Source organism: Phenylobacterium sp. GW823-FHT02A09, from assembly GCF_058797775.1.
Genome location: NZ_JBXAJZ010000006.1, coordinates 71,709 through 119,072, shown reverse-complemented (window position 1 = coordinate 119,072; position 47,364 = coordinate 71,709). Strand labels below are relative to the sequence as shown.

Genomic DNA, 47,364 nt, shown 5'->3' with positions numbered 1-47,364 from the left:
CCCCCCCCCCCCCCCCCCCCCCCCCCCCCCCCCCCCCCCCCCCCCCCCCCCCCCCCCCCCCCCCCCCCCCCCCCCAGCCCCGCCTCCCAGGTTCCCGCGCGCGTCCGCGGCCAAACGACGCCCGGCCCCGATGCGGTGACGACCGCCTGCCGGCCCCGCTCTATGCTCGCCGAAACGGCCGCGGCGGGGCGGGTCACAAATGCGTCAGACCCCGCCTGAAGCCGGCTTTGGTTAAGCCTCGTTAACCGCTGGCGGTCACATTCTCGCCTGCTGGAGGGGCTAGGCTCCCACGCCTTATTTCTTGGGGAAGGCTCTGGATGATTTCGGCTTCTCGCGCGGGCCTGACGGCCGTCGCAATCGCATTCGCCACAATTCTGGCCTCCTGCGCCGAGCCTCCGCCGCCTAAGCCGGTGGAGCCGCCCGCGCCGGCCGTGAGCCTGGCGCCGAGCATCGTCGAGCAGGCCTCCGCCTACCGCTACTACGTGGACAAGGCCGCTGCGATCTCGCCGGCCTTCGTCGACGGCCAGATGGTCGCCGAGGGCCTGAAGGTCGCCTCCTCCTATGAACCCAAGCAGTTCCTGAAAGGGGCCATCGCTTACGGCGCGATCGTCGCCCTGCAGGACCCGACCTTTGTCGCCGGGGTCAAGCAGTACTCGGGCACCGCCGCCCAGCGCCAACAGATCGCCTACGAGATCATGAAGGACCCGGCCTACGTGGTCGGCCTGCCCGGCGCGGCCAGCGGCGCCGGTGTGGTGATCGCCGCGCTCGGCGATGACGGGAACAAGTTCTACCAGGCCGGCAAGACCGTGAAGCAGGCCGCCTACGACGTGCAGAAGCAGTCCTGGTCCAAGAGCGACGTGGTCGGCCGCGACGCGCGCCTGTCCCAGGCCAAGCTGCTCGGCTCGACCCCGGCGGTCGGCGACATCACCCAGACCACCCGCTTGCAGCAGGCGATCAGCGGCGCCCAGCCGCTCGGCGTGACCGGGACCGCCGTGACCCCGCCGTTCACCCCGGTGGTGATTCGCAGCCTCGCCGTCGCGGCCCTGGCGGTGCTCGGCCAGGCCAGCGAGCCGAACGTCGCCACGCTCAACGCCATCATGGTCGAGCCGAACGTCACCTCCTGCGCCAACATGGCCAAGCTCAACCTCTATCAGTGCCTGGCCGTCGCCAAGCCGCACTACGAGGACGTCTTCTGCCTGGGCCAGCACGGGATGATGGACACCGCCCGCTGCGTCATCAAAGCCTCGGGCCAGCCCGAGCCGTTCGAACCGCGCTTCGTGCCGACCGTTCGCGAGAACGCCAGCTACAAGCCGACTCCGGCCAAGAAGCCTGCGGCGAAGAAGCCGGCGAAGAAGGGTTAGAAATCCTTCCCCCTGCCCGTTGCCACGGGCGGGGGTTTTGTGTATCTACGCGCACCTTTCGGCCCTTACGGGTCGTTCCGTCGCCGCGCGGGTCTTCGCGCGGCGGCTTCGTTTTGAGGCGAGGCCATGGCCGATATCATCCTGAACGTTGAACTGCGCGAGCGCATTGGAACCGGTGGCGCGCGCGCCGCCCGCCGCGAGGGTCTGGTCCCCGGCGTGCTGTACGGCGGCGACAAGGATCCCGTGGCGATCACCGTCAAGTCGAACGAGTTCCGCAAGGCGCTCTACACCGGCAAGCTGCTCGGTCACCTGGTGACCCTGAAGCACGGCTCGGAAACCCAGCCGGTGATCGCCAAGGTCGTCGACATGCACCCGGTGACCGACGAGCCGATCCACTTCGACCTCTTCCGCGTCGACGCGCACCAGACGATCAAGATCGCCGTGCCGGTGCACTTCAAGAATCACGAAGCCTCGCCGGGCCTGAAGAAGGGCGGCACGCTGAACGTGGTGCGTCACGACGTCGAACTGCAGTGCCATGCCGACGCCATCCCGGAAGAGCTGGTCTTCGACCTGACCGGTCTGGACATCGGCGACACCATCCGCATCTCGGCCTTCACCCTGCCCAAGGGCGTCGAAGCCGCCATGGACCGCGACTTCGTCGTGGCCACCGTGGCCGGTTCGTCGGCCTCGGCGTCGGAAGCCGCTGAAGAAGCCGCCGGCGAAGCCGAAGCCTAAGCCCCTATCGGCCGGCTTGGGGAGCAACGCATGCTCATCCTGGCCGGCCAGGGCAACCCGGGAGCCCGCTATGCGGGCAACCGGCACAACATCGGCTTCATGGCCGTTGACGAGATTGCGCGCCGCTGGCGCTTCGGTCCCGAACGCTCCCGTTTCTCCGCCCTCGTCCGCGAGGGTGAGATCGAAACCCCCGGCGGCGCGGTCCGCACCCTGATCCTCAAGCCTCAGACCTTCTACAACGAGAGCGGTCGCTCCGTGTCCGAGGCGCTGAAGTTCTACAAGCTCAAGCCTGCCGACCTCGTGCTGTTCTACGACGAGATCGACATGGCCCCTGGCCGCTTCCGCATGAAGCTGGGCGGCGGCGCGGCCGGCAACAACGGCGTGCGCTCGCTCACCGCCCACATCGGCCCTGATTTCCGCCGCGCCCGCCTCGGCGTCGGCCATCCGGGCCACAAGGACCGCGTCCAGGGCCACGTGCTCTCCGACTTCCACAAGGTCGACCAGGGCTGGGTCGAGGCGCTGCTTCGCGCCGTGGCCGACGCCGCACCCCTGCTCGCCGAGGGCGAGGACGAGAAATACCAGACCGAAGTCATGCGCCTGGCCCCCGCCGACAAGGGCGACGTGCCGCGCGGCCGAGCCTAGTGCATCAAGATGCTCCCCCCTTGGGGGACCTGTCAGCCGAATGGCTGACTGAGGGGGACTTTGACTCCCTTCTCCGTCTCGACGCTTGGCGTCGATCTACCTCCCCCTGAGGGGGAGGATCTTGTGGAGTCGCCCCCGCCCCTTGGGCCAATCGGCCTAACGTGCTAGGTCGCCGGCTCGAATTTCAGGAACAGCTCTCCCCATGGCTCTCAAAGTCGCGATCGTCGGCCTGCCCAACGTCGGCAAGTCGACCCTCTTCAACGCGCTCACCCAGACGGCTGCGGCCCAGGCCGCCAACTATCCGTTCTGCACCATCGAGCCGAACACCGGCGACGTGGCCGTGCCCGAGCCGCGCCTGAATGCCCTGGCTGCGATCATCCCGTCCAAGGAGATCATTCCGGCGCGGATGAACTTCGTCGACATCGCCGGCCTGGTGCGCGGCGCGTCCAAGGGCGAAGGCCTGGGCAACCAGTTCCTGGCCAACATCCGCGACTGTGACGCCGTGGCCTTCGTCGCCCGGTGCTTCATCGACGACGACATCACCCACGTCGAGGGCAAGATCGACCCGCTGGCCGACCTCGAGACCATCGAGACCGAGCTGATGCTCGCCGACCTCGAGAGCCTGGAAAAGCGCGTCGCCAACCTCGAGAAGCGCGCCAAGACCGGCGACAAGGAAAGCGCCCAGACCCTGCGGCTGGTCCAGCTCGCCCTGACCGAGCTCAACGCGGGCCGCCCGGCCCGCAAGGCCGTCGTGTCGGCCGAGGACGACAAGGCCTGGCGGATGCTGCAGCTGCTGACCTCTAAGCCCGCGCTCTACGTCTCCAACGTCGATGAAGCGTCGGCCGCCACCGGCAACGACCTGTCCAACCAGGTGGCCGAACGCGCCAAGCGCGACGGCGCCGACCACGTCGTGATCTCGGCCCAGATCGAGAGCGAGATCGCCATGCTCGACGAAGCCGAGCGCACCGAGTTCCTGGAGACCCTCGGCCTGACCGAGCCGGGCCTCAACAAGCTGATCCGCGAGGCCTATCACCTGCTCGGCCTGCAGACCTACTTCACGGTGGGCCCCAAGGAAGCCCGCGCCTGGACGATCCACAAGGGCGACACCGCCCCGCAGGCGGCCGGCGTGATCCACACCGACTTCGAGAAGGGCTTCATCCGCGCCGAAACCATCGCCTACGAGGACTATGTGAGCCTCAAGGGCGAAGCCGGCGCGCGCGAAGCCGGCAAGTTCCGCCAGGAAGGCAAGGAGTACGTCGTCAAGGACGGCGACGTGCTGAACTTCCGCTTCAACGTCTAAGGCCGCTTTGATGCTCCCCCTCTGGGGGAGCTGTCAGCGGAGCTGACTGAGGGGGACTTTGACTCAAGCTCTTCGAGAGCAGTCCCCCTCCGTCTCGATGCTCCGCATCGATCCACCTCCCCCAAAAAGGGGAGGAACTTTTCACCCCATCGCCCTCCCCCCAGCTGAGGTTCTCTGCTTAGCTCGCGTCTAACAAGACGGGAGAAACGCATGGGCGAGACCATCACCCTCCGGGGCGCGGACGGCTTCGATTTTTCGGCCTACCACGAGCAGGCCTTCACCCCGCGCAAGGGCGGGGTCATCGTGCTTCAGGAAATCTTCGGCATCGACCGGCACATCCGCGCCGACGTCGAACGCTGGGCCAAGGCCGGCTACGAGGCCATCGCCCCCTCGCTCTACGACCGCCGAGAGCGTCACTTCACCGCCGCCCATGACCCCGAGGGCCTGACCGCCGGCGTCGCCCATGCGCGCGCCACGCCCCTGGAGCAGGCGCTCAGCGACATCGGCGCCTGCCGCGACTTCCTGGCCCCCCGCGGCAAGGTGTTCGTCGTCGGCTACTGCTATGGCGGCTCGCTGACCTGGCTGAGCGCCGCCAAGGTCGAGGGGATCGCCGCCGCCGCCAGCTATTATGGCAGCCTTGTGCAGGCTAACGCCGCACTCCGGCCGCTTTGCCCGACCATCGTCCACCTTGGCCACACCGATCCTGGGATCCCGGCCGACGAGGTCGAGAAGGCCGTGCACGAACACAACCCCGACGTCCCGGTCTACATCTACGAAGGCGCCGGCCACGGCTTCAACAACGAGAGCCCCGAGCGCTACAACGAAGAGGCCGCCGACCTCGCCCGCGCCCGCACCCGCGAGCTGTTCGAGAACGCGTGAGCATGGGCGAGCAGATCACCCTCCAGAGCGCCTTCGACGGCTTCGAGCTCGGCGCCTATCACGCCAAGCCGACCGACGCGCGCCGCGGCGGCCTGCTGCTGATCCAGGAGATCTTCGGGGTCACCGAGCACATCCGGGAGCTGGCCGACGCCTTCGCCGCCGACGGCTACGAGACCATCGCCCCATCGTTCTACGACCGCCTCGAGCGCGGCTTCCAGGCCGACTACGGCCAGGCGGCGATCGCCAAGGGCGTCGAGTACTCGCAGGCCACGCCCTGGGACCAGGTCGCCGGCGACGCCCAGGCCGCCATCGACGCGCTCAAGGCCCCGGTCTTCGTGACCGGCTTCTGCTGGGGCGGCGCGGCGACCTGGCTGGCCGCCTGTCGCTGCACGGGCCTGTCGGCCGCCGCCAGCTTCTACGGCCGCCGGATCAGCGAACTGAAGGACGAGACCCCCACGGTCCCGATCATCCTGCACTTCGGCAAGACCGACGCCTCGATCCCGCCAGAGCGGGTCGAGGAGATCGGCCAGCGCCATCCCGATATCCCGATCCATCTCTATCCGGCCGGCCACGGGTTCGTTTCCGACCGCCGCGCCGACTACGACGCCGACAGCGCCCGGCTCGCCCGCCTGCGGACCCTGGCGCTGTTCTCCAACAACGGCGGGGGGCGAAGTTCGGCGTGATCCTCGAAACCACGAGACTGCGGCTCCGGCCGCTGGCGGCGAGCGACCTCGACGCCCTCTGCGCGATCGCTGCCGATCCGCAGGTCATGGCCCACGTCGGCGACGGCGTGCCGCTGAGCCGGGCGGCCACCGCGCTCTGGATCAACAACGCCGCCGCCAGCCTGAAGATCAGCGAGGTCGGCAGCCGGGCCGTCGTCCTGCGCGACAGCGACGCCCTGATCGGCTGGGTCGGCCTGATCCCGACGCCGCACCCCAATCGCCTGGAACTGATCTACGGCTTCGCCCGCGCCTACTGGGGCCGGGGCTACGCCACCGAGGCCGCCAGGGCGCTGCTGGCCGCCTGCACGCCTGACGCGGTCGACGCCACCATCGACCCCGCCAACCTCGCCTCCTGGCGGATCCTGGAAAAACTGGGCTTCGTGGTCGTCGGCGAGGAAGAAGACGAGTTCGGCCTGCCGACCCTGCGGCTGCATCTCGACATCGACCATCCGGCCGCCGCGGGCTAGGGCTCGCGCTCTTCGATCTGCTTGCGCACCTCGGGCACCGTCTCCAGGGCTCGGACAAGCACCGCCTGCGCGGCGAGGATGCCGATCCCGGCGGCATAGCCCGAGAACACTCCGGCGGGATACCGGCCGCCATGGCCGACCGCCCAGACCTGCCAGTAGATGAACAGCGCCGCACCCGCGAGCAGTCCGACCCCGGTCAGCACCGAGATCGCCGTCTGGCCGAACCCGGCCTGGAAGCTCAGCCACACATAGCGCGCCAGCCCGCGCTTCAGCGGCGGCACCGCCAGCGGCCCGACCAGCGAGACGAACAGGAACATGGCCGGCCAGATCAGCGTGCGCTGGGCGATCAGATCGGCGCCGCCCGGCAGCACGCGAAAGGCGTTCACGACCGCCCCGGCATAGATCAGCACCGCCGCGCCGACCGCCACGTCCTGCATCCGCCGGAAGTCTCGCCAGGGCTTGATGAAGCTCATGGACTGGACTTAGGCGATCGATGCGGCAGGGGTAAGACCCAATCGCCCCGCGGCCGTGCATGGTCCCACGCTGCCCGTCGCCGAGCGCTGCAATCGCCGCTATGCTGCCCGCGAAGGGGCCGCCAAGCGCCCCGGCGCTCTCTCGCCTCACGGATCCCATGAAGCCGGTCGCCCTGGCCCTCGCCGCCGCCGCCCTCCCGCTCGCCGCCCATGCCGGCGAGACCGCCTGCTGGTTCGAGCAGGGTGTGATCGTCGCCCCGGCCTCCATCGACGGCCTGGCCGGCGACTACATCCTCGACACCGGCTCGCCGCTCACCCAGCTGCACGAGACCAAGGCCCAGGGCGCCGGACTGGTAGACCCCGACCAGCGCGGCCCGGTCCGCATCGCCGGCCTCACCCTGCCCGACCGGCCCTTCGTGATCGCCGACCTCGATGCGCGCACCTACGCCTTTCCCACCCCGATCGCCGGCGTGATCGGCGCCGACCTGCTGTCGGCCTACGTGGTCGAGGTCAGCTTCGCGCCCTGCCGGGTCGCCATCTATCCGCGCGCCCAGGCGCCGCGCGTACGCAGCAAGGTCAGCGTCCTGCCGCTGCGGGTCGCCGGCGGCGTCGCCACCGCCCACGCCGCCGTCTCCGACGGTCCCAGGGCCGTGGGCGGCGACTTCGTGATCGCCACCGGCTCGGACGCCGCCGTACGCGTCTCCCAGCGCCTCGCCTCGGTCCCCGGCGCGGCCAAGCCGCAGGACCTGCTGCCCTATGGCGACACCCGCGCGCAGCTGCGCGCCGCGTCCTTCGCCGGGACCCTGTTCGAAAACCTGCCCGGCGCTCTGGCCGACACCCAGGCCGACGGCGTCATCGGCGCGCCCTTGCTCGCCCGCTGGCGGCTGCGCTTCGACTTCCCGGCCGGCAAGCTGCTGCTCGCCCCCGCCGGCTAGGCCGCTACAGACGCTCCATCGCCAGCCACTCCGGCCGGCCCGCCCAGGACCGCACGAAGGCTTGCCGCGCGGCCTGCGCGTCGGCCTTGCGGCCCTGCGCCTCCTCGCTGCGCGACAAGCCGTACAGCGCCCAGCCGTTGCGCGGCGTCTGCGCCAGAGCGGCGCGGAACGCCTCGCTGGCCTCCGCCGGCTTGCCCGCCAGGAACAGCGCCGCGCCCAGCGACTGGTGGACCGGATAGTACCAGTACGGCGGCTCGGTGTAGGGAATGCGCCCCTCGATGGCGATGGCCTTGCGGTAGTGGCCGGCCGCCTCGTCATAGCGGCGCTCGGCGGTCGCAAGGCGCCCGCGCGCCACCTCCTGCGCCATGCCCACCAGGTCCACGGCCGGCACCAGCTGCGCGGTCAGGTCCGCGAAGGCGTCGGCCTTGACCAGGGCGTCCATCGCCGCGAGCTCGCGGTCGAAGCCGGCCTTGTCGCGCTGCTGGGCGTAGGCGACGGCCCGCGCATAGTGGCGCATCGCCGTGGCGTAGGGCAGCCGCACGTCGGGCGCCGGCATGGCCATGATCGCCTCAGGCGCCGCGAACTGGGCCATCGCCAGATAGGGCGCGGCGTCGATGATCTGCACCCAGCCGATCTTCGCCGAGGTCTCAACACCCATCAGCGCGCGCAGGCGCTCGGCCTCGCCGATCGCGGTGTCCATGTCGCCGGCCAGCTGCGCCGAGGTGACGATGAAGTGGACGTTGTGCGGATAGTAGCCGTAGCGCACCAGGCTGTGGTCTCCGGCGCTGCGGATGTAGGCCTCGTCGGCCCGCGCCGCCGCCACGTTCACCCGCATCGAGTCCGTATAGCGGCCGCGCGCCTGGTAGATGTGCGAAGGCATGTGCACCAGGTGCCCGGCGCTCGGCGCGGTCGGATTTCCCAACCGGTCGGCGGCGGCCTCGGCCCGCTGGGCGTCCGCGGCCTCCAGCAGGTGGATGTAGAGGTGCCCGGCCTGCACGTGGCCCGGATTGCGCGCGATCACGGTCTCGACCAGCGCCACCGCATCGCCGCTGCGCCCGACCGGCGTCTTCTTGTCCGGCTCCCAGTAGTTCCAGGGCGAGGTGTCCATCACCGCCTCGGCCGCCAGCACCGCCACGTCGTCGTCGGCCGGGAAGCGGCGGGCGACCTCCAGCATGGCGTCGGCATAGGCGCCGTCCAACGCTGCGCGATCGGCCTTCGGATCTCGCGAGTAACGCTGGGCCACCGCCTCGATCAGCGCCCGCTCCATCGGCGAGGCGCGCTCGCGCAAGGCCATGGCCCTGTCCATGGCGGCCAGCGCCGCCTCGCGGTCGCGCTCGTCCATCGGCGCGTTGATGTTCGGCCCCAGCGCCACCGCCTCGCCCCACCAGCACATCGCGCAGGTCGGATCGAGCCGCTGGGCCTCGCGGAAGGACCGCACCGCCCCAGCATGGTTGAAGCCATAGGCCAGCAGCAGGCCCTGGCTGAAGTAGCGCTTGGCCTGCGGACTGGCCGTGGTCAGCGGGAACGGCGAGGTCGTCAGGTCGTCATAGAGCGGGATCGGCCCGACCTGGCTGGCCGGCGCGGCGACCGCCTGGACGAGCAGCAGGCTGCGGGTCAGCGCCCCGCCCGCCTTCGGGCTTCCGCAGATCGACGAGGCCGTCAGCGTCGGATCGAGCGCGGCCAGGACCTGCGGCGAGATCGGCGCCTCGAAGGAGACACTGGTGAGCGACAGCCCTAACCCGGCGAGCGCCGCAGTCGTGAACCCGGTACCCATCGCGGACCTCCGCCAACCATTTGGGATATCGTTGGTTTTCGGGCGTCCGAGAGTCAAGCAAGGCAGGCGCAATGAAAAAGGCCCCGGATCGCTCCGGGGCCTTCTCGTATCTCGCTGGAGGCGGCTCGCCCTAGTGGGCGACGTTCTTCCAGATCTTGCGGTAGCTGGCGTACAGCAGACCCGCGAAGATGAAGAGGTAGATCATCGCGGCCATGCCGAAGGCCTTGCGCTCTTCCATCTTGGGCTCGGAAGCCCAGGCGATGAAAGCCGCAACGTCCTTGGCTTGCTGGTCCAGCGTCGACTTGGTGCCGTCGTCGAACGTCACCTGGCCGGCCGCCAGCGGCGGGGCCATGGCGATGAAGCCGCCGGGCGGAACCTTGTCGTGCGGGCCCGACCACGCGGCCGACACGTCGCCGTTCATGTACGGGTTGTAGTGCTGGCCGGTGCCGACCTTCAGACCCGCGGGCGGGTTCTTGTAGCCGGTGAGCAGCGAGTAGATGTACTGCGGCCCGTGGTGACGCGCCTTGGCCATCACCGACAGGTCCGGCGGGAAGGCCCCGCCGTTCGAGGCCCGCGCCGCCGCTTCGTTCGGGAAGGGCGACGGGAACTTGTCGGCCGACGTGCCCGGACGATCGATCACATCACCCGTTTCCGAGTCGATGTCCTTGATCTGATAGTCCTTGGCGATCGCCTTAACGTACGGGTTGTCGTTCGGGTTCTTGTACTTCGGATCGTAGAACGGCCCGCCCTTCTGGCCGAGGTTCCGGAAGTACATCAGGTTCATCGAGTGGCAGGCCGAGCAGACCTCCCGATAGACCTTGTAGCCCCGTTGCAGCTCGGCCTGGTCGAACTTGCCGAACGGACCTTCGAAGCTGAATTCAACGTGCTTGGGCGGCAGGGCGCCACCGGCGGCCTGAGCCGCCGGAGCCGCGAGAATGGCCAAGCCAAGCGCCGCGAGCGCGATACCTTTACGCAGCATCTGAGGCTTAACCCCTCTTTTCAGGCGAAGCCGCGGCGCCGGCCGGCGCGTTGGCGGGATGCGAAAGCACAGGTTCACTGATCGATTCCGGCAGCGGAAGCGGGGTCTCGGTGAGGCCCAGGATCGGCAGGATGACCATGAAGTAGGCGAAGTAGTAGAGGGTCGCGACCCGCGACAGCCACACCATCGAGTTCAGGTCGGCGTCGAACAGCTTGAAGGTCGACAGACCCGGGATCACGTGGTTGTCCGGCAGCTGACCACCGCAGTAGCCGAGCACCAGGCAGGCCAGCAGGAAGATGAAGAAGTACAGCTTCGCCGTCGGCCGGTAGCGCATCGAGCGCACCTTGGAGGTGTCGAGCCAGGGTAGGACGAACAGCACCGCGATGGCGCCGAACATCAGGATCACGCCGCCCAGCTTGTCGGGAACCGCGCGCAGGATCGCGTAGAACGGCAGGAAGTACCATTCCGGAACGATGTGCGCCGGGGTCACCAGCGGGTTGCCGGGAATGTAGTTGTCGGCGTGGCCCAGGGCGTTCGGGTTGTAGAACACGAAGGTCGCGAACAGGATCAGGAACACCACGATCGCGAAGCCGTCCTTCACCGTGTAGTACGGGTGGAAGGGAACGGTGTCTTCCTTCGACTTCACGTTCACGCCGGTCGGGTTGTTGTTGCCCGGGACGTGCAGCGCCCAGATGTGCAGGCCAACGACGCCCGCGATCATGAACGGCAGCAGGAAGTGCAGCGAGAAGAAGCGGTTCAGGGTCGGGTTGTCGACCGCGAAGCCGCCCCACAGCCAGGTGGTGATCGCTTCGCCCACGACCGGCAGCGCGCCGAACAGGTTGGTGATCACGACGGCGCCGTGGAAGGACATCTGACCCCAGGGCAGCACGTAGCCCATGAAGGCGGTGGCCATCATCAGCAGGTAGATCACGCAGCCCAGGATCCACAGCACTTCGCGCGGAGCCTTGTACGAGCCGTAGTACAGCCCGCGGAACATGTGGATGTAGACCGCGATGAAGAACATCGAGGCGCCGTTGGCGTGCATGTAGCGGATCAGCCAACCGTAGTTGACGTCACGCATGATGCGCTCGACCGAGGCGAAGGCATGGTCGACGTGCGGCACGTAGTGCATGGCCAGCACGATGCCGGTGACCAGCTGGATGCCGAGGCAGACCGCCAGGATGCCGCCGAAGGTCCACCAGTAGTTCAGGTTCTTCGGGGTCGGGAAGTCGATCATCGAGTCGTACGCCAGGCGCACGACAGGCAGACGGGTGTCGAGCCAACGCTCGATGCCGGTCTTCGGTTCGTAATTGGAATGTCCGCTCATCTGGGTCAGCCCACCTTGACCTTGGTGTCGGAAAGGAAGGTGTAGTCGGGCACCGCCAGGTTCTTCGGCGCCGGCCCCTTACGGATGCGGCCCGAGACGTCGTAGTGCGAACCGTGACACGGGCAGAACCAGCCGCCGTAGTCGCCGCCGCCGAACGTCGGCACGCAGCCGAGGTGCGTGCAGGTGCCGACCAGCACGAGCCATTGGGCCTTGCCCGGCTTGTGACGATCTTCGTCCTTCTGCGGATCGGGCATGCTCGCGCTGTCATCGCCAATGGCCTTGGCGATCTCCGCGCCAGTCCGATTGCGAATGAACAGCGGCTTGCCGCGCCACTTGATGGTGACCTGCTGGCCTTCCTCGACCTTGGTCAGGTCGAATTCGACCGACGCCAGCGCCAGCGTATCGCCGGACGGGTTCATCTGGTCGATGAACGGCCAGGCGAGGCCCGCGACAGCGCCGCCGGCCGCAGCCGCCGCCGCAATATGAATAAAATCACGCCGGTTCGGGTCGTCGCCCGCGGCATGCGTATCGGGATTTGCGCCCGCGACGGTGTCGGCCACCTTAAAGCTACCCTTCGTTTGCGGCCGCGTGCCCGCGGCCCGTCAGACCACTACGGATAATTCCGGAGTGATCCCGCCTTCGACCCCTGCCAGCGGTTCTGGTAAGGGCCACCGGAACTGAACGCTGGCGCCGGGCAAACCCGCGGAAGACAGTCGGATTGCATCTCGCACCCCGCCCTTCCGTGATTCGCCCCTGGCCCCGGCTAATCCCGTGGCTGGACCGCTTAGAATGCTGCTCGCGCTTTTTCAACCGGACATTCCGCAAAACCTTGGCGCGGCTCTTCGCCTCGGGGCCTGTATGGGGGTGCCCGTACACGTCATAGAGCCTTGTGGTTTCCCGCTTTCCGACAAGGCCATCCGCCGTGCGGCGATGGATTACGGCGAGCCCGCCGATGTCGTGCGCCATGCCGGATGGAGCGATTTTCAGGCCGCCAAGGGGGCCGCTCGCATAGTGCTGTTCTCCACTAAGGCCGCGCAGCCATTGCATGATTTCGCGTTCCAGCCCGACGACATCCTGTTGTTCGGCCGCGAGAGCCTCGGCGTTCCTGACGATGTTCACGACTCCGCCGACGCCCGCGTCTTCATCCCGCTGACGCCCGGTCGGCGCTCGCTCAACGTCACGGTCTCGGCCGCCATCGGCCTTTCCGAGGCGTTGCGGCAGACCGATCAATTTCCTAAGCCCGTGCAAATTTCCTAACTGCGGTACGCGATGACCAACATTTCTCCCGAGATCGAAGCCCGGCGCGACCGCGCCAAGGAATGGTTCGAAAGCCTGCAGACCCGGATCTTCGCCGAGCTCGAGCGCCTGGAAGAGGAAGCCCCGGCCGATCTCTATCCTGGCGAGCCCGGTCAGTTCGAAGCTCGCCCCTGGACGCGTGAGACGGGGACCGGCGGCGGGATCGGCGGCCACCTCAAGGGCCGGCTGTTCGAAAAGGCCGGGGTCCACACCTCTGCGGCCCTGGCCCGCTTCTCGCCCGAGATGGCCGCCCAGATGCCGGGCGCCGACAAGGACCCGACCTACGTCTCGGCCAGCATCAGCCTGATCGTGCACCCGCGCTCGCCGCGCGTGCCGACCGTGCACATGAACACCCGCTTCCTGTCGACGGCCGAGAGCTGGTTCGGCGGCGGCGCCGACCTGACGCCGATGCTCGACGTCCAGCGCAGCCAGGAGGCCGACGACGCGGTGCTGTTCCACGCCGCCATGCAGGCCGCCTGCGATCCCTTCGATCCTGAGTGGTACGGCAAGTACAAGGCCTGGTGCGACGAGTACTTCTACCTACCGCACCGCAAGGAGACGCGCGGCGTCGGCGGCATCTTCTACGACCGCCACAACAGCGGCGACTTCGAAAAGGACTTCGCCTTCACCCGCGCGGTCGGCGACGCGTTCCTCGACGTCTACCCGAAGATCGTGCGCCACCGCATGGACGAACCCTGGACCGAGGCCGACCGCCACGAACAGCTGGTCCGCCGCGGCCGCTACGTCGAGTTCAACCTGCTCTACGACCGCGGCACCATGTTCGGCCTGAAAGCCGGCGGCAACATCGACACCATCCTGTCCTCGATGCCGCCGATGGTCAGCTGGACATAGCACGGCGCCGTTCCCTCGCCCCCTTGGGGGAGAGGAGATGACAGGTCCCTCGCCTGGCTGACGCGGCGCCTACGCCATCTCGATGAACCGCTGCAGCCAGGCGCCGACCCGCAGGCGGTCGTCGGGCTGCTCGTAGCTCATCACCGCGCGGTCGGCCTCTTCTAGCGTCAGCCGCGTCCCGCGCCGGGTCTCGATCAGCGCCTTGGCGTAGTCGGGTTCGAACTCGGGATGAAGCTGCAGCGAGATCGCCCGGTCTTCGCCGTAGTCCAGCATCCCCACCGGACAGAAGTCGTTGCCGCCGATCACCTTGGCGCCGGGCGGCGCTTCGACAACCTGGTCCTGGTGCGACCCCGGCACGGCGATCGGCTCGGGGCTGTCCATCCAGCCGCGCGCGGCGCCCATCCGGTAGCGCTGCAGCCCCAGTCCCCAGCCGTTCGGCGACTTGACCACCTTGCCGCCGAAGGCCTGAGCCATGATCTGGTGGCCGAAGCAGATCCCGACCAGCGGCGCTTGGCCCTTGGCGGCGCGCAGGAAGTCCTCCAGCGGCGCGATCCAGGGTTCGGGGTCGTACGCGCCCGCCGACGAACCGGTGACCAGGTACGCCCCGCACGCGTCCACGCCCGCCGGCATCTCGCCGGCCGCCACGTCGAACACCGCGTAGTCGTAGGCGCTCTCGCCGAACAGCCGCCGGAACATTGACGGATAGCTGCCGTACCGGCCGCGGATCTCCTCCGGCGGCGCGCCGGTCTCCAGGATGCCGAGTTTCATAGCTGCTCCCGTGACTTACAGAGATGCTCCCCCGCTGGGGGAGCTGTCAGCCAGCGGCTGACTGGGGGGACTTTGACTCGAGCGATTTGAGCGCAGTCCCCTTCCGTCTCGATGCGGTGCATCGATCCGCCTCCCCCAGCGGGGAAGGAACCTTGATTTCAATAAGCCATGCCCTGCGCCACCGCCTTCAGCTTCTCGATCGCCGAGAACTTGTCGTCGATGAAGTCGTGGTCGATCCACCAGTCCTCGACCTCGCGCAGCACCTGGCCGACCATCGGCCCCTTGGGCACGCCGGACTTGAGCACGTCCTCGCCGGTCAGCGGGAACGGCGGCGGGGTCCAGCTCTCGGCCAGGGCCAGCAGCCCGCGCCACTGGTGCGTGGCGGCCGAGCGCTCCGAGTGGGCCCAGGCCAGCTTGATGCGGTCGCTGAACGCCTGCACGCCGATCCGATAGACCGCCCGGCGGCTCTCGCGTGGGCTCATCCACGAGGTGATGCGCGGGGTCTTGCCCATCGCCGCCACCAGCCGGTCACGCTGGTCGTTGGAGAGCCGCAGGCCCTCGGCCGCCTTGCCGACCCCGACCTCGTTGTCGGGCAACAGGGTCGCCAGCCGCAGCAGCGCGTCGCAGGTGAACAGCTGCTCGGCCTCGACCTCGACCAGCTGGTTGAAGGCGCCCAGGTCCGTGGCGCTCGGCAGCAGCTGGGTCAGCACGCCGGTCTTGGCCATCAGCGCCGTCGCCGGACGCGGGTCGTAGGCGGCGACCAGCTTCAGCAGTTCCTTGGCCACCCGCTCGGCCGCCAGGTTGCCCATCAGCTCGCGCCCGGCCTCGCAGGCGGCCAGGGCCGCGGCGTCCGGCTCGCCCTTGCCGTACCAGGCCACGAACCGGAAGTAGCGCAGGATGCGCAAGCTGTCCTCGGCGATGCGGGTCGCCGCCTCGCCCACGAACACCAGCCGCCCGGCCTGGGCGTCGGCCACGCCGCTCCCCGTCGGGTCGGTCAGGTTCCCCAGCCGATCGGCATAGACCGCGTTCATCGTGAAATCGCGCCGCTGGGCGTCCTCGGCCCAGTCCTGGGTGAAGGCCACCACAGCGCGGCGCCCGTCGGTCTCGACGTCGCGGCGCAGCGTCGTCACCTCGAACGGCTGGCCGCCCACGATGGCGGTGACGGTGCCATGCTCGACGCCGGTCGGCGCGACCTTGATCCCGGCCGCCTCCAGCGCCTTGGTCGCCTGGTCCGGCGTCAGGGTGCAGGCGATGTCGACATCGTCCACCGGCTGGCCCAGCAGGGTGTTGCGCACCGCCCCGCCGACGAACCGGGCGCATCCGGGGCCGCCGGCCGCCTCCAGCGCCTCCATCACCGGCGCTGCGGGCTTCATCCAGGGCTTTTCGCCGATGCTCTGCGTCACTTTGCGGGCGCCTTCTTCTCGAAATGTCCCGGCGCCACGTGTCCGCCGGCCTCCACTTCCGCAGGAACATAGGTCTCCCCGCGGTTGTCGCCATGGAAAAGACCGGTCGCCAGCAGCGAAACCGCCAGCAGCGCGCCGGCGATCGCCACCAGCCAGGTCCAGGGGGTCGAGCCCATCGGCCGTCCCGTGCGCAGCGCCACCTCGCGCCACACGAACCAGATGACGAACGGCGCCGCCACCAGCAGCAGACGCGGGGCCAGCTCCCTAAGCAACCGCCGCCCCATAAAGCCGGTCGTAGAGCGCCCGCAGCATCCCGGCCGTCGCGCCCCAGATGAAGCGGTCCTCGTGGGTCATGGCGTAGAAACGGCGCAGCTGCCCGTCAGGGCCCTGGCGCTCGTGCTGTTCGTGATTGGCCGGGTCCATCAGGAACCCGAACGGCGTCTCGAAGATGTCGGCCACCTCGGCCGGATTGGCGGTCAGCGAGAAGCCCGGCTGGATGAACCCCACCACCGGCGTCACCAGGAACCCGGTGCCGGTGCGATAGGGCGAGGAGAGCCCCGCCAGCGTCACATAGTCCGGCGCCAACCCGACCTCCTCGTGCGCCTCGCGCAGGGCCGTCACCGGGCTGGTCTCGCCGGGGTCGCAGCGGCCGCCCGGCAACGCGATCTGGCCGGTGTGGCTGCGCAGGGTGTCGGCCCGCCGGGTCAGCAGCACCGAATAGCCGAAGGGCCGCTCGATCAGCCCGACCAGCACGGCCGCCGGCTTCAGGCTCACCGGCTCGTTCGGGAACGCGTTCGGCCCCAGGTCGAAATCCGACGCGGCCGTGCTCGCCGGCTCGCCGTCGAGCGGGTCGAGATGACCGGCGATCCACTCGCGCATCTCGTCCGGCGGCGCGTGCGGGCTCACAGCTGGTGGGCCCCGGCCGGACCGACCGGGAACCAAGCGCCGTTCGATTCGACCCCAAGACGCGGCCCCTCGGGCGTGTCGCGCTCCTGCGCCAGCTCGACCAGCTCGTAGAACACCGGCCGGGCGATCAGCGCGTCCAGTCCGCGCCGCACATGCAGATAGGGCCGCGGCTCGCCGGTGGCGGCGTCCATCTCGACCCGGATCTCGTTGTCCGGCCCGGCGACCACCTCGTCGCCGACATTGGTCAGGAACTTCAGCCCCTCGCCCTCGCGGTCCACGCGGGTGGCGATAAACGGCGCGTCCTCGACTGTGATCTTCATCTTCTCCACCGGGGTCACCAGGTGGAAGCCGTCCGGGTCCTTGCGCAGCACCGTCGAGAACAGCCGCACCAGCGCCTCGCGCCCGATCGGCGATCCTTCGTGGAACCAGGTCCCGTCCTTGCGGATCACGATGTCGATCTCGCCGCAGTGGGCGGGGTTCCACAGGTGCACCGGCGGCAATCCGCGACCAGGCGCCTGCTTGGCCGCCGCGATCACGCCCTCGAGGCCGGGCTTGGTTGTCGTCTCTCCCATGCAGCAAAGGTAAGGACCCGCGCGCGCCGCCTCAACGGCGTTCTTCGACAAGCTGCGAGGTTCGCCCGGCTCGACATCGCCGCCCTGATCGCCGCAAGGTGGCGCCGTCGCCGAAGGACACGCCCATGACGCCGCCCGAAAGCCCCTCCGCCTCCGCCGAGATCGACGCCCGCATCGCCGCCCTGGGCGACTGGCGCGGCCAGACCCTGGCCCGCGTCCGCGCCTTGATCCATCAGGCGCTCCCCGAGGTGGTCGAAGAGGTGAAGTGGCGCGGCACGCCGGTCTGGTCGCACGACGGCATCATCTGCACCGGCGAAACCTACAAGGCCTACGTCAAGCTGACCTTCGCCAAGGGCGCGGCCCTCGACGACCCGGCCGGACTGTTCAATTCCAGCCTCGACGGAAACGTCCGCCGCGCCATCGACATCCCGCAGGGCGCGGCGCTGGACGAAGCGGCCTTCAAGGCCCTGGTCGCCGCCGCCGCCGCGCTCAACAGCGCGTCGAAGAAGCCCCGCAAGGCCTGACGGCTCCGCTGCCGATGTCCCTGACCGATCTCGACATCGCGCTGCGCGGCGCGGTCACGGTTCTCGCCGTCCTGGTCGCGGCGCTGATGCTGCGCGACCATCGCGGCCAGGCGAGCGCTCGGCTGGCGGCGGTCTTCGCGCTCGGCGTGGCCGCCCATGCCTGGTGCGCTGCGCCGGGTCTGGCCGCCACCACCGGCTGGCTGCACGCCGTCCTGCTGGCCATCAGCGCCGGCAACGCCGTCGTCGGCTGGCTCGTTGCGGCCTCGCTGTTCCGCGCCTCGTTCCGCCTCCGGTCCTGGCACGGCGCGGCCTGGGCCGCGCTCGCCACGCTCGGCTTCGCGGCCGCCGCCCCCGGCCTGGCCGAGGACGCGATAGGCGGCCTGCGGCTGGCGGTCACCGCCGCGGTCCTCCTGATCTCCGCCGGCGCCCTTACCGAGGTGTTCGCGACCTGGCGCGACGACTTGGTCGACGACCGCCTGCGCCTGCGCCTGATCGTGGTGGTCAGCCTGGCGGCCGCCACCATGCTCAACGCCGGGCTGTTCGCCGTGCACGGTCCCTCGCCCCGCGCCGACCTCGCCAGCCTCGCGTCGATCTCCGCCGTCCTGGCCGGCTTGGCCGCGGTCTCCTGGGGCCTCTTGAACCTGCAGGCCCGCGAACTCTTCGACAGGCGGCCCCGCCCGGCGCGCGGCGATGCGGCCCCGCCCCTCGTCGCCGAGCGTCTCGAAAAACTGATGACCCAGGAGCGCGTCTACCGCGAGGACCTCACCATCGGCCGCCTCGCCAAGCGCCTGGGCATGCCCGAGCACCAGCTGCGCCGCCTGATCAACGACGGCCTCGGGCACCGCAACTTCTCGGCCTTCGTGAACGGCTATCGGATCGCCGAGGCGCAACAGGCGCTGGCCGACCCCACCCAGGGCGAGGTCTCGATCCTGACCATCGCGCTCGACACCGGCTTTTCCTCGATCGGGCCCTTCAACCGCGCCTTCAAGGCCCAGACCGGCGTGACGCCCAGCGCCTATCGCCGGTCCGCCCTGCCCGGCCCCGCCTAGCGGCTAGCCGATTTCGAAATCGGCCAGACCGGCCGCCCGACCTCGCGCAGACCTCGCCGAACCACCCGTTCGATGAGGCTCCGATGTCCCTGAAATCCACCTGCCGCACCCTGCTGTGTGCGCTGCTCGCGCTGACGCTGCTGCCGACCGCGCCGAAGGCGGCGCCCCCCGCGCTGGACCCGTCCGGCGCGCCGCCGCTGTCGCGCTTCCAGGCGCGCGACGGCGCCGCCCTGGCCTATCGTGCCTATCCGGGCGGCCGCCGGGTCGCGATCCTGCTGCACGGATCGGCCGGACAGTCCCTGACCATGAACCCGCTCGCCAAGTCGCTGAACGCCGCCGGGTTCAGCGTCTACGCGCCCGACGTCCGCGGCCATGGCGCGTCGGGGCCCAGGGGCGACATCGCCTATATCGGCCAGCTGGACGACGACCTGGCCGACTTCGCCGCCGTGGTGCGGCGCGAGCATCCCGGCGCCGACATCGCGCTGATCGGTTTCTCGGCCGGCGGGGCCTTCGCGCTGCGCGTCGCAGGCGGAGCCGATCAGGACCTGTTCGACCGTTACATCCTGCTCGCGCCGGCGATCCCCTTCCCCTCGAAGATCGCCCGCCGCGGCGGCGGCTGGGCGCATATCGACGTGCCCAGGATCGTCCTCATCATGGGGCTCAATCGCCTCGGCCTGCACGGCTGGGACGGGGCGAAGGTGGCGCGGTTCGACGTCCCGCCGCAGGTCGCGGCGCTGATGGCCCCGACCTACTCCTATCGCCTGGCGATGAACTACGGCGTGCGCGACCATCGCGCGGCCTTGCGCAACGCCCAGCGGCCGCTTCTCGTGCTGGTCGGCTCGAAGGACCAGCAGTTCTACGCCGAGCGCTACGGTCCCGAGTTCCGCGCCGCAAATCCGAGGGTCCGCGTGCAGCTGGTCCCGGGCCTCGACCATGTCGGCCTGGTTACCCAGACGGATGGCCTGCGCGCGATCACCGCGGCCGCCCTCAGGCCGTGACCGGCCCGTCCAGATGGTCCACGCCGCGGGCCAGCACCCGGCGCTGGTTCACCGGCCCGGGCATGCGCACGCCCTTGCAGGGCGCGGCCGAGAAGCCGAAGCGGCTGAAATAGGGCTCGTCGCCGACCAGCAGCACGGGATAGCCGGCGGCCTGGGCGGCGGCGCAGGCGCGCTGCACCAGCTCGCCGCCGACCCCGAACTTGCGGCCCTCGGCGCGCACCGCCAGCGGTCCGAGGAAGATCGCGGGCGTGCCGCCCACATGCACCTTCCACATCCGCACGACGCCGACCAGCCGCGCGCCGTCCCAGGCGCAGAACGACATCTCGGGGCGGAACTCGGCGAACTCGCGCACGCGCTCGGACGACTTCACGAAGCGGCCCGGACCGAAGGCGTGGTCCAGCAGCGCCTCGATGGCGTCGGTGAAGGCGGGTTGTTCTGGGGTGTAGGACAGGGCCGGGTCGGCGGGATCGATCATGAACGTCTTTGCGATGCGGGAAGCGGCGGGGTCCGCCGCCATACGCGCAACGGCGCCGGCGAGCGGGGCTCTAGCTGGCGCGGCGGGCGCGCCCGGTTCGTCGCTGGCGTCGCATGGACGTGTTCCAGATCGTTCACAGGAAGCGCGGCGCATAAGGCCATGACAGCCCCGCGTCAATCGCGCGTTGCGGCGCAGGTCGTCGCGGTCCAAGTTGCGCGGCCTTTGCAGTCCCCGAGTGCCGAGCTCGCATGTCCGATCAGACCGACGCCGCCGACCAGCCGACCACCGCCCGCGAGCTCCTCGCCCACCGCGACTACATGCTGTTCTGGTCGACCCGCGTCGCCTCGACGCTCGGCGTGCAGATCCAGAGCGTCGCGCTAGGCTGGCAGGTCTACGCCGTCGCCCGCCAGACCCACAGCGTCGCTGAGTCGGCCTTCTATGTCGGCATGATCGGGCTGGTGACCTTCATCCCGGTGCTGCTGCTGGCCCTGTGGGCCGGCGAGGCCGCCGACCGCTACGACCGCAAGCGCATCCTCCAGCTCTGCTACGCCGGCGAGATCGCCTCGGTGCTGCTGCTGCTGTCGGCCAGCCTGTTCGGCTTCGCCACCATTCCGCTGCTGCTGGGCGTCGCCGTGCTGTTCGGGACCAGCCGCGCCTTCATGGGGCCGGCCGGCACCGCCATGGGACCGATGCTGGTGCCGCGCAGCCTGTTGCCGCGCGCCATCGCCTGGAACTCGCTGGCCTGGCAGGGCGGCTCGATCATCGGCCCGGCGCTGGGCGGGGCCCTGGTCTCGATCTCGCCGGCCGTCGCCTACGGCACGACCAGCGGCCTCTATCTGATCGCGGTGCTGACCGTCTCGCTGATCGCCATGAACACCAAGCCGGTGACCCAGGCCGGCTCGCGCTGGACCCTGATCAAGGAAGGCCTCGGCTACGTCTGGCACAACAAGATCGTCTTCGGGGCGATCTCGCTGGACCTGTTCGCCGTGCTGCTCGGCGGGGCGACCGCCCTGCTGCCGGTCTATGCCCGCGACATCCTGCATGTCGGCGCCGAGGGCTTCGGCATGCTGCGCGCCGGCCCGGCCATCGGCGCCACCCTGGTGGCGATCTGGCTGGCGGCCAATCCGATCCGCACCAAGGCCGGGCCGATCATGTTCGTCGGCGTGGCGATCTTCGCGCTCGCCACCATCGTCTTCGGCCTATCGCAGACCTTCTGGCTGTCGGTCGTGGCCCTGGCCGTGCTCGGCGGCGCCGACATGCTCAGCGTCTATGTCCGCCAGACCCTGGTGCAGATCGTCACCCCCGACCAGATGCGCGGCCGCGTCGCCGCCGTCTCCTCGCTGTTCATCGGGGCGTCGAACGAACTGGGCGAGTTCCGCACCGGCGTGGCGGCCCGCTTCATGGGCGCGGTCGCGGCCGCGGTCTCGGGGGGCGTCGCCGCGTTGATCGTCACCGGGGTCTGGGCGAAACTGTTTCCCGCCTTGCGCAAGGCCGACAGGCTCGAATAACAACGACGCTATTCTTTTAGGGAGATTGATCGATGGGTTCGCTTTCAGGGAAAGTTGTTCTGGTCACCGGCGGCGGCAACGGCATTGGCCGTGACTGCGCGCTGATCGCGGCGGCCGAAGGCGCGAAGGTCGTGGTCAACGACCTCGGCGGCGGTTTGAAGGGTGAAGACGAAGGCTCGGCGGGTCCCGCCGAACAGGTCGCGCAGGAAATCCGCGCCGCGGGCGGCGAAGCGGTTTCCAACTCCGACAGCGTCACCGACCTGGACGCCGTCTACGGCATGGTCGAGCAGGCCAAGAAGGAATTCGGCGGCCTGCACGCGGTCATCAATCCGGCCGGCATCCTGCGTGACGTCATGTTCCACAAGATGACCGAAGCCGAGTGGGACTCGGTCATCGCGGTCCACATGCGCGGCTCGTTCAACGTCGCTCGCGCCACCATCGAGCTGTTCCGCGAACAGAACGACGGCGCCTACATGTTCTTCACCTCGACCTCGGGTCTGCTGGGCAACATCGGCCAGGCCAACTACGGCGCGGCCAAGATGGGCATCGCCGGCCTGTCGCGGATCATCGCCATGGAAGGCGCGCGCAACAACGTGCGTTCGAACTGCCTGGCCCCGGTCGCCTGGACCCGCATGACCCAGTCGGTGCCGGTGAAGGACGAAGCCGCCGCCGCCCGCCGCGCCGTGATGGCCGAGAAGATCCGCGCCGACCAACCGGCCCGCTTCTCCGTCGCCATGATCACCCCGGCCGCGGCCAGCGTCTCGGGCCAGGTGTTCGGCGCCTCGGGCGAGAACATCATCCTCTACAGCCAGCCGCGTCCGATCGAGACCGTGACCAAGGAAGAAGGCTGGACGGTGCAGTCGATCATCTCGGAAGCCATTCCGAAGATGGAGCCGAAGTTCACCCCGCTCTCGCGCCCGCCGCTGGCGAGCCAGGGCGGCGACGCGGCCCCGGCCAAGGCCGGCTGATCGGCCAGGTAGCTTAGAACTTCAAGGCGGCGGCTCCTCTCAGGGGCCGCCGCTTTTCTTTAGGTTGCATACTGCGCCGCTACGCGCGAAGCTGCGCCATGGGCAGCCTTTCCTGGATCGGCCTCAAGGGCCTCGACCGCGCGCAGGCGCTGGACCTCCTCGGCATGACCGAGGCGCCGCCGTCCCGTCGCCGGCACACCGCCTCGATCGGCCAGTCGCCAACCGGCTGGACGATACTCCTCTCGATGGACTCGCGCTTTGCGTCGGAGGAACGGCTGCTGCCGCTCTCGAAGACCGGCGCCGTGGTCGGCTGCCAGCTCTCCGAGACCGTCATGTGCGCGACGACGACGCTCTACGACGGCGGGCGGATCGTCTGGCGCGTCGACTACGATTGCGAGAACGGCGCGCCCACGGTCACCGGCGTCCCGCCGGCGGAGTATCAGGCGATCCATGACCGCTTGGTCGCCGAACAGGCCGCCGAGGACGCCAGCGACGACGAATTGAAGGTCGACCTGATCTTCGACGTTCCCATCGAACTGGGCAAGGCGGTGACCGGCTATCGCCACGACGAGGCTGGCGGCGCCGAGTTCGTCGCCGTCGAGGCGCCGCAGGCGGCCCGCAGCGGCGGATGGCTCAGCCGGCTGTTCGGCGCCAAGGGCTGATCGCCGACTGGTTGCGCCCGCGCAATCGCTTACGCCGCAAGGATTTCTGGCCCGAAACTTGCTTAACGCCAGGCGTCCTTTCGTCAGGAGCGCCCCATGTCCGTGAGCAGCGTCGGCCCCGCCAGCTGGTACGCCCAGCCGCCCTCCCCCGCCGGCAAGGCCAAGGACAGCGAGGACGCCGGCAAGCTGCGCATCGAGGAGCCGGCCAGACCCGACCGGATGCTGACGCCGGAAGAGGAAGACAAGCTCAAGAAGACCCTGGCGAACATGGCCGCGGGCGACTTCCAGAAGATCCTGCAGGAAGACGCCCAGCGCGCGGCCGACAAGCGCGCGCAGGAGGGCCGCGATCCAGCCGGCGCGATTGTCGACCTGCGCGTCTGAGCCCTAGAGCCGGTGGGTGCGCACCCACTCCTCGCGCGTCAGCTCCCAGTAGATCGAGCGCCGCGTCGTCCCGTCGGGCCGCACGCTGTCGGTCTCGCCCATCCGCCGAAAGCCCGCCGCATCGATCGAGGCGGCCGAGCGCACATTGTCCAGCGCCGCGGTGAGGGCGATCAGCCGCACGCCCAGATGCTCGAACATGAAGGCGATCGAGCGGGCGACCCCGCTCTTGCCGCTATGCGAGTTCTGCAGGTCCGCCCGCCGCGCGCCGGCGATCTCCGCCGCCGAGCGGTCCGGCCAGACCGTGAACCGCGAGTAGCCGGCGACCTCGCCGGCCTCATCCAGCGAGACGCTGAGGATGCACTCGCCCTTCCGCCGCAACACCTCGCTGTCCTCGACCCAGCGGCCGACGTTCGTCTCGTTGATCGGCCGCGGCAGGTCGTAGATCGGATCGGACACCTTCGGATCGGCCAGCAGCGCCGTCAGCCCGGCGACATGCTCGGATCCGGCGATGATCATCGCCGGACCGCCGACGCTGCGCACCGCCGCGCGGATCGCCGCCTCTTCCTCCGGGCTGACCTCGAGCACTGTCCTGGGCGGCGCGCTCATCGCTGTCTCCTCCGCGATCGGCCGGTTGGCCCGGCCTTTGCTCCAGCCTAGCCCAGTCAGGGAGCGTACGCATGCAAGTCGGCAGTTCCAGCCTCGCCAACAGCCTTTTCTCGACCGATACGCTGAGCAAGATCGGCCAGCTCGGCAAAACCGACTCGGCAAAACCGACCGCCGCGGCCGAAGCCGCGCGCAAGGCCGAGCTCTCAAAATCCAGTCAGCGCGCCGTCCTCGACGAGATCCGCGAGAAGGGCATCTACGCCTGGGCCCAGGAGCAGAAGCTCGAGAAGCTGAGGGAAAAGATCGAGGCCGAGGTCAAATCCGCCAATCCCGACGCCGACGCCGCCACCGTCGAGAGCGAGGTCGCCCGGCTGGTGAAGGAGGCCATGGAACAAGCCCTCAAGACCGAGTCCGCCGAAGCCGCCAAGCGCGGCGAACCGGCCAAGCCGATGATCATCGACATCTCGGTCTGAACATCCCACCGCTCACCCCGGCGAAGGCCGGGGCCCAAGCCGAGTCAGCGGCCGCGCTTCGCTTGACGACCTGAGTGCAACGGATACCCCGCTTGGATCCCGGTCTTCGCCGGGACGAGCGGTGGCGGGGTCACACCATCTCCCGCGGCCCCACCGGACTGGGCTGGTTCTCGGTCCGCCAGCGGATCTCGTCCTCGGTCCCCGGCAACGGCGGGCGATAGCCCTGGATCGACCACAGCTCATAGGACGTCTCGTCGATGTGGTATTCCCAGTTCAGCCCCCGGTCGCGGACGTAGGGCGCCAGCGCTGCGTCGGCCATCTGGATGAACTTCGCCCTGATCTCGGGGGTCGGCATGGTCCGGGCGATGTGGTCGACCCAGATGCGCACGAAGTTGTCCGTCGGTTCGCCGCCGATGAAGAACGAATCGGCGGCGACCTCCTGGAACACCACCCCGACATAGAACTTCGGCAGGCCGCGGGCGTAGAGCGCGGTGATCGCCTCCGACAGCCCCTTCTTGTCCTCCAGGCTGAACGCCCCGACCGGGTGATAGATCTTCCAAAGCGGCATCGAACAGCTCCCTTGCCTGCGGCCCAAGCGCCGCCTTGACTTCAATAATGATGATTGTCATCATTGAATCCATAGGGTCGTCAAGAGGCAAGCCGATGAAGATCAGCAAGGCGCAGGCGCAGGAGAACCGCGAACGCATCGTCGGGGCCGCCTCGACCCTGTTTCGCGAGCGCGGGCTGGACGGGGTCAGCGTCGGTGATCTCACCAAGGCCGCCGGCTTCACCCACGGCGGCTTCTACAATCACTTTACGTCCAAGGACGCCCTGGCCGCCGAGGCCGTGGAAAGCGCCTTCGCGACCATGGCCGGCCACCGCGAACGCGCCCGCGACCTGACCGAAATGCTCACCCACTATCTGTCGCAGGCCGCCCGCAAGGCCCCTGGCAGAAGCTGCCCCGCCGCCGCGCTCGGCGGCGACGTCGGTCGCGGATCAGGCGAGCTGAAGACCGCCTTCGCGGGCGGCGTCGAGCAGATGATCGCGTCGGTCGAGGCCCGACTGCCCGACGGTCCCGACCGCCGCCAGCGTGCGCTCGGCGTCGTCACCCGCATGGCCGGCGCCCTGATGCTCGCGCGCGCCGTCCCCGACGGCCCGCTGGCCGACGAACTGCTGGAGACCAACCTCAAACTGGCGATCGCCGAGGCGCAGTGAAACGTCGACCAAGACCCCTCTCCCCGCTTGAGGGGGGAGGGTTGGGGTCAAGCGGCGCAGCGGCGCCCTCCAGCCTCGGTGACGCCGCCATACTCCCGCTCACCCCGGCGAAGGCCGGGGCCCAAGCCGAGTCAGCGGCCACGCCTCACTCGGCGATCTAAGCGTACCGGATAGCCCGCTTGGGTCCCGGCCTTCGCCGGGATGAGGGGGGTTGTCAGTGCTCCCCGCCGCAGTGCGAATGATCGGCCAGCGCCTCGATCACCCGGCACTCGCCCACTTGGCCGTGGCTGCAGGTCGCCAGCATCCTGGTCAGTTCGCCCTTCAGCGCCGTGAGCTTGGCGATCTTCTCCTCGACCGCCGCCAGGTGCCGGCCGGCGATCTCGTCGACCGGCCCGCACGACCCGTCCGGCCGGTCGGAAAGCTCCAGCAGCGTGCGCAGGTCCTCCATCTCGAACCCCAGCTCGCGGGCGTGACGGATGAAGCTGAGCCGCCGCACGTGGCCCGCATCGTACAGTCGCCGGTCGCCCTCGCTGCGCGGGGGAGCGGGCATCAGCCCGGCGCCCTCGTAGAAGCGGATGGTGGTCACTTTCACGCCGGCCCGGCGCGAGAGTTCGCCGATCGAGATATCGCCCGCCATTCGCCGCTTGCTCCTACAGTGACTATAGGATCCATCACTTAGGCATGACCTACGAGATCGTCCACCACAAGGCGCCGCCGCCCGCTCCCGAAGGGGCCGCCTGCTCCACCGCCGGCTGCGGTTGCGAGGCCACCGCCGCCGCCGTCGAGAACGGCTCCCCCGCCTTCCGCCGCGCCGTCTGGATCGTGCTGGGCCTTAACGCCGGCATGTTCGCGCTGGAGGTGGTCCAGGGCCAGCTCGCCGGGTCCATGGCCCTGCAGGCCGACGCCCTCGACTTCGCCGGCGACAGCGCCACCTACGGCCTGTCGCTGTTCGCCCTGAGCCAGAGCCTGTCGTTCCGGTCGAAGGCCGCTCTGGTCAAGGGCGTCAGCCTCGGGCTGATGGGCGTCTACGTGCTCGTCGCCGCCCTCTGGCGCACCTTCGTCGAGGGGTCGCCCGACGCGGTGACGATGGGCTGGGTCGGCGCGCTGGCGCTCTCGGCCAACGTCATCTCCGCCCTGCTGCTGCTGCGCTTCCGCGACGGCGACGCCAATGTCCGCTCGGTCTGGCTCTGCTCGCGCAACGACGCCATCGGCAATGTCGCGGTGCTCTGCGCCGCGGGGATCGTCGCCTACACCGGCACGAAATGGGCCGACCTCGCCGTCGCCGCGATCATGGCCAGCCTGTTCCTCTCGACCGCCTCGTCGATCATCAAGCAAGCCCGCGGCGAGCTGAAGCTCCAAGCGGCCTGAAGGCACGCGCTGCGGAGCGACGCCCCGACCTCGGTGGCGCTGAACCGCCCAAGCCCCCTCCCCCTACCCTCTCCCCCAAAGGGGGCGAGGGAACGGTCTACGAAGCCACCTCCCTCTCCCCTCCCGAGGGGAGAGGATAGGGTGTGGGGTCGGCGGCGCGGAGCGAAGCTCTCCGGTCTAGCCTATCCCTCCGCCAGCGCCTTCAGCGGCCCATCCGTCAGCCGCCGCACGATCCACTCGGTCTGCGCGCTCGCCCCCAGCGAGTCGTAGAACGCGATCGACGGCGCGTTCCAGTCCAGCACCGACCATTCCAGCCGCGCCAGGCCCTCGTCCTGGCAGCGCTGGGCCAGCCGCCGCAGCAGCGCCTTGCCGGCCCCCAGGCCGCGCGCCTCCGGAACCACGAAAAGATCCTCCAGATAGATCCCGTGCCGGCCGCGGAAGGTCGAATAGTTGTAGAACCACAGCGCGAAACCCACCGGCGCCCCGTCCGCCTCGGCGATGTCGCAGAACGCTCGCGGGTTGTCGCCGAACAGGTGCCCGGCCACGTCGGCCTGCGTCGCCTCGACCTCATGCAGCAGCTTCTCGTACTCGGCCAGACCGCGGATGAAGCTGTAGATCAGGCCCGCGTCCGCCGGGGTCGCCGGCCGCACTTGCACCTTGGCCGCCGCGGCGGTCTTCTCCTGGCCCATGCCCGTCTCTCCCGACTTCCTCGACTACGTGCTCGAGCAGCTGCATCCGCTCGGCGGGATCACCCACCGCCGCATGTTCGGCGGGGTCGGCGTCTCGCGGCACGAGCTGTTCTTCGCCCTCATCGCCGACGACGTGCTCTACTTCAAGGCGGACGCGGTCAGCGTCCCCGATTTCGAGGCCGCCGGCTGCGAGGCTTTCAAGCCGTTCGGCGGCGACAAGGCGATGAGCTACTGGACCGTCCCGCTCGAAGCCCTCGAAGACCCCGACGAAATGTCCGCCTGGACCACGAGAGCGCTAGACGCGGCGCTACGCGCCAAGGCCGGCAAGAAGCGCTGACGCCCCAACGCTAGGTGTCATCCCGGTTTCGGCGCAGCCGAAGACCGGGACCCATGAACACCAGATCGTTCAGAAGGAGGCGCCGCCTCGCCTAATGCCGCTCAAGCGGCGCGAATGGGTCCCGGTCTTGCTTCGCAAACCGGGATGACACTCATTGGCCGCTCACTACCCCACCACCACGCCGGGCGGCGGCTTGCTGCTCTCGGGCACGAAGAAGTCCGGCATCAGCCGCGCGGTCGGGTCGACCCGGTACTTGTCGAAGTCCCGTACGCCCTCCTCGTAGAGGAAGTTGTCGTCGATCAGGAAGTTGCCAGTGAACTCCCGGCTCGGCTTTTCGAAGATCGCGTGCGCGGCGTCAGCCATGATCTCCGGCGTGCGGCAGGACTTCATGCCCTCCTCGCCGGCCAGGGCGAACTGGATCGCCGCTGTGGCGATGCCCGTGCGCGGCCAGAGCGCGTTGAACGCGATCCCGTCCTCGCGGAACTCCTCGGCCATGCCCAGCACGCACATGCTCATGCCGAACTTGGCCATGCTGTAGGCGACGTGCCCCTGGAACCACTTCGGGCTCATGTCCAGCGGCGGCGACAGCATCAGCACGTGCGGATTGGCCGCCTTCTTCAAGTGCGGGATGCAGGCCTTCGAGGTGAGATAGGTGCCCCGCGCATTGACCTGGTTCATCAGGTCGTAGCGCTTCATCTCGGTGGCCAGCGTCGGGGTGAGCTGGATGGCCGAGGCGTTGTTGACGCAGATGTCGATCCCGCCGAACGCAGCCACCGTCTTCTCGACCGCCTCGTAGACGCTGGCCTCCTCGCGCACGTCGACGACCAGCGGCAGCGCCTTGCCGCCCGCCTTCTCGATCTCCTCGGCGGCCGAATAGATCGTGCCCGGCAGGTGCTTGTGCGGCTCGGCGGTCTTCGCGGCGATGGCGATGTTCGCCCCGTCCCGGGCCGCCCGCAGCGCGATGGCCAGGCCGATGCCGCGGCTGGCCCCGGTGATGAAGAGCGTCTTGCCGTTCAGGCTCATGTCGTCACTCCGGTGATCTCTTCCGACAGCGCCCACAGCCGGTCGGCAGCCTCGGGATCGATGGCGTAGGGCATGACGCCCTTCATCGGGTTGTCCTTGCTCCAGGGCGGCGCCTCGGCGCAGTCCTCGAGATAGAGCCCGCCGATCCCTTCGAGCTCTTCGCCGACCGCGGCCCAGACGCTGGTCGAGGCGCCCTGTTCGGGGGTCTTGAAGCCCTCGCGGACGTTGCCTTCCTCGTCCATCCAGCCCATCGCCACCATCTCCTCCTTGGGCAGGTAGCGCTGCAGCGGAGTCATGATGCCGCCGGGCATCACCGCGTTGGCGGTGATCCCGTGCTCCTCGAAGCGGGCGTTGTAGCCGACCGCGAACAGCGCGTTGGCGGTCTTCGACTGGCCGTACGCCTCCCACTTGTCGTAGGGCCGCGTCAGGTAGTTGGGGTCGTCCCAGTTGATGTCGCTGCGCCGGTGGCCGATCGAGGACAGCGCCACCACCCGCGCCAGACGCTCCTCGTCCGAGGCGTTCAGCAGCGCCCGGGTCAGCCCCACGGTCAGCACGAAGTGGCCGAAGTGGTTGGTGCCGATCTGCAGCTCCAGGTCCTCGGCCGTCCGCAGCAGCGGCGTCGCCATCACCCCGGCGTTGTTGATCAGGATGTCCAGCGGCTGGTCGCCCCAGGCGTCGACGAACGAGCCGACGCTCGACAGGCTGGCCAGGTCCAGCGTCCCGGCCACCACCTTGTCGGCCCCGATCGCCTCGTTGATCGCCACCGCCGCCTTCTCGCCGGCCGAGCGGTCGCGCACCGCCAGCATGACGTCCGCCCCCGCCGCGGCCAGCGCCTTGGCGGTCTCGTAGCCGATGCCGCTGGCCCCGCCGGTGACGACGACGTTGCGGCCGGAGAGATCGTGATCGCCGGCCACCACGCGGGCGGGGGTGAAGGCGCCGAAGCGGGAGCGGATCATGGGTCAGGACACCTTGCTGAAGTCGGGAGCGCGCTTTTGCGCGAAGGCGGCGAACGCCTCCTTGGCCTCGGCGGACTTCAGTTGGGCGGCGAAGTGCGCGCCCTCTTCGTCCATGCGTTGGGCGAGCCCCGTCTCGTCGCGCATCAGCGCCTTGGTGATCACCACCGCGGCGGGCGGGCGGGCGGCGACGGCTTCGGCCGCGGCGCGGGCCTTGGCGCGCAGCTGGTCCAGCGACACGACCTCGTTGGCGATGCCCCAGTCGACCGCCTTCTTGGCGTCGACCGCCTCGCCCAGCACGAACATCGAAAACGCCCGCGCATGGCCGATCCGGCTCGGCAGGGTGATGCTGGACGCCGCTTCCGGCACCAGCGCCAGGTTCACGAACGGGGTGGTCAGCAGCGCGTTGTCGGCCAGATAGACCAGGTCGCAGTGCAGCAGCATCGTCGTGCCGACGCCGACCGCGCGGCCGTTCACCGCCGCGATCAGCGGGGTCTTGGCCCGCGCCAGCGCCGCCAGCAGCGGATTGCCGCCGCGCCGCGCCTCGTTGGCCGACGACTCGCCGGCGTTGACCGCCGCGAAGTCGCTGATGTCGTTGCCGGCGGTGAACATGTCGCCGTTGGCCTGGATCAGGACGCAGCGCACGTCCTTGTCGAACTCGGCCTGATCGATGGCGTCGCCCAGCGCCTGGTACATGTCCCGGGTCAGGGCGTTCTTCTTGTCCGGACGGTTCATGGTCAGGGTCAGGACCCCGCCGGACTTCTCGATCAGAATATGGTCGGCCATTGAAATGCGCTCCTAAACTTACGCCGTATGCTAACGCGGCGCGGAGCGCGGATCGAAGCGGAATTTTCGCCGAGATGCTCCCCCGCTGGGGGAGCTGTCAGCCGACCGGCTGACTGAGGGGGACTTTGACTCCCTAGCTTGAGAGCGGTCCCCTCCGTCGCGCTTTGCGCGCCACCTCCCCCACGAGGGGAGGATCTGAAGGCGACTCAAGCCGCCCGGTACCAGATCACCCCGGCCTCGTCGGGCTCGGCCGTCGCCTGCCCGCGGGACATCAGGCAGTTGAGGTGCGCCAGGCTCTCGCCAGTGGCCATGCCCAGCACCCACTGGTCGATCTTGCGGCGGAATAGCACCGGGAACACGTCGACCGCCCTCTTCGGCTCGGCGATCAGCTTGTGCAGCCGCGCCAGCCCGCGCTCGTGGCCGCCGATCAGGTGGTCGATGCGCGCGTGCAGGCCGAAGAACGGTTCGTTGTGCGCCGGCAGCACCAGCACCTCGTTGTCGACCCGGTCCTTGATCGCCGCCAGCGTCGTCAGCCACTCGGTCAGCGGATCGCCGTCCGGCTCGGTCGGGAACACCGAGACGTTCGACGAGATCTTCGGCAGCACCTGGTCGCCGCTGATGAACAGCTTCAGGTCCTTCTGCCAAAGACAGACGTGCTCGGGGCTATGGCCGGACCCGACCACCACCTCCCACGGCCGTCCGCCGATCTCCACCACGTCGCCGTCGCAGAGCCGGCGGAAGGCGTCGGGCAGCGCGTGCAGCCCCTTGCCGAAGCCGCCGAACCGGGCGCGGTAATCCTCCAGCGCATCGTCGTCCCAGCCGGCGGCGCGGTAGAAGGCCAACGCGTCGGCCGGCGCCTCGCGGCCGGTGTCGGCCGCCAGGCTGCGGCACATCAGGAACTCCAGCCGGCTGATCCACAGCCGGCACTGGAACTTGCGGGTCAGCCAGCCGGCCATGCCGATGTGGTCGGGATGCATGTGGGTGACGAACACCCGCGTCACCGGCTTGCCGCCCAGCACGCCGGCGAACGCCTTGCGCCAGGTCTGCTGAGTATCGGATCCGCCCATGCCGGTGTCGACGATCGCCCAGCCCTCGCCGTCCTCGATCGCCCAGACATTGATGAAGGCCAGCGACCCGCCCAGCGGCATCCGCAGCCATTTGACGCCCGGCGCGACGTCGACCGCCTCGCCCAGCGCCGGGCCCTCGGCGAACGGATAGCTCAGCCGCGCCCGCGCCGCCTGTTCCTGGGTCTCTTCGAAGCCGTCGCGCAATGCCGTCCCCTTCTCGCTGTCGCCCTATTTTGAACGCACTGCTGGTCAGGGCAAACGCAACCTTCAGCGCCGTTCAGACGTCATTCACGACAAACTTGACCCACTGGCGCTGTGGGGGCTTATGTCCGCGCAATAGGGAACCACCCAGGAGTTATTCGAACATGAGGCCATTCATCACGGGGCTGGCCGCCACCTTGGCCGTGCTGGCCTTGGCGCCGGCCGCCGTCTCGCAAGGCAAAAAAGCCACCGAGATCTCGGATAAGGCGCGCGCCCAGGGGATGGCCGAGGCTCCGGCCCTCGCCAAAGCCGCGGGCATTTCTTGCAACGTCACCGACGCGCTGTTCGTCGGCAAGACCGAAGACAAGAAAGCCAAGACCACGACCAGCTATTACGAAATCGACTGCGACCAGGGCGTCGGCTTCGTGCTGTCGGCGGTCGCGGGCGGCGCGACGACGTCGTTCACCTGTATCGAAGCGGGCACCCCGGGTCCCGACGGCAAGCCGTCGAACCTGGCTTGCAAGCTGCCGGGCAACGCCGATCCCAAGGCCGACCTGGCTGGCGTGCTCGCCGCCGGCAAGGTGCAGTGCACCCCCGAAGCGGCTCGCGGCATCGGCCAAAGCGCCACCGCCACCTATCTCGAAGTCGCCTGCCAGGGCTCGGCCCAGGGCTACGTCCTGAAGACCAGCGCGCCGATCGATGCGGCCAAGCCGGTCGAGGCCACCGACTGCATGCTCTATGACGGCGGCCAGTCGAACATCTCCTGCACCCTGCGCAGCAAGGAAGACCGCCTGGCGGTGATCGACACCATCGCGGCCCAGGCCAACAACGGCTGCACCGTGAAGGACAAGAAGTACCTGGGCATGTCCCAGACCGGCTCGTCGTTCTTCGAAGCCGCCTGCGCCGACGGCAAGGGCTACCTCTACCGCGTCGACGCCGGCAAGCTGACCCAGACCTACGACTGCGCCAAGGCGCAGGGCGTCATGGGCGGCTGCACCCTGACCGACACCAAGGAAGCGGTCACCGAGCAGAACGGCCTCTACACCAAGCTGGCCAAGGCCGCGGGCTTCAACTGCGACGTCTCGAAGTACGCCCCGTTCCCGAGCGCCAACAACAAGGACATCGTCGAGATGGCCTGCTCGAACCGTCCGGACGGCGGCGTAGGCGTCTTCGGCGGCCCGAACGACAAGCCGATCGTCTACGACTGCGCCCGCGCGCCGATCGCCGGCTATCGCTGCTCGTTCACCAAGCTCGACGCCAACAGCTACGCCTCGGTCACGGCCGACCTGAAGAAGCTGGGCAAGCCTGACTGCGCGGTCTCCAACGCCCGCGTCATCGGCAAGACCGCCAAGGGCACCACCTACATGGAAGTCGCCTGCTCGGACGGCCTGAAGGGCTATGTCATGGAGTACAGCGCCGACCTGACGCCGCTGACCTCCACCGGCTGCGCCTTCACCAAGGACTGCAAGCTGCCGGGCAACGTCTAAGCCCAGCCAGCCAAGCTGAAGCGAAAGGCCCGGGGGCGACCCCGGGCCTTTTTCTTTGGCCGCGCCTCAGGCGATGCGCTGAAACTGCGTCGCGCCGGTCTTCGAGTCGGCGCTTTCCAGCCGCACGACCAGGCGGTCGCCGACCTCGACCTTGTGGGCCGTCACCCGCGCCACGACCGGCAGCTCGCAGAGCTGCATCCGCGCCCCGCGCTCGTCGATGTCGGTGACCACCGCATCGAAGCTCTCGCCGACCTGATCCTGCAGCATGACCGCCTCGGCCAGGTCGATCACCGCGCGGTCGATCTGCCCCGCCTGGGCGTCGGCCCGCGCCATCACCTTGGGCAGCTTGGCGAACGCCTCGACCGCCGCGGCCGGCGGCGGTCCGCCGTTGGCGATCGCCAGCACGGTCTCGACCACGTAGCGGTCGGCCAGCCGCCGCAGCGGCGCGGTCGCGTGCGCATAGGACGCCGCCATCGCCGCATGCCACGGCGGCTCGTCTTCCGAGAACGGCACATAGGACGCCGGCGCACCGGCCCGCCGCACGGCCAGCATGAACGCCGCCTGCTTGGGATCGCGCGGATCCAGCCGGACCTCGAACTGCGCCAGGCTTTCCATCTGCGGCCAGCTGAGGCCGAAGGCCCGCGCCGTCTGCCGCAGCCGCCCCACCGAACGCGCGTCGGGCTCGGGCATCACCCGGAACAGGCCGGTCTTGCGCGCCTGCATGACCTTGGCGATCGCCAGGTTGGTCGCCAGCGACAGCGCCGCGTTCTGCTCCTCGGCCCGCGTACGCGGCCGGAACCGCAGCTGCAGCCGCCCGTCCACAGAAGCCACCTCCTGCTCGGGCGGGTCGACCCGCACCGCCCCACGCCGCGCCTCGGCCGCGTCGATCCGCGCCGCCAGCTCGGCGAACCCAGCCGGCAGTTCCTCCGGCGTCGCCGTCTCGTAGGCCAGTTTGGCGACGCTGCGGATCAGCGCCCGCTCGGCGCCCTCCAGCGTCGGCTCGCCGTCCGCCGCCACCCGCACCGTGAACACCACCGCCGGCCGCGGCCCGGTGGGCAGCAGGCTCGCGGCGCCCTCGCTCAGCACGCGCGGATAGAGACTGGCCTTGCCGTCGGGCAGGTAGAGCGTCGCGCCCCGCTTCCAGGCCTCGACGTCCAGGGGGTCGCCGTCGCGGACAAACCAGCCGACGTCGGCGATCGCGTAGTGCAGCAGGAGGTCGCTGCCGCGCGCCTCGATCGCGAACGCCTGGTCGAGATCGGTCGAGGCGGCCGGGTCCAGCGTCACGAACCGCCGCTCGGTGCGATCGACGTGGGCGCTCGGCGGCCGCTGCGCCGCCGCTTCGGCGGCGGCCAGAACCTCCGGCGGGAACTCCACCGGAACCTTGAAACGGGTGCGGATTTCGGCCAGGCCCTGGCTCAGCGCCTGGTGCGGATCGACGAGCGTCTTCATGCCCAAGCTCTGTCAGGCCCGCCTGCTGCTGTCATCCCCGTCCGCCCAAACGAAAAGGCCCGCGGATCGCTCCGCGGGCCTTTGCGCGTTGGGTCAGGGTCGCCTTAGGCGTGCGAAAGCAGGTGTTCCGCATTGCCGCGCAGGTGCGCCAGCGCCTTGGTCACGAACGCGTTGACCGTTTGGTAGAAAGCCAGTTGGCCTTCGATGTTCTCGTAATCGGCAAACAGCATGATCGCCTCCATATGCTGAAGGCTATTTATGTTGCGACGCACACAAAATCAATGGTGCGGCGCAATATTTCCGATTGTGATGAAAAACGTGAACCGCCGCCGTGTCAGGCCGGCGGCCGGTTGCGCGCCATGATCTTCCGCACCACCAGCCAGATCCCCGCCGCCGCGACGACCAAGCCCAGCAGGATCGTGAACGTGGCGCTGTTGAAGACCCCGTAGAGCAAGATCGCCAACCCGATCACGGTCAGGATCAGTCCCAGCAGGTACTTCGTCAGCAGCATTCCCGTGCTCGGACGAACTTCAGCCATGGTCCACTCCCGCAATGCTGCGCAGCCAAATTCCGGAACGGCGTTATCCGGAACTTGGCTCCTCTCAGTGCTGGGTGGCGAAATTCTCCTGCCGCGCCTGGGCGCAGGCCTGTTCGCACATGCGGCAAGCTTCAGCGCAGATCCGGCAGTGCTCCATGTGGGCGGCGTGCCGTTCGCACTCTTCGGCGCACAGCCGGCAGGCGCCTTCGCAGAGCTCGATCATCTGGCCGACGAGCATCTGGTTCGATCCCGTACGCCGCGTCGCCAGCGCCCCGGTCGCCGCGCAGACGTCGGCGCAGTCCAGGCACGAGCGGATGCACTGGGTCAGCTTGGCGACCATCTCCTCGCCCAGGCAGGCGTCGGCGCAGGCCGTGCAGGTCTGGGCGCAGTCGTAGCATTCCTCGATACAGGCGATCAGCGCGGCGTTGGCGAGCCCGCCGGCCTGGGGATGTGTCGGAATGATCTGCTGAGCGTGCATGGCGGCCTCCTGAGGTTGGGGATGACCCTCCAACCTCAAGACGCCGACGCGGTTCCCTCACAAAGATCCTCCCCCGCTGGGCGAGGTGGATCGGCGCGACGCGCCGAGACGAAGGGGGACTGCTCTCAATCAAGAGCCTCCCCCTCAGTCAGCCTGCCGGCTGACAGCTCCCCCAGCGGGGGAGCATCTTCCTGCCCTAGATCGCCGCTTCGATGAACTTCGGGCCCGGCTCGGCCATGGCCTTGGCGAAGGCCGCGTCGAACTCTTCGGCCGTCTCGCAGCGCACCGCCGGCACGCCCAGGCCCTTGGCCACCGACACCCAGTCGATCTTCGGGTCGCCCAGGTCCAGCAGCTTGCTGGCCGAGGGGCCCGGATTGCCCGAGCCGGTGCGGCCCATCTCGATGTTGAGGATGCGGTAGGAGTGGTTCGCGAACACCACCACCGTCACGTCCTGGTTCTCGCGCGCCATAGTCCACAGCGACTGCACCGTGTACATCGCCGAGCCGTCGCCGTTCAGCGACACGATCTTGCGGTCCGGCGCGGCCGTCGCCGCCCCGATCGCCAGCGGGCCGCCGATGCCGATCGCGCCGCCGGTCAGGGCCAGCACGTCATGCGCCTTGGCGGTCGCGCAGGGCACCGCGATGCCGCCGCCCGAGGTCACCGAATCGTCGCAGATGATCGCGCCTTCCGGCAGGTGGCGGGCCACCGACACGCCCGCCGACTGCGGGGTCAGCGGTCCGGTCGGCGCCGCGTCGGCCACCTTGTAGGGCTGGACCGGGCCGCTCGCCGGCGCGCCCAGGGCGTCGGCCAGGGCCGCCAGGCCGGCGACCGCGTCTTCCGAGCGCTGCGCCAGGGTCGTGGTCTCGCAGCCTTCCGGCACCAGCACGCTCGGCCGGTCCGGATAGGCGAAGAACGCCACCGGGGTCACGGTGCCGACGAACACCATCAGGTCCGTGCCTTCCAGGTCGGCCAGCGCCGCCTCCCCGAAGTACTGCATGCGCGCCGGCTGGAAGACGCCCGCCCCGCGCGGCTGGCGCGCGCAGAACGTGTCGGCCATCACCCGCACGCCGGCCGCCTGCAGGCGCGCGGCCTGCTCCAGGGCCTTGGCGCTGGTCCCCTGCCCGCCCAGCAGCACCACCGGCTTGGCGGCGGCGCGGACCTTCTTGGCGACCTCTTCGACCACGCCGCTCGCCGGCGGCGCGCGGGTCGGGACAGCGGCCTTCACCGCGCCCTTGGCGGTCTCCAGCCACGCGGAGTCGGCCGGCAGGATCAGGCTGACCGGCCCGCCCGGCGCGCCGTAGCTGGCGGTCACCGCCTCGGCGGTCAGCTGCGCGACGCTGTCGGCGCTGTCGGCCGACTTCACCCACAGCGAGTTGGGCCCGACGATCGTCGGGATGTCCGAGTTCAGCGGGGCGTCGTACTGGCGGTGATAGGTGGCGTGGTCGCCGATCACGTTGACGATCGGCGTGAAGGCGCGGCGCGCATTGTGCAAATTGGCCAGGCCGTTGCCGTAGCCGGGTCCCAGGTGGAGCAGGGTGCAGGCCGGGGTCTCGGCGATCCGGCCATAGCCGTCGGCCGCGCCTGTCGCCACGCCCTCGAACAGGCACAGCACCGGCCGCATCCGCGGTTCACGGTCCAGCGCCGCGACGAACTGCATCTCGCTGGTGCCGGGATTGGCGAAGCAGGCGGTGACCTCGTTCTCGACGAGGGTGGTAATCAGGGCGTCGGCGCCGTTCATCAAAACACCATCACATCAGCAGCATCGGAAAACAGTCGTTCGGCCTCGGCCGCGCGCAGCGTGCGCGCGACGGGCTGGGCGATATAGCCCTTGTCGGTGATCTCGCCGGCGTTGGCGTCCGGCGGCGTTTCCAGCACCAGGGCCCGCGCGACCTTGCCGCCCGAGCCCTTGGCCCCGGCGTTGAAGCGCTCGATCCCGGCCCGCACCGCCGCGGCGATCGCCGCGCGGTCCATGTTCGGGTTCGGATAGAACAATAGGCCGACGGCTTCCTTACCCTCGCCGCAGACCACCGCGTCGGTGACCGCGTCGCCCACCGCCGAGACCGCCTTCACCCGCAGGTCGCCGACCGTGACGAAGGTGCCGCTGGCCAGCTTGAAGTTCTCCGAAATGCGTCCGTCGAAGGCCAGGCCCGCCTGGGGGCTCGCCTCGTCGACGAACCGCGCCGCATCGCCCAGCAGGTAGAATCCGTCGGCGTCGTAGCTCTGCGCCGACAGCTCCGGCCGGCCCAGATAGCCGGGCGAGACCTGCGGCCCCTTTACCCGGAATTCCAGCTTGCCGCCCGCCGGGGTCAGCTTGACGGCCGTGCCCGGCACCGGCAGGCCGATCAGCCCCATGCGGTCGTTGCGCCAGTGGACGTTGCAGGCGGTCGGCCCGGTCTCGGTCGCGCCATAGCCGGAGGCGAAGCTGATCTTTTCGCCGACGCTCGCCACGGCCACCGCCTGGATCCGGTCGCAGGTGTCCTGGCCCAGCGCCGCGCCGCCGTACTGCAGCACCCGCACCTGTTCGAAGAAGGTCCTGGCCAGCGCCTCGTCGCGCTCCAGCTCGCCGACCAGCAGCATCCAGCCGGCCGGGACCATGTTGTGATAGGTGGTCGCCACCTCGGTCAGGTTGCGCACCGTCTCGGCGAACCGCCCCGCCACCGGCTGGCCGGCGTCGATGTGCAGCGTTCCGCCGCGGTGCAGCGCCATGTGCAGGATCGAATTGGCCCCCAGGCTGTGGCTCCAGGGCGCGGAGTTGACCATCACCGGCGGCTCGTCGTCGGCGAAGCAGGCTGCGATCTGGGCCGAGTTCACCGCGATCCCGCGGTGCAGGCAGATCACCGCCTTCGGCAGGCCGGTCGACCCCGAGGTCAGCAGGTACTTGGCGTGGTCGTCGGGCTTGGCGCTCGCATCGACGCCGGCCCCGCTCAGCAGCCGCGCCAGCGGCACGTCGCCCGGCCGCGGGTTCTTGGCCGCGATCACCGGCAGTCCGGCCAGGAAAGGCGCCTCCAGCGCCTCGGAGAACAGCGCCGCGTCCTCGGTGTAGACCGCCGCGGGCTTCAGCACCTCGACCGCATGGGCCAGCCGCGTCAGGTTCGCCCCCGGCAGGCCGTACTGCGGCGAGACCGGCGCGATCGGCATGCCCTGGCTCATCGCGCCGTAGCCGACCAGCCCGTGGTCGATGCCGTTGCGGGCCAGGATCAGCAGCGGCCGCATGCCGACCACGCCCAGTTCGCGCAGGCCGCCGGCGATCGCCCGCACCTGCTCGCGCGCCTCGCCGAACGACACTCGCCGCCAGCCCTCGCCCGAGCGCTCGGCCAGCCAGGTCCGCGCCGGGGCCTCGAGCGCCCAGCGGTCCAGCGCCTGGGTCATGGTCGTGAAGTCGCCGAAGAACGGCGTCGGATTGGACAGGATCAGCTCGCCGCCGCCCCTCTCCTCGATGTCCAGCTGGGGCCGCGCATAGCGCGCGTCGCGGAACGGGGCGTCTGTGGGGCGGATTCTAGCGTCCATGATGCGCATAGCCTTAGCGGGCGAGCGCCGGGGATGTCATCCCCATCCAAGCAAATCCCCCTCGCCTAGGAGCCGGCTTTCACCTCGAGCGGCGTGAACTTGACCTCGCCCGACTGCCGCGCGGCCCGCTGCCGTTTCGACAGCCGCCGCGCCTCCTCCAGCTGCGAAAACACGAACGCGCTCTCGCGGGCCGCCGCATAGGACGCCAGCCCGCCCAGCGAGCCGATGCGCAGCGCGGTGTTGCTCGCCTGCAGCGCCGTCCACGCCCGCCAGCCGAGCGGCAGCGCCAGGCCCAGGCCCGCCGCCGTCGCCGCGCGTCGCGCCGCCCGGTACGGCGCCCAGGCGGCCGCCAGGGCCAGCCACAGCGCCAGGCTCAGAGCGCCCAGCGCCAGGAGCTCGAGCAGGCTCGGCGCGGCCCCGGCCGCCGGCGTCGGAAAGAACCCCGCCGCCAGGCCCAGCAGCACCCCGGCCGCGAACAGCGCGACCATCACGCTGGCGAACCAGCCGATCGCGAAGGCGCTGTAGAGCGGCCGGCGCGCTGCGGCCGCCGCGTCGAAGGCCGCCGGCCGATGCGGATGATGCAGCCCGCTCCAGAGCACCACGTCGCGCCGCCGGTCGGCCTGCGGCCGCCACCAGCCGAGCGTCAGCACGCTGATCGCCGCGTCGCGCAGCTCGCCCAGCGCGAAGGCCGACGACGAGCCGTCGATCTCGAACACCTGCCCGCGCCACTCGGTGCGCGTCGCCAGATAGACGAAGCCGACGAAGCGGCAGAAGCCCAGGAACAACGCCACGCTCGCCGCCGCGGCCAGCGCCACCGGCGCGCCCCAGACGCCAAGCCCCTGCACCGCCGCCACCGCCGCGGCCAGCGCCGCGGCGACGACCGCCAGCTTGGCCAGGGCGCCGATCAGCAGCTCGATCCCCAGCCCGCCATAGTCCAGCGGCTCGCCGTTCATGTCGGTGGCCGCCCACAGCCGCCGGCGCGTCTCGCTGCGCGCCCAAAATCCGTGAAGTCCGAACGTGACGAGGTTCAGCGCCCCGTGGCGCAGACCGAGCGAGCGGAAGTCCCGTGCATCCAGCCGTTGCACGAGCGTCAGACTCTGGCCGCCCGACCCGGCGGCGTTCGATCGCGACATCTACTCCCCCGCGACGAGCCTTCGGCGCGCGAGTGCGCCGGTTACTTCCCACTGTCGGTAGTATGTCGCGAAAGTATTGCCGAGACCCGAACCGGGCGCTCGTGGCTTCCCTCCCTGGGGGAAACTAGCCCCCCAGGGTCTCGGCGAAGCGGACCGGCTGGCCGATGCTCGGCGCGACCAGCTCGTCGTCGCGCATCACCACCGTGCCGCGGATGATCGTCGCCGTCGGCCAGCCCTTGGCCTCGAAGCCGTCGAACGGGGTCCAGCCGACGCGGGTCGACATGTCCTCGTGCTTGATCGTGCGGCGGGCGTTCATGTCGACCACGGTGATGTCGGCGTCGTAGCCGACCGCCAGCCGGCCCTTGTCGGCCATGCCGAACACCCGGTTGGCCCCGTGGCTGGTCAGGTCGACGAAGCGCTCCAGGCTCAGCCGGCCCTCGTTCACATGGGTCAGCATCACCGGCACCAGGGTCTGCACGCCGGGCATGCCCGACGGCGAGGCCGGATAGGGCCGAGCCTTCTCGTCCTTGGTGTGCGGCGCGTGGTCTGAGCCCAGCACGTCGGCGATGCCGGCGGCGACGCCGTGCCACAGCCCGGCCTGGTGATAGGCGTTGCGGATCGGCGGGTTCATCTGGGCGTAGCCCTTCAGCCGCTCATAGGCTTCCGGCGCGGTCAGGGTCAGGTGCTGCGGCGTCACCTCGACGCTGGCCACGTCCTTGTGCAGCGCCAGGAACTCGATCTCCTCGCGGGTGGTGACGTGCAGCACGTGGATGCGCTTGCCCAGCGCCTTGGCGATCCGCACCAGCCGGTGGGTCGATTCCAGCGCCGAGGCGGCGTCGCGCACTTCCTCGTGGCTGGTCCAGTCGCCGGTGCGCGCCAGCGGTCGGCGCTCGGCCAGCCGGTATTCGTCCTCGGAGTGGAACGCCGCGCGGCGGTTCACGTGGCGCAGCACCTGCTCGATGCCCTCGTCGTCCTGCACCAGCAGGCTCCCGGTCGAGGCGCCCATGAACACCTTGATCCCGCAGCAGCCCGGCAGTCGCTCCAGCTCGCCCAGGAACTTGGCGTTCTCATGCGTGCCGCCGACATAGAAGGCGTGGTCGGTGTGCATCCGGCCGGCGGCGCGATGCAGCTTGTCGGCCAAGGCGTCCGGGTCGGTGGTGGTCGGCTCGGTGTTCGGCATCTCGAACACGGCGACCACGCCGCCCATGGCCGCCGCGCGCGATCCGGTCTCCAGGTCTTCCTTCCACTCCAGGCCCGGTTCGCGGAAGTGCACCTGGGTGTCGATCACCCCCGGCAGCACGGTCAGGCCCTTGGCGTCGAACACTTCCCCGGCGCTGGCTTGGGACAGGTCGCCGATCTCGACGATCTTGCCCGCGCGCACGCCGACATCGGCCAGGCCGCGGCCGGCATGGTTCACCACCTCGCCGCCCCTCACGATGAGGTCGAAGGTCTCGGGCATGTTTCGTCTCTGGCTTTAACTGGCTTTGGAACTGGTCTGGGCGAGCAGGTCCCGGGCGGCGTTGGTCACCCAATCCACCGGCAGGTCCATCATGTGACAGAGCGCCTGCGAGAGCGCCGGGTCAACCTCGCGGATCTGCTCCAGGCTGCGAATGCCGCGCACGATGCGGGTGTCTTCGCCCCACGGGCCGTACAGCTTGTCGTCCGAGGGCCCGAACAGGCCGATGGTCGGGGTCCCGGCCGCGGCGGCCATGTGCATCAGGCCGCTGTCGTTGCCGATGAACAGCCGGGCGCGCTTCAGGCAGGCGTAGCTGGCCAGCAGCTCGACCTTGCCCGCCAGGTCGATGGTCCGCTCGCGCGGCACGACGTTGCGCAGCGCGCTGACCGCCTGCTGGTCGCCGGGGCCGCCGAGCAGCATCAGCCGCCCGCCGGCCATCGGCCCGCCCAGCAGTTGGATCGCCACCTGCGCAAAGCGTTCGGCCGGCCAGGTCTTGCCGACCCAGTTGGCGGCCGGGGCCATGGCCAGGATCGGCCCGCGTCCGGCGGTCAGTTCGTCGGCATAGGCCTCAGTCGCCGCCGAGGTGAACAGGTAGGGCGCCGGCGGCTCGTCCTCGATCTTCAGCAGCCGCGCCGCTTCGATGACCTTGTGCACGCCGCCGCCCGAGCCGCGCTTGTAGACCGCCCGCCGCTCGCGGCGCAGGAACTGCGAGATCGCCGAACCGCGCAGGTCGACGATCAGCCCCCACTTGCGATGACGCACCTCGCGCCACAGCTTGAACCAGTGGCCGCCGTTCTTGGCCTTCTCCAGCACGATGAGGCGATCAAGATTGGGGACTTCGGCGAACAGCGGCGCGGCCGCCTTGCCGGCGACGATCGTGAAGCGCGCGTTCGGAACCTCGTCCAGCAGGCGTTTGATCAGGCCGGACGACAGCACCGCGTCGCCGATCCGGGTCGCGGTGATGAACAGAATCGGGAAGGACCCGTGCGCCATCGTCCTTCTATAGGGCTCCTGACGCTGGCGCTCCACCCGCGCAGGCCCTAACTCCTCTCTCATGTCGACGCAGCCCCCGATCGCAGCCCTGTCCAGCCGTGCCCTCATCGCCGTCTCGGGCGAGGATTGGCGCAGTTTCCTGCAAGGCCTCATCACCCAGGACGTCGACACCCTCGCCCCGGGCGAGGCGCGGTTCGGCGCTCTCCTGAACCCCCAGGGGCGGCTTTTGTTCGATTTGTTCGTGGTCGGACGCGATGACGGCGCCTTCATCGACGTCGAGCGGACCAGCCGCGAGGCCCTGATCCTGCGCCTGACCATGTACCGGCTGCGCGCCAAGGTTCAGATCGCCGCCGACGAGACCCCGGTGCTCGCCGCCTGGGGCGCCGATCCGGGCCACGGCTGGTCGCCCGACCCGCGGCTGGCCGCGCTGGGCTGGCGCGGCTACGGCGTCGAGGCGGCGCCGACCACCGACGAAGCCGCATACGACGCGCATCGCCTGGCGCTCGGCGTGCCGGGCCCGGCCGACTGGGGCGTCGAGAAGACCTATCCGATCGAGGCCAACTTCGACCTGCTGCACGGCATCGACTTCCACAAGGGCTGCTTCATCGGCCAGGAGACCACCTCGCGCATGAAGCGCCGCGGCCAGATCAAGAACCGCATGCTGCCCCTGGCCTTCGACGGCGCGCCGCCCGCGGCGGGCTCTGAGCTCCTGCTCGACGGCGAACGCCGCGCCGGCGAAGTGCTCACCGGCCAGGGCGGCCGCGCCATCGCCCTCGTCCGCCTCGACCGCCTCGAAGGCGCCCTCACCGCCGACGGCAAACCCGCCCGCGCCGAAAGGCCGGACTGGCTCGAGATCTAGTTCCTCCCCTCTTGGGGGAGGTTGATCGGCGCGAGGCGCCGAGACGGAGGGGGACTACTATCCCCTATGTTCGTCATGGCCGGGCTTGTCCCGGCCACCCATAGACATCGCGCTCAGCGATCTTGGCGCAGACGTCGGCGTTTATGGGTCCCCGACACCCCGCTTCGCTCCGGTCGAGGATGACGAACGGGGGATGGAACACCCACCGATCCCCGCCGCATACCGCCGCCCCAGCAGCGTCGCATGCTCGACCAGCGCGATGCGGTCGCCGACCACGCAGCCGTGCCCGCGGCTCATGGCCAGACGGACGCGGCGCTCGCCCGTCTGCACCAGCAGTCCCGGCTGGGTCCCGCCCTCGCGCTCGACCGACAGCAACCCGACGACTGCGCCCTCGACCGTACGCCCCGGCCCGAGCGTGACCGTCGGCGCCACGAAGGCGGCGACCGCCAGCGTCACGCCCGCCAGCAGCAGGCTCAGCACCAGCCCGTCCCGATGTACGGCCAGGAACGTCCTCACGCCGTGAAAAACCCCCGCAGCGCCGCCAGCGTCTCCGCCGGCTTCTCCTCGGCCAGGAAGTGCCCGGCCCCCTCGATCGCCTGGCCGCGCAGGTCCTCGCACCAGGGCCGCCAGACCTCCAGCACGTCGTACCAGTGGCCCACCGCCCCCTTGGCGCCCCACAGCACCTGGGTCGGGGCGGCGATTTTCCTGACTCCGCGGTCCGCCTCGTCGGCGGCGACGTCATAGGTCGCCCCGGCCCGGTAGTCCTCGCACATGGCGTGGATCACCGCCGGATCGGCCAGGGCGGCGACATAGTCGGCATAGGCGGCCGGCTCGAAATAGGTCGCGCCCTGGGCGATGCGGAACGCGAAGTGCACCGGGTCGGCGGCGATGAAGTGCTCCGGGAACGGATGGGCCTGGGCCAGGAAGCTCCAGTGCCAGTAGCCCAGCGCGAACCGCTTGTCGGCCCGCGCCCAGACGTCGGCCGTCGGGATGATGTCGAGGATGCTCAGCCTGCGCACCGCCTGCGGCGTATCCAGCGCCAGCCGATAGGCCGTGCGACCGCCCCGGTCGTGGCCGGCGACGTCGAACCGATCGAACCCCAGCACCTTCATCAGCGCCACCATGTCGCGCGCCATCGCCCGCTTCGAATAGGGCTCGTGGTCCGGCGACGTCGGCGGCTTCGAACTGCCGCCGTAGCCGCGCAGGTCCGGAGCCACCACCGTGAAGTCCTTGGCCAGCTCGCCGGCGATCTGGCCCCACATCATGTGGGTCTGCGGATAGCCGTGCAGCAACAGCAGCGGCGGCCCCGCCCCGCCGATCCGGTAGCGCAGCACCGCCTCGCCCGTACTCATCCGCTCGAGCTTGAAACCGTCGAAGGACATCCGTCAGTCCTCCGCCGACTCGTAGGTCAGCCGGATCGCGTCCGGTCCGATCCGCTCGTGGGCGATCAGGCGCAGCCGCGGCCGCGCGCCGACGAAATACGGACTGCCGGCGCCGAGCACGACGGGATGCAGATAGATCCGGTAGGCGTCGATGAGCCCGAGCTCGCCCAGGCTCCTGGCCAGCACCGGTCCGCCGACCTCGATCTCGCCGGGCTGCTCGGCCTTGACCTTGCGCAGCACCGCCTCGAAGTCCTCGCCGACCAGCGTCGCGTTCGGCCCGACTTCGGTGAGCGAGCGCGACACCACCCACTTGTGCTGCGCCCGCCAGGCGTCGGCGAACGCGCGCTCGGCCTCGCTCCAGCCCGCGTCGTCCTCGTCCCAGTAGCGCATGATCTCATAGAGGCCGCGGCCATAGATCGCCCCGGTCTGCTCGCGCGCCTGCTCGACGAAGTGCTCGAACAGCACGGGATCGGGCGCGAACTTGTCGTAGTCGACATAGCCGTCCAGCGACTGGTTCATTCCAAAGACGAGCCTCGCCATGGCGGCCTCCCTTGCTGGCGCGCCACCATGACCGACTTTCGCGCTCGTGCGTAGCGCGAGGGCGTCCGCCGTTATTCCTCCCCTTCCGGGGGAGGTGGATCGGCGCGCAGCGCCGAGACGGAGGGGGTCTGCGGAGCCAGCAGTCCCCCTCAGTCAGCCCTTCGGCGACAGCTCCCCCAGCGGGGGAGCAATCAGGTCCTAGAAGAACAGCTTGCGCACCGTGAACTTCACCGTGCGGCCGACCGGGTCCAGCAGGTCGGGCTGATAGCTGATCGGCGTGATCCCCTGCGGGGTCTTCACGTCCTGGCGCTCGTCGAACAGGTTGTCGACCGACAGCGTCGCGCGCATGCCGCGCAGCCACTTCTGCTCACGGGCGATCGGCTGCATGCCAAGGTCGGCGAAGAGCCGCAGGTTCACCGTCGTCAGGTCCGAGAACTCCAGGTCCTCGGCCGCGGTCAGGCCGGTGACCTTGGTCGCGCTCTGCCACTTGGCGTTGGCCGCCACGCCAAGGCCGCCGCGGGTGTAGTTGGCCTGCAGGTCGACCTGGTGGCGCGGCGAGCCGCCGCCCGAACCCAACGCCCCGCCGTCCAGCAGGTCCAGGGTCGGCACGCCCGGCCGGATCTCGACTTCGTCCTTGAACGCCACCGTGTGGTAGAGCCCGACCTGGAACACGCCGTTGCGCGGGCCGCCGGGACCAAAGCCGCCGATGCGGCCGCCGCCCCCCGGACCGCCCATGCCGCCGCCGCCCATGCGCGGGCCGTCGCCGCCGCCCATGCCGCCGCCCGGAGGCGGCCCCTCGCCCGGCGGCGGACCGTCGGGCGGACCTTCGCCCTGGCGCTGGCCTTGCTGCTGGCCCTGACCTTGTTGGCCC

54 protein-coding genes and 1 pseudogene are annotated in these 47,364 nt (G+C 69.7%); 23 read left to right on the top strand and 32 right to left on the bottom strand.

The genetic code is table 11. The features are described 5' to 3' along the window. Positions 1–431 precede the first annotated feature (431 nt). The 7 genes from AC1Q87_RS21665 (at position 432) to AC1Q87_RS21635 (ending at position 6,106) form a co-directional block, all read left to right on the top strand. Complete coding sequence (locus AC1Q87_RS21665) at positions 432–1,361, top strand: hypothetical protein (RefSeq protein WP_492610898.1); 930 nt, start codon at positions 432–434, stop codon at positions 1,359–1,361. 126 nt (positions 1,362–1,487) lie between these two features. Then, positions 1,488–2,096 (top strand): 50S ribosomal protein L25/general stress protein Ctc, encoded by a 609-nt coding sequence (locus AC1Q87_RS21660; protein ID WP_492610897.1) that lies wholly within the window; start codon positions 1,488–1,490, stop codon positions 2,094–2,096. Between the two features lie 30 nt (positions 2,097–2,126). Continuing rightward, entirely contained in the window at positions 2,127–2,738 is a 612-nt protein-coding gene (gene pth / locus AC1Q87_RS21655; RefSeq protein WP_492610896.1) for an aminoacyl-tRNA hydrolase, read from the top strand. A 202-nt stretch (positions 2,739–2,940) separates the two neighbouring features. After that, entirely contained in the window at positions 2,941–4,038 is a 1,098-nt protein-coding gene (ychF, locus tag AC1Q87_RS21650; RefSeq protein ID WP_492610895.1) for a redox-regulated ATPase YchF, read from the top strand. Positions 4,039–4,248: 210 nt separating this feature from the next. Further along, entirely contained in the window at positions 4,249–4,917 is a 669-nt protein-coding gene (locus AC1Q87_RS21645) for a dienelactone hydrolase family protein (RefSeq protein WP_492610894.1), read from the top strand. A 2-nt stretch (positions 4,918–4,919) separates the two neighbouring features. Beyond that, positions 4,920–5,600 (top strand): dienelactone hydrolase family protein, encoded by a 681-nt coding sequence (locus AC1Q87_RS21640; protein ID WP_492610893.1) that lies wholly within the window; start codon positions 4,920–4,922, stop codon positions 5,598–5,600. Next, complete coding sequence (locus AC1Q87_RS21635) at positions 5,597–6,106, top strand: GNAT family N-acetyltransferase (protein ID WP_492610892.1); 510 nt, start codon at positions 5,597–5,599, stop codon at positions 6,104–6,106. The genes AC1Q87_RS21640 and AC1Q87_RS21635 overlap by 4 nt, the downstream gene beginning before the upstream one ends. On the opposite strand, the gene AC1Q87_RS21630 is transcribed toward AC1Q87_RS21635, so the two are convergent. Further along, positions 6,103–6,579, bottom strand: a complete 477-nt coding sequence (locus AC1Q87_RS21630) for a hypothetical protein (RefSeq protein WP_492610891.1) — start codon at positions 6,577–6,579, stop codon at positions 6,103–6,105. The genes AC1Q87_RS21635 and AC1Q87_RS21630 overlap by 4 nt on opposite strands. Positions 6,580–6,737: 158 nt before the next feature. Between AC1Q87_RS21630 and AC1Q87_RS21625 the strand changes: the two genes are divergently transcribed. After that, positions 6,738–7,514, top strand: coding sequence for a pepsin/retropepsin-like aspartic protease family protein (locus AC1Q87_RS21625; protein ID WP_492610890.1), 777 nt, complete (start codon positions 6,738–6,740; stop codon positions 7,512–7,514). Between the two features lie 4 nt (positions 7,515–7,518). Here AC1Q87_RS21625 and AC1Q87_RS21620 read toward each other — a convergent pair whose 3' ends face one another. From AC1Q87_RS21620 to petA, 4 genes are all read right to left on the bottom strand, one after another. Continuing rightward, entirely contained in the window at positions 7,519–9,288 is a 1,770-nt protein-coding gene (locus AC1Q87_RS21620) for a hypothetical protein (RefSeq protein ID WP_492610889.1), read from the bottom strand. A gap of 130 nt (positions 9,289–9,418) precedes the next feature. Further along, positions 9,419–10,267, bottom strand: coding sequence for a cytochrome c1 (locus tag AC1Q87_RS21615; RefSeq protein WP_492610888.1), 849 nt, complete (start codon positions 10,265–10,267; stop codon positions 9,419–9,421). Positions 10,268–10,274: 7 nt separating this feature from the next. Beyond that, positions 10,275–11,594, bottom strand: coding sequence for a cytochrome b (locus AC1Q87_RS21610; protein ID WP_436062691.1), 1,320 nt, complete (start codon positions 11,592–11,594; stop codon positions 10,275–10,277). A 5-nt stretch (positions 11,595–11,599) separates the two neighbouring features. Beyond that, entirely contained in the window at positions 11,600–12,154 is a 555-nt protein-coding gene (gene petA, locus AC1Q87_RS21605) for a ubiquinol-cytochrome c reductase iron-sulfur subunit (protein ID WP_436062692.1), read from the bottom strand. 229 nt (positions 12,155–12,383) lie between these two features. Here petA and AC1Q87_RS21600 point away from each other — a divergent pair, with 229 nt between their 5' ends. Together AC1Q87_RS21600 and hemF are read left to right on the top strand one after the other, a co-directional pair. Then, positions 12,384–12,851, top strand: coding sequence for a tRNA (cytidine(34)-2'-O)-methyltransferase (locus AC1Q87_RS21600; protein WP_492610887.1), 468 nt, complete (start codon positions 12,384–12,386; stop codon positions 12,849–12,851). A gap of 12 nt (positions 12,852–12,863) precedes the next feature. Further along, a complete protein-coding gene (hemF, locus tag AC1Q87_RS21595; RefSeq protein WP_492610886.1) occupies positions 12,864–13,742 on the top strand; it encodes an oxygen-dependent coproporphyrinogen oxidase in 879 nt (292 codons plus the stop codon). 69 nt (positions 13,743–13,811) lie between these two features. Here the strand turns inward: hemF and AC1Q87_RS21590 are convergent, their stop codons facing one another. From AC1Q87_RS21590 to AC1Q87_RS21570, 5 genes are all read right to left on the bottom strand, one after another. Further along, positions 13,812–14,510, bottom strand: coding sequence for a glutamine amidotransferase-related protein (locus tag AC1Q87_RS21590; RefSeq protein ID WP_492610885.1), 699 nt, complete (start codon positions 14,508–14,510; stop codon positions 13,812–13,814). A 158-nt stretch (positions 14,511–14,668) separates the two neighbouring features. Beyond that, positions 14,669–15,883 (bottom strand): CCA tRNA nucleotidyltransferase, encoded by a 1,215-nt coding sequence (locus tag AC1Q87_RS21585; protein ID WP_492610903.1) that lies wholly within the window; start codon positions 15,881–15,883, stop codon positions 14,669–14,671. Between the two features lie 26 nt (positions 15,884–15,909). Next, the gene (locus tag AC1Q87_RS21580; protein ID WP_492610884.1) at positions 15,910–16,185 is read right to left on the bottom strand and encodes a hypothetical protein; all 276 of its coding nucleotides are present in this window, start codon (positions 16,183–16,185) and stop codon (positions 15,910–15,912) included. After that, a complete protein-coding gene (locus AC1Q87_RS21575; protein WP_492610902.1) occupies positions 16,178–16,792 on the bottom strand; it encodes a CoA pyrophosphatase in 615 nt (204 codons plus the stop codon). Before AC1Q87_RS21575 ends, AC1Q87_RS21580 begins: the two co-directional genes overlap by 8 nt. 23 nt (positions 16,793–16,815) lie before the next feature. Beyond that, positions 16,816–17,391 carry a DUF1285 domain-containing protein gene (locus AC1Q87_RS21570; protein WP_492610883.1) on the bottom strand — a complete coding sequence of 192 codons (576 nt, stop codon included), beginning with the start codon at positions 17,389–17,391 and terminating at the stop codon, positions 16,816–16,818. A 125-nt stretch (positions 17,392–17,516) separates the two neighbouring features. On the opposite strand from AC1Q87_RS21570, the gene AC1Q87_RS21565 reads away from it, so the two are divergent. The 3 genes from AC1Q87_RS21565 to AC1Q87_RS21555 all read left to right on the top strand — a co-directional run bounded on the left by AC1Q87_RS21565 (position 17,517) and on the right by AC1Q87_RS21555 (position 19,962). Next, a complete protein-coding gene (locus tag AC1Q87_RS21565; protein WP_492610882.1) occupies positions 17,517–17,915 on the top strand; it encodes a DUF1801 domain-containing protein in 399 nt (132 codons plus the stop codon). A 14-nt stretch (positions 17,916–17,929) separates the two neighbouring features. Continuing rightward, positions 17,930–18,964: an AraC family transcriptional regulator gene (locus AC1Q87_RS21560; protein WP_492610881.1), complete on the top strand. Its 1,035-nt coding sequence runs from the start codon at positions 17,930–17,932 to the stop codon at positions 18,962–18,964. 83 nt (positions 18,965–19,047) lie between these two features. Continuing rightward, positions 19,048–19,962: an alpha/beta hydrolase gene (locus AC1Q87_RS21555; protein ID WP_492610880.1), complete on the top strand. Its 915-nt coding sequence runs from the start codon at positions 19,048–19,050 to the stop codon at positions 19,960–19,962. On the opposite strand, the gene AC1Q87_RS21550 is transcribed toward AC1Q87_RS21555, so the two are convergent. After that, positions 19,952–20,437 carry a GNAT family N-acetyltransferase gene (locus AC1Q87_RS21550; RefSeq protein WP_492610879.1) on the bottom strand — a complete coding sequence of 162 codons (486 nt, stop codon included), beginning with the start codon at positions 20,435–20,437 and terminating at the stop codon, positions 19,952–19,954. The two genes, AC1Q87_RS21555 and AC1Q87_RS21550, sit on opposite strands and share 11 nt — an antisense overlap. 248 nt (positions 20,438–20,685) lie before the next feature. On the opposite strand from AC1Q87_RS21550, the gene AC1Q87_RS21545 reads away from it, so the two are divergent. The 4 genes from AC1Q87_RS21545 to AC1Q87_RS21530 all read left to right on the top strand — a co-directional run bounded on the left by AC1Q87_RS21545 (position 20,686) and on the right by AC1Q87_RS21530 (position 23,956). Continuing rightward, positions 20,686–21,945, top strand: a complete 1,260-nt coding sequence (locus AC1Q87_RS21545; RefSeq protein ID WP_492610878.1) for an MFS transporter — start codon at positions 20,686–20,688, stop codon at positions 21,943–21,945. A 32-nt stretch (positions 21,946–21,977) separates the two neighbouring features. Further along, on the top strand, positions 21,978–22,913 hold the full coding sequence (locus tag AC1Q87_RS21540) for an SDR family NAD(P)-dependent oxidoreductase (RefSeq protein ID WP_492610877.1): 936 nt from the start codon (positions 21,978–21,980) through the stop codon (positions 22,911–22,913). 98 nt (positions 22,914–23,011) lie between these two features. Then, complete coding sequence (locus AC1Q87_RS21535) at positions 23,012–23,575, top strand: hypothetical protein (protein ID WP_492610876.1); 564 nt, start codon at positions 23,012–23,014, stop codon at positions 23,573–23,575. A 96-nt stretch (positions 23,576–23,671) separates the two neighbouring features. Further along, entirely contained in the window at positions 23,672–23,956 is a 285-nt protein-coding gene (locus tag AC1Q87_RS21530) for a hypothetical protein (protein WP_492610875.1), read from the top strand. A gap of 3 nt (positions 23,957–23,959) precedes the next feature. Here the strand turns inward: AC1Q87_RS21530 and AC1Q87_RS21525 are convergent, their stop codons facing one another. Continuing rightward, positions 23,960–24,562 carry a GNAT family N-acetyltransferase gene (locus AC1Q87_RS21525; protein ID WP_492610874.1) on the bottom strand — a complete coding sequence of 201 codons (603 nt, stop codon included), beginning with the start codon at positions 24,560–24,562 and terminating at the stop codon, positions 23,960–23,962. A 71-nt stretch (positions 24,563–24,633) separates the two neighbouring features. Here AC1Q87_RS21525 and AC1Q87_RS21520 point away from each other — a divergent pair, with 71 nt between their 5' ends. Then, positions 24,634–25,032 carry a hypothetical protein gene (locus AC1Q87_RS21520; protein ID WP_492610873.1) on the top strand — a complete coding sequence of 133 codons (399 nt, stop codon included), beginning with the start codon at positions 24,634–24,636 and terminating at the stop codon, positions 25,030–25,032. A gap of 130 nt (positions 25,033–25,162) precedes the next feature. Here the strand turns inward: AC1Q87_RS21520 and AC1Q87_RS21515 are convergent, their stop codons facing one another. After that, positions 25,163–25,600 carry a tautomerase family protein gene (locus AC1Q87_RS21515; RefSeq protein ID WP_492610872.1) on the bottom strand — a complete coding sequence of 146 codons (438 nt, stop codon included), beginning with the start codon at positions 25,598–25,600 and terminating at the stop codon, positions 25,163–25,165. Positions 25,601–25,695: 95 nt separating this feature from the next. Here AC1Q87_RS21515 and AC1Q87_RS21510 point away from each other — a divergent pair, with 95 nt between their 5' ends. Then, the gene (locus tag AC1Q87_RS21510; protein WP_492610871.1) at positions 25,696–26,247 is read left to right on the top strand and encodes a TetR/AcrR family transcriptional regulator; all 552 of its coding nucleotides are present in this window, start codon (positions 25,696–25,698) and stop codon (positions 26,245–26,247) included. A gap of 214 nt (positions 26,248–26,461) precedes the next feature. Here AC1Q87_RS21510 and AC1Q87_RS21505 read toward each other — a convergent pair whose 3' ends face one another. After that, positions 26,462–26,884 carry a MerR family transcriptional regulator gene (locus AC1Q87_RS21505; protein ID WP_492610870.1) on the bottom strand — a complete coding sequence of 141 codons (423 nt, stop codon included), beginning with the start codon at positions 26,882–26,884 and terminating at the stop codon, positions 26,462–26,464. Between the two features lie 44 nt (positions 26,885–26,928). On the opposite strand from AC1Q87_RS21505, the gene AC1Q87_RS21500 reads away from it, so the two are divergent. Continuing rightward, the gene (locus tag AC1Q87_RS21500) at positions 26,929–27,615 is read left to right on the top strand and encodes a cation diffusion facilitator family transporter (RefSeq protein ID WP_492610869.1); all 687 of its coding nucleotides are present in this window, start codon (positions 26,929–26,931) and stop codon (positions 27,613–27,615) included. Positions 27,616–27,797: 182 nt separating this feature from the next. Here AC1Q87_RS21500 and AC1Q87_RS21495 read toward each other — a convergent pair whose 3' ends face one another. After that, entirely contained in the window at positions 27,798–28,304 is a 507-nt protein-coding gene (locus AC1Q87_RS21495; protein WP_492610868.1) for a GNAT family N-acetyltransferase, read from the bottom strand. Between AC1Q87_RS21495 and AC1Q87_RS21490 the strand changes: the two genes are divergently transcribed. After that, on the top strand, positions 28,303–28,641 hold the full coding sequence (locus AC1Q87_RS21490) for a TfoX/Sxy family protein (RefSeq protein ID WP_492610867.1): 339 nt from the start codon (positions 28,303–28,305) through the stop codon (positions 28,639–28,641). The genes AC1Q87_RS21495 and AC1Q87_RS21490 overlap by 2 nt on opposite strands. Before the next feature lie 165 nt (positions 28,642–28,806). On the opposite strand, the gene AC1Q87_RS21485 is transcribed toward AC1Q87_RS21490, so the two are convergent. The 4 genes from AC1Q87_RS21485 to AC1Q87_RS21470 all read right to left on the bottom strand — a co-directional run bounded on the left by AC1Q87_RS21485 (position 28,807) and on the right by AC1Q87_RS21470 (position 32,674). Continuing rightward, positions 28,807–29,664, bottom strand: coding sequence for an SDR family oxidoreductase (locus AC1Q87_RS21485; protein ID WP_492610866.1), 858 nt, complete (start codon positions 29,662–29,664; stop codon positions 28,807–28,809). Then, the gene (locus tag AC1Q87_RS21480; RefSeq protein ID WP_492610865.1) at positions 29,661–30,620 is read right to left on the bottom strand and encodes an oxidoreductase; all 960 of its coding nucleotides are present in this window, start codon (positions 30,618–30,620) and stop codon (positions 29,661–29,663) included. The genes AC1Q87_RS21485 and AC1Q87_RS21480 overlap by 4 nt, the downstream gene beginning before the upstream one ends. 3 nt (positions 30,621–30,623) lie before the next feature. Then, positions 30,624–31,403 carry an enoyl-CoA hydratase-related protein gene (locus AC1Q87_RS21475; protein WP_492610864.1) on the bottom strand — a complete coding sequence of 260 codons (780 nt, stop codon included), beginning with the start codon at positions 31,401–31,403 and terminating at the stop codon, positions 30,624–30,626. Between the two features lie 206 nt (positions 31,404–31,609). Beyond that, complete coding sequence (locus tag AC1Q87_RS21470) at positions 31,610–32,674, bottom strand: MBL fold metallo-hydrolase (RefSeq protein ID WP_492610863.1); 1,065 nt, start codon at positions 32,672–32,674, stop codon at positions 31,610–31,612. A gap of 161 nt (positions 32,675–32,835) precedes the next feature. Here AC1Q87_RS21470 and AC1Q87_RS21465 point away from each other — a divergent pair, with 161 nt between their 5' ends. Then, positions 32,836–34,158 (top strand): hypothetical protein, encoded by a 1,323-nt coding sequence (locus AC1Q87_RS21465; protein ID WP_492610862.1) that lies wholly within the window; start codon positions 32,836–32,838, stop codon positions 34,156–34,158. A 66-nt stretch (positions 34,159–34,224) separates the two neighbouring features. On the opposite strand, the gene AC1Q87_RS21460 is transcribed toward AC1Q87_RS21465, so the two are convergent. The 9 genes from AC1Q87_RS21460 to AC1Q87_RS21420 form a co-directional block, all read right to left on the bottom strand. Next, positions 34,225–35,607 carry an RNB domain-containing ribonuclease gene (locus AC1Q87_RS21460; protein ID WP_492610861.1) on the bottom strand — a complete coding sequence of 461 codons (1,383 nt, stop codon included), beginning with the start codon at positions 35,605–35,607 and terminating at the stop codon, positions 34,225–34,227. 104 nt (positions 35,608–35,711) lie between these two features. Next, complete coding sequence (locus AC1Q87_RS21455) at positions 35,712–35,837, bottom strand: hypothetical protein (RefSeq protein ID WP_293406465.1); 126 nt, start codon at positions 35,835–35,837, stop codon at positions 35,712–35,714. A 104-nt stretch (positions 35,838–35,941) separates the two neighbouring features. Beyond that, entirely contained in the window at positions 35,942–36,145 is a 204-nt protein-coding gene (locus AC1Q87_RS21450) for a hypothetical protein (RefSeq protein ID WP_492610860.1), read from the bottom strand. A 64-nt stretch (positions 36,146–36,209) separates the two neighbouring features. Continuing rightward, positions 36,210–36,623: a four-helix bundle copper-binding protein gene (locus AC1Q87_RS21445; protein WP_492610859.1), complete on the bottom strand. Its 414-nt coding sequence runs from the start codon at positions 36,621–36,623 to the stop codon at positions 36,210–36,212. Between the two features lie 196 nt (positions 36,624–36,819). Next, a complete protein-coding gene (locus tag AC1Q87_RS21440) occupies positions 36,820–38,361 on the bottom strand; it encodes an acetolactate synthase large subunit (protein WP_492610858.1) in 1,542 nt (513 codons plus the stop codon). Then, on the bottom strand, positions 38,361–40,130 hold the full coding sequence (locus AC1Q87_RS21435) for a feruloyl-CoA synthase (RefSeq protein WP_492610857.1): 1,770 nt from the start codon (positions 40,128–40,130) through the stop codon (positions 38,361–38,363). Before AC1Q87_RS21435 ends, AC1Q87_RS21440 begins: the two co-directional genes overlap by 1 nt. A gap of 65 nt (positions 40,131–40,195) precedes the next feature. Then, a complete protein-coding gene (locus tag AC1Q87_RS21430) occupies positions 40,196–41,263 on the bottom strand; it encodes a DUF898 family protein (protein WP_492610856.1) in 1,068 nt (355 codons plus the stop codon). A gap of 124 nt (positions 41,264–41,387) precedes the next feature. Beyond that, entirely contained in the window at positions 41,388–42,722 is a 1,335-nt protein-coding gene (locus tag AC1Q87_RS21425) for a dihydroorotase (protein WP_492610855.1), read from the bottom strand. 15 nt (positions 42,723–42,737) lie between these two features. Further along, on the bottom strand, positions 42,738–43,712 hold the full coding sequence (locus AC1Q87_RS21420) for a glycosyltransferase family 9 protein (RefSeq protein WP_492610854.1): 975 nt from the start codon (positions 43,710–43,712) through the stop codon (positions 42,738–42,740). Between the two features lie 61 nt (positions 43,713–43,773). On the opposite strand from AC1Q87_RS21420, the gene ygfZ reads away from it, so the two are divergent. Next, positions 43,774–44,571, top strand: coding sequence for a CAF17-like 4Fe-4S cluster assembly/insertion protein YgfZ (gene ygfZ, locus AC1Q87_RS21415; protein WP_492610853.1), 798 nt, complete (start codon positions 43,774–43,776; stop codon positions 44,569–44,571). A 141-nt stretch (positions 44,572–44,712) separates the two neighbouring features. On the opposite strand, the gene AC1Q87_RS21410 is transcribed toward ygfZ, so the two are convergent. The 4 genes and pseudogenes from AC1Q87_RS21410 to AC1Q87_RS21395 form a co-directional block, all read right to left on the bottom strand. Further along, positions 44,713–45,051, bottom strand: coding sequence for a hypothetical protein (locus AC1Q87_RS21410; protein WP_492610852.1), 339 nt, complete (start codon positions 45,049–45,051; stop codon positions 44,713–44,715). 32 nt (positions 45,052–45,083) lie between these two features. After that, a complete protein-coding gene (locus tag AC1Q87_RS21405; RefSeq protein WP_492610851.1) occupies positions 45,084–45,953 on the bottom strand; it encodes an alpha/beta fold hydrolase in 870 nt (289 codons plus the stop codon). A gap of 3 nt (positions 45,954–45,956) precedes the next feature. Then, positions 45,957–46,493, bottom strand: a complete 537-nt coding sequence (locus AC1Q87_RS21400; RefSeq protein WP_492610850.1) for a dihydrofolate reductase family protein — start codon at positions 46,491–46,493, stop codon at positions 45,957–45,959. 198 nt (positions 46,494–46,691) lie between these two features. Continuing rightward, a pseudogene (locus AC1Q87_RS21395) lies at positions 46,692–47,364 on the bottom strand (TonB-dependent receptor); the annotation flags it as partial.

Excerpts from the sequence above, each read along its gene's own strand:
- AC1Q87_RS21660 (WP_492610897.1), top strand. The coding sequence starts at position 1,488 with ATGGCCGATATCATCCTGAACGTTGAACTGCGCGAGCGCATTGGAACC.
- pth (WP_492610896.1), top strand. The coding sequence starts at position 2,127 with ATGCTCATCCTGGCCGGCCAGGGCAACCCGGGAGCCCGCTATGCGGGC.
- ychF (WP_492610895.1), top strand. The coding sequence starts at position 2,941 with ATGGCTCTCAAAGTCGCGATCGTCGGCCTGCCCAACGTCGGCAAGTCG.
- AC1Q87_RS21645 (WP_492610894.1), top strand. The coding sequence starts at position 4,249 with ATGGGCGAGACCATCACCCTCCGGGGCGCGGACGGCTTCGATTTTTCG.
- AC1Q87_RS21640 (WP_492610893.1), top strand. The coding sequence starts at position 4,920 with ATGGGCGAGCAGATCACCCTCCAGAGCGCCTTCGACGGCTTCGAGCTC.
- AC1Q87_RS21630 (WP_492610891.1), bottom strand. The coding sequence starts at position 6,579 with ATGAGCTTCATCAAGCCCTGGCGAGACTTCCGGCGGATGCAGGACGTG.
- AC1Q87_RS21625 (WP_492610890.1), top strand. The coding sequence starts at position 6,738 with ATGAAGCCGGTCGCCCTGGCCCTCGCCGCCGCCGCCCTCCCGCTCGCC.
- AC1Q87_RS21620 (WP_492610889.1), bottom strand. The coding sequence starts at position 9,288 with ATGGGTACCGGGTTCACGACTGCGGCGCTCGCCGGGTTAGGGCTGTCG.
- AC1Q87_RS21615 (WP_492610888.1), bottom strand. The coding sequence starts at position 10,267 with ATGCTGCGTAAAGGTATCGCGCTCGCGGCGCTTGGCTTGGCCATTCTC.
- AC1Q87_RS21610 (WP_436062691.1), bottom strand. The coding sequence starts at position 11,594 with ATGAGCGGACATTCCAATTACGAACCGAAGACCGGCATCGAGCGTTGG.
- AC1Q87_RS21600 (WP_492610887.1), top strand. The coding sequence starts at position 12,384 with ATGCTGCTCGCGCTTTTTCAACCGGACATTCCGCAAAACCTTGGCGCG.
- hemF (WP_492610886.1), top strand. The coding sequence starts at position 12,864 with ATGACCAACATTTCTCCCGAGATCGAAGCCCGGCGCGACCGCGCCAAG.
- AC1Q87_RS21590 (WP_492610885.1), bottom strand. The coding sequence starts at position 14,510 with ATGAAACTCGGCATCCTGGAGACCGGCGCGCCGCCGGAGGAGATCCGC.
- AC1Q87_RS21585 (WP_492610903.1), bottom strand. The coding sequence starts at position 15,883 with ATGAAGCCCGCAGCGCCGGTGATGGAGGCGCTGGAGGCGGCCGGCGGC.
- AC1Q87_RS21575 (WP_492610902.1), bottom strand. The coding sequence starts at position 16,792 with ATGCGCGAGTGGATCGCCGGTCATCTCGACCCGCTCGACGGCGAGCCG.
- AC1Q87_RS21570 (WP_492610883.1), bottom strand. The coding sequence starts at position 17,391 with ATGGGAGAGACGACAACCAAGCCCGGCCTCGAGGGCGTGATCGCGGCG.
- AC1Q87_RS21565 (WP_492610882.1), top strand. The coding sequence starts at position 17,517 with ATGACGCCGCCCGAAAGCCCCTCCGCCTCCGCCGAGATCGACGCCCGC.
- AC1Q87_RS21560 (WP_492610881.1), top strand. The coding sequence starts at position 17,930 with ATGTCCCTGACCGATCTCGACATCGCGCTGCGCGGCGCGGTCACGGTT.
- AC1Q87_RS21555 (WP_492610880.1), top strand. The coding sequence starts at position 19,048 with ATGTCCCTGAAATCCACCTGCCGCACCCTGCTGTGTGCGCTGCTCGCG.
- AC1Q87_RS21550 (WP_492610879.1), bottom strand. The coding sequence starts at position 20,437 with ATGATCGATCCCGCCGACCCGGCCCTGTCCTACACCCCAGAACAACCC.
- AC1Q87_RS21545 (WP_492610878.1), top strand. The coding sequence starts at position 20,686 with ATGTCCGATCAGACCGACGCCGCCGACCAGCCGACCACCGCCCGCGAG.
- AC1Q87_RS21540 (WP_492610877.1), top strand. The coding sequence starts at position 21,978 with ATGGGTTCGCTTTCAGGGAAAGTTGTTCTGGTCACCGGCGGCGGCAAC.
- AC1Q87_RS21535 (WP_492610876.1), top strand. The coding sequence starts at position 23,012 with ATGGGCAGCCTTTCCTGGATCGGCCTCAAGGGCCTCGACCGCGCGCAG.
- AC1Q87_RS21530 (WP_492610875.1), top strand. The coding sequence starts at position 23,672 with ATGTCCGTGAGCAGCGTCGGCCCCGCCAGCTGGTACGCCCAGCCGCCC.
- AC1Q87_RS21525 (WP_492610874.1), bottom strand. The coding sequence starts at position 24,562 with ATGAGCGCGCCGCCCAGGACAGTGCTCGAGGTCAGCCCGGAGGAAGAG.
- AC1Q87_RS21520 (WP_492610873.1), top strand. The coding sequence starts at position 24,634 with ATGCAAGTCGGCAGTTCCAGCCTCGCCAACAGCCTTTTCTCGACCGAT.
- AC1Q87_RS21515 (WP_492610872.1), bottom strand. The coding sequence starts at position 25,600 with ATGCCGCTTTGGAAGATCTATCACCCGGTCGGGGCGTTCAGCCTGGAG.
- AC1Q87_RS21510 (WP_492610871.1), top strand. The coding sequence starts at position 25,696 with ATGAAGATCAGCAAGGCGCAGGCGCAGGAGAACCGCGAACGCATCGTC.
- AC1Q87_RS21505 (WP_492610870.1), bottom strand. The coding sequence starts at position 26,884 with ATGGCGGGCGATATCTCGATCGGCGAACTCTCGCGCCGGGCCGGCGTG.
- AC1Q87_RS21500 (WP_492610869.1), top strand. The coding sequence starts at position 26,929 with ATGACCTACGAGATCGTCCACCACAAGGCGCCGCCGCCCGCTCCCGAA.
- AC1Q87_RS21490 (WP_492610867.1), top strand. The coding sequence starts at position 28,303 with ATGCCCGTCTCTCCCGACTTCCTCGACTACGTGCTCGAGCAGCTGCAT.
- AC1Q87_RS21495 (WP_492610868.1), bottom strand. The coding sequence starts at position 28,304 with ATGGGCCAGGAGAAGACCGCCGCGGCGGCCAAGGTGCAAGTGCGGCCG.
- AC1Q87_RS21485 (WP_492610866.1), bottom strand. The coding sequence starts at position 29,664 with ATGAGCCTGAACGGCAAGACGCTCTTCATCACCGGGGCCAGCCGCGGC.
- AC1Q87_RS21480 (WP_492610865.1), bottom strand. The coding sequence starts at position 30,620 with ATGATCCGCTCCCGCTTCGGCGCCTTCACCCCCGCCCGCGTGGTGGCC.
- AC1Q87_RS21475 (WP_492610864.1), bottom strand. The coding sequence starts at position 31,403 with ATGGCCGACCATATTCTGATCGAGAAGTCCGGCGGGGTCCTGACCCTG.
- AC1Q87_RS21465 (WP_492610862.1), top strand. The coding sequence starts at position 32,836 with ATGAGGCCATTCATCACGGGGCTGGCCGCCACCTTGGCCGTGCTGGCC.
- AC1Q87_RS21460 (WP_492610861.1), bottom strand. The coding sequence starts at position 35,607 with ATGAAGACGCTCGTCGATCCGCACCAGGCGCTGAGCCAGGGCCTGGCC.
- AC1Q87_RS21455 (WP_293406465.1), bottom strand. The coding sequence starts at position 35,837 with ATGCTGTTTGCCGATTACGAGAACATCGAAGGCCAACTGGCTTTCTAC.
- AC1Q87_RS21450 (WP_492610860.1), bottom strand. The coding sequence starts at position 36,145 with ATGGCTGAAGTTCGTCCGAGCACGGGAATGCTGCTGACGAAGTACCTG.
- AC1Q87_RS21445 (WP_492610859.1), bottom strand. The coding sequence starts at position 36,623 with ATGCACGCTCAGCAGATCATTCCGACACATCCCCAGGCCGGCGGGCTC.
- AC1Q87_RS21440 (WP_492610858.1), bottom strand. The coding sequence starts at position 38,361 with ATGAACGGCGCCGACGCCCTGATTACCACCCTCGTCGAGAACGAGGTC.
- AC1Q87_RS21435 (WP_492610857.1), bottom strand. The coding sequence starts at position 40,130 with ATGGACGCTAGAATCCGCCCCACAGACGCCCCGTTCCGCGACGCGCGC.
- AC1Q87_RS21430 (WP_492610856.1), bottom strand. The coding sequence starts at position 41,263 with ATGTCGCGATCGAACGCCGCCGGGTCGGGCGGCCAGAGTCTGACGCTC.
- AC1Q87_RS21425 (WP_492610855.1), bottom strand. The coding sequence starts at position 42,722 with ATGCCCGAGACCTTCGACCTCATCGTGAGGGGCGGCGAGGTGGTGAAC.
- AC1Q87_RS21420 (WP_492610854.1), bottom strand. The coding sequence starts at position 43,712 with ATGGCGCACGGGTCCTTCCCGATTCTGTTCATCACCGCGACCCGGATC.
- ygfZ (WP_492610853.1), top strand. The coding sequence starts at position 43,774 with ATGTCGACGCAGCCCCCGATCGCAGCCCTGTCCAGCCGTGCCCTCATC.
- AC1Q87_RS21405 (WP_492610851.1), bottom strand. The coding sequence starts at position 45,953 with ATGTCCTTCGACGGTTTCAAGCTCGAGCGGATGAGTACGGGCGAGGCG.
- AC1Q87_RS21400 (WP_492610850.1), bottom strand. The coding sequence starts at position 46,493 with ATGGCGAGGCTCGTCTTTGGAATGAACCAGTCGCTGGACGGCTATGTC.